The organism is Halomonas sp. PAMB 3232, assembly GCF_031954225.1.
Taxonomy (GTDB): domain Bacteria; phylum Pseudomonadota; class Gammaproteobacteria; order Pseudomonadales; family Halomonadaceae; genus Vreelandella.
The window spans coordinates 509,248-565,574 of record NZ_CP134865.1; the positions used below are offsets into that span (position 1 = coordinate 509,248).

55 protein-coding genes (2 of these 55 only partly in view) are annotated in these 56,327 nt (G+C 63.8%); 40 read left to right on the forward strand and 15 right to left on the reverse strand.

Annotated features, from left to right (window positions below):
• The 4 genes from ftsY to rpoH form a co-directional block, all read left to right on the forward strand.
• A protein-coding gene (gene ftsY, locus RN346_RS02385) for a signal recognition particle-docking protein FtsY (protein ID WP_311962005.1) crosses the window boundary here: on the forward strand, positions 1–86 show its 3' portion. 1,441 nt of this gene lie to the left of the window's left edge; 86 of the gene's 1,527 nt are visible here — the last part of the coding sequence; the start codon falls outside the window, past its left edge; its stop codon occupies positions 84–86.
• The gene (gene ftsE, locus RN346_RS02390; protein WP_263585202.1) at positions 83–751 is read left to right on the forward strand and encodes a cell division ATP-binding protein FtsE; all 669 of its coding nucleotides are present in this window, start codon (positions 83–85) and stop codon (positions 749–751) included. Before ftsY ends, ftsE begins: the two co-directional genes overlap by 4 nt.
• The gene (gene ftsX / locus RN346_RS02395; protein ID WP_311962006.1) at positions 748–1,818 is read left to right on the forward strand and encodes a permease-like cell division protein FtsX; all 1,071 of its coding nucleotides are present in this window, start codon (positions 748–750) and stop codon (positions 1,816–1,818) included. Before ftsE ends, ftsX begins: the two co-directional genes overlap by 4 nt.
• Before the next feature lie 180 nt (positions 1,819–1,998).
• Positions 1,999–2,865 carry an RNA polymerase sigma factor RpoH gene (rpoH, locus tag RN346_RS02400; protein ID WP_263585200.1) on the forward strand — a complete coding sequence of 289 codons (867 nt, stop codon included), beginning with the start codon at positions 1,999–2,001 and terminating at the stop codon, positions 2,863–2,865.
• A 75-nt stretch (positions 2,866–2,940) separates the two neighbouring features.
• On the opposite strand, the gene slmA is transcribed toward rpoH, so the two are convergent.
• The 5 genes from slmA to coaBC are packed head-to-tail and all read right to left on the reverse strand — an operon-like array spanning position 2,941 to position 7,667.
• Positions 2,941–3,549 carry a nucleoid occlusion factor SlmA gene (gene slmA / locus RN346_RS02405; protein WP_263585199.1) on the reverse strand — a complete coding sequence of 203 codons (609 nt, stop codon included), beginning with the start codon at positions 3,547–3,549 and terminating at the stop codon, positions 2,941–2,943.
• A gap of 16 nt (positions 3,550–3,565) precedes the next feature.
• On the reverse strand, positions 3,566–4,465 hold the full coding sequence (gene argB / locus RN346_RS02410; RefSeq protein ID WP_263585198.1) for an acetylglutamate kinase: 900 nt from the start codon (positions 4,463–4,465) through the stop codon (positions 3,566–3,568).
• 47 nt (positions 4,466–4,512) lie between these two features.
• Positions 4,513–5,907, reverse strand: a complete 1,395-nt coding sequence (locus RN346_RS02415; protein ID WP_311962007.1) for a phosphomannomutase/phosphoglucomutase — start codon at positions 5,905–5,907, stop codon at positions 4,513–4,515.
• A 33-nt stretch (positions 5,908–5,940) separates the two neighbouring features.
• Entirely contained in the window at positions 5,941–6,396 is a 456-nt protein-coding gene (gene dut, locus RN346_RS02420) for a dUTP diphosphatase (RefSeq protein ID WP_311962008.1), read from the reverse strand.
• Complete coding sequence (gene coaBC / locus RN346_RS02425) at positions 6,393–7,667, reverse strand: bifunctional phosphopantothenoylcysteine decarboxylase/phosphopantothenate--cysteine ligase CoaBC (protein ID WP_311962009.1); 1,275 nt, start codon at positions 7,665–7,667, stop codon at positions 6,393–6,395. The genes dut and coaBC overlap by 4 nt, the downstream gene beginning before the upstream one ends.
• Positions 7,668–7,838: 171 nt before the next feature.
• Here coaBC and radC point away from each other — a divergent pair, with 171 nt between their 5' ends.
• The 7 genes from radC (at position 7,839) to ald (ending at position 13,179) form a co-directional block, all read left to right on the forward strand.
• The gene (gene radC / locus RN346_RS02430; protein ID WP_252109492.1) at positions 7,839–8,513 is read left to right on the forward strand and encodes a RadC family protein; all 675 of its coding nucleotides are present in this window, start codon (positions 7,839–7,841) and stop codon (positions 8,511–8,513) included.
• Between the two features lie 228 nt (positions 8,514–8,741).
• Positions 8,742–8,978 (forward strand): 50S ribosomal protein L28, encoded by a 237-nt coding sequence (rpmB, locus tag RN346_RS02435; protein ID WP_038481085.1) that lies wholly within the window; start codon positions 8,742–8,744, stop codon positions 8,976–8,978.
• A 46-nt stretch (positions 8,979–9,024) separates the two neighbouring features.
• Entirely contained in the window at positions 9,025–9,180 is a 156-nt protein-coding gene (gene rpmG / locus RN346_RS02440; RefSeq protein WP_227391162.1) for a 50S ribosomal protein L33, read from the forward strand.
• A gap of 157 nt (positions 9,181–9,337) precedes the next feature.
• Positions 9,338–10,165, forward strand: a complete 828-nt coding sequence (gene mutM / locus RN346_RS02445; protein WP_311959992.1) for a bifunctional DNA-formamidopyrimidine glycosylase/DNA-(apurinic or apyrimidinic site) lyase — start codon at positions 9,338–9,340, stop codon at positions 10,163–10,165.
• A 21-nt stretch (positions 10,166–10,186) separates the two neighbouring features.
• Positions 10,187–11,395, forward strand: coding sequence for a class I SAM-dependent rRNA methyltransferase (locus RN346_RS02450; protein WP_311962010.1), 1,209 nt, complete (start codon positions 10,187–10,189; stop codon positions 11,393–11,395).
• A 37-nt stretch (positions 11,396–11,432) separates the two neighbouring features.
• The gene (locus RN346_RS02455; protein ID WP_263585192.1) at positions 11,433–11,882 is read left to right on the forward strand and encodes a thioesterase family protein; all 450 of its coding nucleotides are present in this window, start codon (positions 11,433–11,435) and stop codon (positions 11,880–11,882) included.
• A 178-nt stretch (positions 11,883–12,060) separates the two neighbouring features.
• A complete protein-coding gene (gene ald / locus RN346_RS02460) occupies positions 12,061–13,179 on the forward strand; it encodes an alanine dehydrogenase (protein WP_311962011.1) in 1,119 nt (372 codons plus the stop codon).
• A 29-nt stretch (positions 13,180–13,208) separates the two neighbouring features.
• Here the strand turns inward: ald and RN346_RS02465 are convergent, their stop codons facing one another.
• Entirely contained in the window at positions 13,209–13,457 is a 249-nt protein-coding gene (locus RN346_RS02465; RefSeq protein ID WP_311962012.1) for a SlyX family protein, read from the reverse strand.
• 166 nt (positions 13,458–13,623) lie between these two features.
• Between RN346_RS02465 and RN346_RS02470 the strand changes: the two genes are divergently transcribed.
• Positions 13,624–14,157 (forward strand): cold shock domain-containing protein, encoded by a 534-nt coding sequence (locus RN346_RS02470; protein ID WP_311959999.1) that lies wholly within the window; start codon positions 13,624–13,626, stop codon positions 14,155–14,157.
• An 80-nt stretch (positions 14,158–14,237) separates the two neighbouring features.
• On the opposite strand, the gene RN346_RS02475 is transcribed toward RN346_RS02470, so the two are convergent.
• The 7 genes from RN346_RS02475 to map all read right to left on the reverse strand — a co-directional run bounded on the left by RN346_RS02475 (position 14,238) and on the right by map (position 22,194).
• Positions 14,238–14,627 (reverse strand): hypothetical protein, encoded by a 390-nt coding sequence (locus RN346_RS02475; protein WP_311962013.1) that lies wholly within the window; start codon positions 14,625–14,627, stop codon positions 14,238–14,240.
• On the reverse strand, positions 14,624–15,805 hold the full coding sequence (gene dapE, locus RN346_RS02480) for a succinyl-diaminopimelate desuccinylase (protein WP_311962014.1): 1,182 nt from the start codon (positions 15,803–15,805) through the stop codon (positions 14,624–14,626). Before dapE ends, RN346_RS02475 begins: the two co-directional genes overlap by 4 nt.
• Entirely contained in the window at positions 15,792–16,817 is a 1,026-nt protein-coding gene (gene dapD / locus RN346_RS02485; RefSeq protein ID WP_311962015.1) for a 2,3,4,5-tetrahydropyridine-2,6-dicarboxylate N-succinyltransferase, read from the reverse strand. The genes dapE and dapD overlap by 14 nt, the downstream gene beginning before the upstream one ends.
• An 81-nt stretch (positions 16,818–16,898) precedes the next feature.
• Entirely contained in the window at positions 16,899–17,246 is a 348-nt protein-coding gene (locus RN346_RS02490; protein ID WP_263585186.1) for a Spx/MgsR family RNA polymerase-binding regulatory protein, read from the reverse strand.
• A gap of 152 nt (positions 17,247–17,398) precedes the next feature.
• Positions 17,399–18,595, reverse strand: a complete 1,197-nt coding sequence (gene dapC / locus RN346_RS02495; protein WP_311962016.1) for a succinyldiaminopimelate transaminase — start codon at positions 18,593–18,595, stop codon at positions 17,399–17,401.
• 135 nt (positions 18,596–18,730) lie between these two features.
• Positions 18,731–21,406 (reverse strand): [protein-PII] uridylyltransferase, encoded by a 2,676-nt coding sequence (locus tag RN346_RS02500; protein WP_263585184.1) that lies wholly within the window; start codon positions 21,404–21,406, stop codon positions 18,731–18,733.
• Entirely contained in the window at positions 21,406–22,194 is a 789-nt protein-coding gene (map, locus tag RN346_RS02505; protein ID WP_311962017.1) for a type I methionyl aminopeptidase, read from the reverse strand. The genes RN346_RS02500 and map overlap by 1 nt, the downstream gene beginning before the upstream one ends.
• A gap of 347 nt (positions 22,195–22,541) precedes the next feature.
• Between map and rpsB the strand changes: the two genes are divergently transcribed.
• From rpsB to tilS, 18 genes are all read left to right on the forward strand, one after another.
• Entirely contained in the window at positions 22,542–23,291 is a 750-nt protein-coding gene (rpsB, locus tag RN346_RS02510) for a 30S ribosomal protein S2 (protein ID WP_263585182.1), read from the forward strand.
• Positions 23,292–23,531: 240 nt separating this feature from the next.
• A complete protein-coding gene (gene tsf / locus RN346_RS02515) occupies positions 23,532–24,401 on the forward strand; it encodes a translation elongation factor Ts (RefSeq protein ID WP_263585181.1) in 870 nt (289 codons plus the stop codon).
• Positions 24,402–24,543: 142 nt separating this feature from the next.
• Complete coding sequence (gene pyrH, locus RN346_RS02520; protein WP_263585180.1) at positions 24,544–25,311, forward strand: UMP kinase; 768 nt, start codon at positions 24,544–24,546, stop codon at positions 25,309–25,311.
• 4 nt (positions 25,312–25,315) lie between these two features.
• On the forward strand, positions 25,316–25,873 hold the full coding sequence (gene frr / locus RN346_RS02525; RefSeq protein WP_252109508.1) for a ribosome recycling factor: 558 nt from the start codon (positions 25,316–25,318) through the stop codon (positions 25,871–25,873).
• Between the two features lie 84 nt (positions 25,874–25,957).
• Complete coding sequence (uppS, locus tag RN346_RS02530) at positions 25,958–26,743, forward strand: polyprenyl diphosphate synthase (protein ID WP_263585179.1); 786 nt, start codon at positions 25,958–25,960, stop codon at positions 26,741–26,743.
• Positions 26,736–27,557, forward strand: a complete 822-nt coding sequence (locus RN346_RS02535) for a phosphatidate cytidylyltransferase (RefSeq protein ID WP_263585178.1) — start codon at positions 26,736–26,738, stop codon at positions 27,555–27,557. The genes uppS and RN346_RS02535 overlap by 8 nt, the downstream gene beginning before the upstream one ends.
• Positions 27,554–28,771, forward strand: coding sequence for a 1-deoxy-D-xylulose-5-phosphate reductoisomerase (ispC, locus tag RN346_RS02540; RefSeq protein WP_311962018.1), 1,218 nt, complete (start codon positions 27,554–27,556; stop codon positions 28,769–28,771). Before RN346_RS02535 ends, ispC begins: the two co-directional genes overlap by 4 nt.
• Before the next feature lie 20 nt (positions 28,772–28,791).
• Complete coding sequence (gene rseP, locus RN346_RS02545; RefSeq protein WP_311962019.1) at positions 28,792–30,150, forward strand: RIP metalloprotease RseP; 1,359 nt, start codon at positions 28,792–28,794, stop codon at positions 30,148–30,150.
• Positions 30,151–30,248: 98 nt separating this feature from the next.
• Entirely contained in the window at positions 30,249–32,600 is a 2,352-nt protein-coding gene (gene bamA, locus RN346_RS02550) for an outer membrane protein assembly factor BamA (protein ID WP_409335781.1), read from the forward strand.
• A 66-nt stretch (positions 32,601–32,666) separates the two neighbouring features.
• Positions 32,667–33,164, forward strand: coding sequence for an OmpH family outer membrane protein (locus RN346_RS02555; protein ID WP_311962020.1), 498 nt, complete (start codon positions 32,667–32,669; stop codon positions 33,162–33,164).
• Between the two features lie 51 nt (positions 33,165–33,215).
• A complete protein-coding gene (lpxD, locus tag RN346_RS02560) occupies positions 33,216–34,253 on the forward strand; it encodes a UDP-3-O-(3-hydroxymyristoyl)glucosamine N-acyltransferase (protein ID WP_311962021.1) in 1,038 nt (345 codons plus the stop codon).
• A 135-nt stretch (positions 34,254–34,388) separates the two neighbouring features.
• Complete coding sequence (fabZ, locus tag RN346_RS02565) at positions 34,389–34,832, forward strand: 3-hydroxyacyl-ACP dehydratase FabZ (protein ID WP_263585173.1); 444 nt, start codon at positions 34,389–34,391, stop codon at positions 34,830–34,832.
• The gene (lpxA, locus tag RN346_RS02570; RefSeq protein ID WP_263585172.1) at positions 34,829–35,596 is read left to right on the forward strand and encodes an acyl-ACP--UDP-N-acetylglucosamine O-acyltransferase; all 768 of its coding nucleotides are present in this window, start codon (positions 34,829–34,831) and stop codon (positions 35,594–35,596) included. Before fabZ ends, lpxA begins: the two co-directional genes overlap by 4 nt.
• Positions 35,597–35,662: 66 nt before the next feature.
• Positions 35,663–36,844, forward strand: a complete 1,182-nt coding sequence (gene lpxB, locus RN346_RS02575; protein WP_311962022.1) for a lipid-A-disaccharide synthase — start codon at positions 35,663–35,665, stop codon at positions 36,842–36,844.
• Complete coding sequence (gene rnhB, locus RN346_RS02580; protein WP_311962023.1) at positions 36,837–37,457, forward strand: ribonuclease HII; 621 nt, start codon at positions 36,837–36,839, stop codon at positions 37,455–37,457. Before lpxB ends, rnhB begins: the two co-directional genes overlap by 8 nt.
• A 31-nt stretch (positions 37,458–37,488) precedes the next feature.
• A complete protein-coding gene (gene dnaE, locus RN346_RS02585; protein ID WP_311962024.1) occupies positions 37,489–40,998 on the forward strand; it encodes a DNA polymerase III subunit alpha in 3,510 nt (1,169 codons plus the stop codon).
• A 119-nt stretch (positions 40,999–41,117) separates the two neighbouring features.
• Positions 41,118–42,074 (forward strand): acetyl-CoA carboxylase carboxyltransferase subunit alpha, encoded by a 957-nt coding sequence (locus tag RN346_RS02590; RefSeq protein ID WP_263585168.1) that lies wholly within the window; start codon positions 41,118–41,120, stop codon positions 42,072–42,074.
• Entirely contained in the window at positions 42,055–43,368 is a 1,314-nt protein-coding gene (gene tilS / locus RN346_RS02595; protein WP_311962025.1) for a tRNA lysidine(34) synthetase TilS, read from the forward strand. Before RN346_RS02590 ends, tilS begins: the two co-directional genes overlap by 20 nt.
• Here the strand turns inward: tilS and ppx are convergent.
• The gene (gene ppx / locus RN346_RS02600; RefSeq protein ID WP_263585166.1) at positions 43,354–44,889 is read right to left on the reverse strand and encodes an exopolyphosphatase; all 1,536 of its coding nucleotides are present in this window, start codon (positions 44,887–44,889) and stop codon (positions 43,354–43,356) included. The genes tilS and ppx overlap by 15 nt on opposite strands.
• 451 nt (positions 44,890–45,340) lie before the next feature.
• On the opposite strand from ppx, the gene rho reads away from it, so the two are divergent.
• The 7 genes from rho to RN346_RS02635 all read left to right on the forward strand — a co-directional run bounded on the left by rho (position 45,341) and on the right by RN346_RS02635 (position 53,373).
• A complete protein-coding gene (gene rho / locus RN346_RS02605; protein WP_252109522.1) occupies positions 45,341–46,600 on the forward strand; it encodes a transcription termination factor Rho in 1,260 nt (419 codons plus the stop codon).
• Positions 46,601–46,669: 69 nt separating this feature from the next.
• Positions 46,670–48,163: a 4-hydroxy-3-polyprenylbenzoate decarboxylase gene (gene ubiD / locus RN346_RS02610; protein WP_311960040.1), complete on the forward strand. Its 1,494-nt coding sequence runs from the start codon at positions 46,670–46,672 to the stop codon at positions 48,161–48,163.
• A gap of 76 nt (positions 48,164–48,239) precedes the next feature.
• On the forward strand, positions 48,240–49,031 hold the full coding sequence (locus RN346_RS02615; protein WP_263585164.1) for an NAD(P)H-flavin reductase: 792 nt from the start codon (positions 48,240–48,242) through the stop codon (positions 49,029–49,031).
• A 510-nt stretch (positions 49,032–49,541) separates the two neighbouring features.
• The gene (locus tag RN346_RS02620) at positions 49,542–50,606 is read left to right on the forward strand and encodes a 3-deoxy-7-phosphoheptulonate synthase (RefSeq protein ID WP_311962026.1); all 1,065 of its coding nucleotides are present in this window, start codon (positions 49,542–49,544) and stop codon (positions 50,604–50,606) included.
• 227 nt (positions 50,607–50,833) lie between these two features.
• Positions 50,834–51,934: a beta-propeller fold lactonase family protein gene (locus RN346_RS02625; RefSeq protein WP_311962027.1), complete on the forward strand. Its 1,101-nt coding sequence runs from the start codon at positions 50,834–50,836 to the stop codon at positions 51,932–51,934.
• A 119-nt stretch (positions 51,935–52,053) separates the two neighbouring features.
• Entirely contained in the window at positions 52,054–52,560 is a 507-nt protein-coding gene (locus RN346_RS02630; RefSeq protein ID WP_311962028.1) for a DUF3087 family protein, read from the forward strand.
• A gap of 93 nt (positions 52,561–52,653) precedes the next feature.
• Positions 52,654–53,373, forward strand: a complete 720-nt coding sequence (locus tag RN346_RS02635) for an MliC family protein (protein WP_263585160.1) — start codon at positions 52,654–52,656, stop codon at positions 53,371–53,373.
• Here RN346_RS02635 and RN346_RS02640 read toward each other — a convergent pair.
• Positions 53,370–54,461 (reverse strand): metal-dependent hydrolase, encoded by a 1,092-nt coding sequence (locus RN346_RS02640; protein WP_311962029.1) that lies wholly within the window; start codon positions 54,459–54,461, stop codon positions 53,370–53,372. The genes RN346_RS02635 and RN346_RS02640 overlap by 4 nt on opposite strands.
• A gap of 206 nt (positions 54,462–54,667) precedes the next feature.
• On the opposite strand from RN346_RS02640, the gene gloA reads away from it, so the two are divergent.
• The 3 genes from gloA to RN346_RS02655 form a co-directional block, all read left to right on the forward strand.
• Positions 54,668–55,108 carry a lactoylglutathione lyase gene (gene gloA, locus RN346_RS02645; protein WP_311962030.1) on the forward strand — a complete coding sequence of 147 codons (441 nt, stop codon included), beginning with the start codon at positions 54,668–54,670 and terminating at the stop codon, positions 55,106–55,108.
• Positions 55,109–55,120: 12 nt separating this feature from the next.
• Positions 55,121–55,576 carry an META domain-containing protein gene (locus RN346_RS02650; protein ID WP_311962031.1) on the forward strand — a complete coding sequence of 152 codons (456 nt, stop codon included), beginning with the start codon at positions 55,121–55,123 and terminating at the stop codon, positions 55,574–55,576.
• Between the two features lie 128 nt (positions 55,577–55,704).
• Positions 55,705–56,327 carry the 5' portion of a mobilization protein gene (locus RN346_RS02655; protein ID WP_311962032.1) on the forward strand. It continues 100 nt past the right edge of the window, so the window shows 623 of its 723 coding nt (coding positions 1–623); its start codon is at positions 55,705–55,707; its stop codon lies off the right edge, out of view.

The window sequence follows — 56,327 nt, forward strand, 5'->3', positions numbered from 1 at the left end:
AAAGCCTCGACGACCTGCGCCCGTTCAGCGCCAACGATTTCGTCAACGCGCTGTTCGATCAGCCCGAGGGCGCAACGCGCGGATGATTGCGTTCGAGCACGTCGGTAAGCGCTACGGCGGCCGTTTCGAGGCGCTGGCGCATCTCAATTTTCACGTCGCCCCTGGCGAAATGGTGTTTCTGACCGGCCACTCCGGGGCGGGCAAGAGTTCGCTTTTACGCCTGATCATGCGTCTGGAGAAACCCAGCCGCGGGCGCGTGGTGGTCGCCGGTCACGACATCGCCAAACTCCACGCAAGCCAGGTGCCGTTTTATCGGCGCCAGATCGGCGTGGTGTTTCAGGACCACCAATTGCTGTTCGACCGCAGCGTGTTCAAAAACGTCGCGCTTCCGCTGGAAATTCAGGGCCTCGAGCCGCGAGAGTCCGCGCGCCGGGTACGCGCCGCGCTCGACAAGGTGGGGCTTTTGCATCGCGAGAAGGCGCTGCCGGTAGAGCTCTCCGGCGGCGAGCAGCAGCGCGTGGGCATCGCCCGCGCCGTGGTCAACAAGCCCGCGCTGCTGCTCGCCGACGAGCCCACGGGGAATCTCGATCCGCATCTGTCCGCCGACATCATGGGCCTGTTCGAGGACTTCAACCGCATCGGTACCACCGTCATGATCGCAAGCCACGACCTGGCACTGATCGCCCGTTTGCGCCACCGCATTCTGCGCCTGCGCGATGGGCGCCTGATTGGCGACGAGGGGGCGGTATGAAGCGCCCCACTCCGCCGCCCTCGGAGCCCCGCGGCGCGGCCACCCGACGCAGCGGCGCGGTGAGCCGCCGTGGCGCCCCGGCGGGTAAGGCCGGCAAGGCGCCGGCACCGCCTGCGCCCAAAAAGCCGCGCCCGACGGGCCCGGGATTCGGCAGCCGGGCGCGCGCCTGGGGGCGCCACCATCGCGCCATGCTCGGCGATAGCCTCTACCGGCTGGTGCGCCATCCGCTGGGTAACCTGCTCACCATGCTCGCCATCGCGATCGCCCTGGTACTGCCTGCCGCGCTTTGGCTGACTCTGGACAGCGCCCGACTGCTGGACGCCGAGCTCGACGAGAGCGCCACGCTCACCGTGTATCTACAAACCGACGTAGGGCCGGCCGAGGCCGAACGCATCGAACAGGCGGTGGGCGCTGAGGCCGGCGTTTCGCAAACCCGGCTGATCAGCGCCGAGGAGGGCATGGCGACGTTCCAGCGCTCGCTGGGCATCGATGACACCCTGATGGGCCTTACGGAGAACCCGCTGCCGGCGAGCATCGTGATCAACCCGCAAAGCGTCGAGCCCGCGTCCATGGAGGCGCTTGCCGGGCAGCTCGAGCAACTTGCCGGGGTGGACGAAGTGCGCGTGGATCTGGCGTGGGTGGAGCGGCTTCGTCATCTGGCGGACCTTGGCCGGCGCGTGGCGCTGGCGCTCGGCGTGCTGTTCGGCTTCGGCGTGCTGCTGGTGGTGGGCAACACCATACGGCTATCGGTGGAGAGCCGGCGCCGGGAGATCGAGGTGGTCATGCTGATCGGCGCGACCCACGCTTTCGTGCGTCGCCCGTTTCTGTACAGCGGCGCCTGGTACGGCGTTGGTGGGGGCGTGATCGCGCTCCTTTTGCTGGCGCTGGGCAACCACTGGCTCTCGCTTCCGGTGGCGGCGCTGGCGGCGAGCTACGGGGCGAGCTTCAGCCTGCCCCAGCTCGACGTGACAGGCTCTACAATTTTGCTATTCTGCAGTACACTATTGGGCTGGCTGGGCGCATGGCTTGCCGTGTCGCGCCATCTATCCAGCATTCGCCCGCGCTGAGTCGGTTTTGAGCGGGCGCGTTGCCCGACCGGTTATTGGTCGGGATACCTTGAACCTTATACTTTAGTTACTGTCTTAGTGATTACTCCGACACGCTATGTCGATCGTGAACCGCACACATTGGCTCATGTTGATGACGATAGCAGGTCGACCAGGATAGGTGACAAGGAGACCATCTGCATGAGCACTAGTCTTCTACCGGTGGGTCAGCTGTCTCCAGGCAACGACCTGGGCGGTTATATTCAAGCGGTCAACGGCATTTCCGTTCTGACCGTCGAAGAGGAGCAGGCGTTGGCGCGCCGGCTCTATGACGAGGGCGATCTCGAGGCGGCGCGGCGGCTGGTCATGTCGCACCTGCGCTTTGTGGTGCATATTGCGCGCAGCTACTCGGGCTATGGCTTGCCTCAGGCCGACCTGATTCAGGAAGGCAACGTGGGCCTGATGAAGGCGGTCAAGCGCTTCGACCCCAATCAGGGCGTGCGGCTGGTCTCTTTTGCCGTGCACTGGATCAAGGCCGAAATTCATGAATTCGTGCTGCGTAACTGGCGCATCGTCAAGATTGCGACCACCAAGGCGCAGCGTAAGCTGTTCTTCAACCTGCGCAGCGCGAAAAAACGGCTGGCCTGGCTGAACAACGATGAAGTCGCCGCCATCGCCAAGGATCTCGACGTCAAACCCGAGATCGTGCGCGACATGGAAGGGCGGCTGTCGGCGTTCGATGCGGGCTTCGATGCCTCGCCGAGCGATGATGAGGACAGCCCCTACCAGGCGCCGGCGCAGTTTCTGGACGATGCCACCCTCGACCCGGCGACTCAGCTCGAGGACAGCGATTTCGAAGAGGACTCCACGCGCCGCCTTCAATTGGCGCTGGGCGAGCTCGACGACCGCTCGCGGGATATTCTGCAGCGTCGCTGGCTGACCGACGACAAGTCGACGCTTCACGATTTGGCCGACGTGTACGGCGTGAGTGCCGAGCGGATTCGCCAGCTCGAGAAGAACGCCATGAAGAAGCTTCGCGCGAAAATGGGCGACACACTCGCCGCTTGATGAAAATCGACCCAAAACGAAAAGCCTCGGCAGTCGCCGGGGCTTTTTCATGTCCGCACGTCCTGGATGGAGCGGTCAGGCGGACAAGGCGCTCTCTTTCAATAACCCGGAGGCGATCAGTGCCCACTGGTCGTCCCAGTACTCGGTCGGGGCGCGCTTGAAGTCGCTGCGCACGTACTGCGAAATGCGCCCTTCGGCCTGGGCGATCAATAAATTCGCCGCCGCCGAGGCGGTGATGGTCGTGCGTCGCCCTTCGCGAATTTCCGCCTCGCGCAGAATCTGCTTGAGCTGAGTCTCCAAACGCTCGAAGAGCTGGTGCACCCGCTGTCGGAGCCTGGCCGTCTCGCCGGTGAGCACGTCGCCACCGAGCACGCGGGCAAGCCCGGGGTTCTTCTCGGCAAAGCCCAAAAGCAGCGAGAGGATCGTCGCGCAGCGGCGCTCGGCGTCGGGGATGTCCTCGAGAATGCGCGTGATGCGCGCGAAGACGCTCTCCTCGATGTAGTCGATCAGACCTTCGAACATGCGCGCCTTGCTCGGAAAGTGGCGATACAGCGCCGCCTCGGAGACGCCGACCTGGCGGGCCAGCGCGGCGGTGGTGATGCGCTTGCCGCTGTCCTCTTCGAGCATGATGGCCAGCGCCTGCAGGATTTGTTCGCGCCGGCGCGGTTTATTGTCATCGCTCATGTGCCATCCCCTTGCTTTAGCCAGCGTCGCTGATCAAGGTGCCGACGCCCGCCTTGGTGAAGATTTCGAGCAAAATGGCGTGGGGCACGCGGCCATCGACGATCTGGGCGCTGACCACGCCCCCTTTCACGGCGTCCAGCGCGCAGCGAATCTTGGGCAGCATGCCGCCGTAGATGGTGCCGTCCTCGATCAGCTCGTCGACCTGAGCGGTGGTCAGCCCGGTGAGCACCTGGCCTTCGCTGTTCATCAGCCCCGCCACGTTGGTCAAAAGCATCAGCTTCTCGGCGCCGAGCGCCTCGGCGAGTTTGCCGGCGACCAGGTCGGCGTTGATGTTGTAGCTGTGGCCTTCGTCATCCACGCCGATCGGCGCGATCACCGGGATGAAATCGCGGGCGGCGAGCATCTCGATCAGATCGGTGGAGATCGACTCCACCTCGCCGACGTGGCCGATATCGATGATCTCTGGAGCGGTCATCTCTGGCGTCTTGTGCTCGACCTTGAGCTGGCGGGCGCGAATCTGGGCGCCGTCCTTGCCGGTCAGACCGATCGCCTTGCCGCCGCTTTGGTTGATCAGATTGACGATGCTCTTGTTGACCAGCCCCCCGAGCACCATTTCGACCACGTCCATGGTCTGGGCGTCGGTGACGCGCATGCCGTTGACGAAGCGCGACTCGATGTTGAGCTTCTCCAAAAGGCTTCCGATCTGCGGGCCGCCGCCGTGGACCACCACCGGGTTGATGCCGACTTCCTTCATCAGCACGATGTCGCGGGCGAAGGAGTTGATAAGGGTGTCTTCGGTCATGGCGTTGCCGCCGTACTTGACGACGACGGTCTTGCCGGAGAACTGCTGGATATAGGGAAGTGCTTCTGACAGCACCTCCACGACGACCCGCGGGTCGCGACTGTTTGGATTCATTGGATTATCCCTTGGCTTGTCTTTTTTTACGGCGCGTTGGGCGCGCTCTATGATGTCGGCTCGGCAATCACGGCGATGTCCAGATCAGGCGCGGTGCGGGCCAGCGCCCGGGCAAAGCGCGCCCTGATCCTGGCAAGTGCGGCGTCGCTTTCCCCTTCGAAGCGAAGCACCAGCGCCGGCGTGGTGTTCGATGCCCGGCAAAGCCCGAAGCCATCGCTATAGTCCACCCGAATGCCGTCGATCGTGGTCTTGATACCTTCGCCGAAGTCGCCATCTCTGGCAAGCGCTTCCACCAGGCCGAACTTTTCTTCATCGGCGACCGCGACGTTGATTTCCGGGGTGCTGATTTCCTGGGGAAAGCGCGCGAACAGCGCCTCTGCACTCTCGCTTTGCCCGCTCAAGATTTCCAAAAGCCGGGCGGCGGCGTAGAGGCCGTCGTCGAAGCCGTACCAGCGCTCCTTGAAGAAGATATGCCCGCTCATTTCGCCGCCCAGCAGCGCGCCGGTTTCGATCATGCGCGATTTGATCAGCGAGTGGCCGGTGCGCCACATTTCCGGCTCGCCGCCGGCATCAATGATGGTGTGGGCGAGGCGGCGGCTGCACTTGACGTCGAAAATCACGCCGGCCCCCGGGTGGCGGTCGAGCAGGTCGGTGGCGAACAGCGCCAGCAGATGGTCCGGGTTAATGATGCGCCCGCTTTGAGTGACCACGCCCAGCCGGTCGCCGTCGCCATCGAAAGCCAGCCCGATATCCGCTCCCTGTCGTTTGACCTCGTCGATCAGCGCCGTAAGGTTTTCCGGCTTGCCCGGGTCCGGGTGGTGGTGGGGAAAGCGCCCGTCGATTTCATCGAAAAGCGGCGTGACATGAACGCCCAGGCGCCGGATCAGCTCGGGCCCGAGTTCGCCGGCCACGCCGTTGCCGCAGTCCACCACGGCGTGCAGCGACCGGGCCACGGTGACGTCACTGGTTGCGCGCGCAAGATACGCCTCGCGCACATCGACCTCGCGGTAAGTGCCGTGGCCCTCGGCCAGTTCGCCGCTTTTGATGCGCTCGTAAAGCGCGGTGATGGTCTCATTGGAGAGCGTTTCGCCGCCGAGCACGATCTTGAAGCCGTTGTACTCAGGCGGGTTGTGGCTGCCCGTGATCATCACCCCGGAGCGGCTGGTCGCGAGCGTATGGGTGGCAAAATAGAGTGTTGGTGTGGGCACCCGGCCGATGTCGATGACGTCGACGCCGGCGCGCAGTAGCCCTGCCACCAGTGCCTGGTGGAGTCTGGGCCCGGAGAGGCGCCCGTCGCGGGCAACGATCACCGCGCGCTCGCCCCTGGCCGCGGCCTCGGAGCCTGCCGCCTGGCCGATCAGCGCGGTCGTGGCCTCGGTCAGGGTGTCGTCCACGACGCCGCGGATATCGTAGGCGCGAAAGATGGAGGCGGGTACCGTCATGAGCGTGTCCTGAAGTCAGCCAAAAGGAAGTAGCTAGCCGCGCCCGGTGCTGCCGAAGCCGCCGGCGCCGCGCGCGCTGTCGTCGAAGCGCTCGACGATCTCGAGCGACGCCTGCACCACCGGTACCAGCACGTACTGAGCGAGCCGCTCGAAGGGGGCGATGGTGAAGCTCGTCTGGCCGCGGTTCCACACCGATATCTTGAGCTCGCCCTGGTAGTCCGAATCGATCAGCCCTACCAGGTTGCCGAGCACGATGCCGTGCTTGTGGCCAAGCCCCGAGCGCGGCAGGATCATGCCGGCAAGGCTTGGGTCACCGATATGGATGGCAAGGCCGGTACCCACGAGTTCGCACTCGCCGGGGGCGAGGGTGAGGGGCGCATCCAACAGGGCGCGCAGGTCCATGCCTGCCGCGCCCTCGGAGCCGTAGCTCGGTAGATAATCCAGCATACGCTCGTCGAGCACCTTGCACTTCAAGGGGGGGGGGCTCATGGCATCAATTCCGCGGTTGAGTCGATCAGTGAAAGCGCCTTGCCGATGATCAGGCGGGCAAGGGCGGTCTTGGGTTGGGGCGCAGCACTTTGCTGGTCAACGTCTGCGCCGGCGCGCCAGATTAGCAGCGCGGCGTTGTCATCGCTGCCAAAGCCGAGGCCCGCGTGGGAGACGTCGTTGGCCACTACCATGTCGAGGCGCTTGCGTGACAGCTTCTCGCCGGCGTAGTGCGCCACGTCTTGCGTTTCGGCGGCAAAGCCCACCACGAAGGGGCGCGTCGGCGCGTCGAGCGCGGCGACGTCCGCGATGATGTCCGGATTCTTGACCAATGTCAGGGTCAGCGTGTCGACACCTTGAGTCTTTTTGATCTTGTGCTCGGCGGGGTGCTCGGCGCGGTAGTCCGCCACCGCCGCGCAGCCGATGAAAAGCGCGGCACTCGGCGCCAGACGTAGCGCCTCATCGTGCATCTGCCGAGCGCTTTCGACGTCGATGCGCTCAACGCCGGCCGGGGTGGCCAGCGTGACCGGGCCGCTGATCAGCGTTACCCGACAGCCCGCCTCGACAGCGGCGGCGGCAAGCGCGTAGCCCATCTTGCCGGAGCTTTGGTTGGTGAGGTAGCGCACCGGGTCGAGCGCCTCCCGGGTGGGGCCGGCGGTGATCACCACGTGGGGGCGCTGTGCATCCGGCGTATGCGTCGCCGGCGTCAGGTGCCGCGCCAGGGCGTCGACGATCTCTTCGGGCTCGCTCATGCGCCCGGGGCCGACGTCACCACAGGCCTGCTCGCCGGCGGCGGGGCCGATCACCTGCCAGCCGTCGTGATCGAGCTGAGCCGCGTTTCGCTGGCTCGCCGGATGGCGCCACATCGCCTGGTTCATCGCCGGGGCGATCAGCCGGGGCGCCTCGCAGGCAAGACTCAGCGTGGTGAGTAGGTCATCGGCCAGGCCGTGCACCAGGCGCGCGATCAGATCCGCCGTGGCCGGCGCGATCAATAGCGCATCCGCCCAGCGGGCGAGCTCGATATGGCCCATGCCGGCTTCCGCCTGCGGGTCCAGAAGGGAGGTGCGCACGGCCTCGCCGGAGAGCGCTTGCAGGGTCAGCGGGGTGATGAACGCCTGGGCGCCGTCGGTGAGCACCACGCGCACCTCGCCGCCGGCCTGCTTGATCAGCCGGATGATCTGGGCGCTTTTATAAGCGGCAATGCCGGCGCTGACGCCTAGAAGGATGCGTTTGCCCGCCAGCGCCGCGTGCGGGAAGGCCTGGGTCGACGCCATACACGCCTCCTGAATGAAACGCTTTAAAAGCCGGGCTACTGCCCGCCGTGAAGGGGCTCACCATACCATTTGGGCGCCGGTTTTGGCAGGTTCGCTCGCGGGCTTCTAGGCTAGGTATAGTGAGCGCTGACCGCGCACATCGACACAATAGCGATACGCAAGGGGTAGGCGATGGGCATCAATCACTGGCCGGAGGGCGAGCGCCCCCGGGAGAAGCTTTTAACGCTGGGCGCCCAGGCGCTGTCGGACGCCGAACTGCTGGCGATCTTTCTGCGCGTTGGCGTCAAGGGGCGCTCGGCGGTGGATCTCGCCCGCGACCTGCTCACCCGCTTTGGCGGGCTCAGGCCGTTTCTGGAGTCCGATGAGCGCGCCTTTTGCCAGGCCCATGGGCTGGGCTCGGCGAAGTTCGCCCAGCTACAGGCAACGCTTGAGCTCTCGCGGCGCCACCTGGCCACCCAGCTCGCCCGGGGTAACGCGCTGACCTCGCCGTCACTCGTGCGCCACTATCTGCGCTCGCAGTTGAGGCATCTGGGCCATGAGGAGTTCGCGGTGCTTTTTTTGGATACTCAGCACCGAATCATTCGCTATGAGGCGCTGTTTCGCGGTACCCTAGACAGCGCATCTGTCTACCCTCGCGATGTCGCCAAGCGCGCCCTGGAACTCAATGCGGGCGCGGTGATTCTGGCTCACAACCACCCCTCCGGTGTAGCCGAACCCAGCGATGCCGATCGACGCATCACCGAGCGTCTGACCCAGGCACTGGGGCTTTTCGACGTGCGGGTACTGGATCATTTCGTGGTGGGGGATGCGGATGTCATCTCTTTTGCCGAGCGCGGCTGGCTTTGAAAAAGTCGGCGTTTTACCGTTCAAAAGGGCCTTTTTGACCCTTCAGGCACGCTTTTGCTTGCCGCTGATCGGATGCTCTGGTATAAAGTGCCACCTTTAAACTTGGGTTGAATAACGGATTCGGGTACAGCCAGGCCATCGCGGCATCGACTGACTCCCTCCCTTCCGGTTTGCCCGACAGTTTTGAACACTCAGGCTTATACCCTGGCCAAGCGGTTGGAGGCTCTCATGTCCAAAGTATGTCAGGTTACCGGCAAGCGTCCGGTAACTGGTAATAACGTTTCACACTCCCAGCGTAAGACACGTCGTCGTTTCTTGCCGAACCTGCACACGCACCGTTTCTGGGTCGAATCCGAGAACCGTTTCGTGAAGCTGCGCGTCTCCTCCAAGGGCATGCGCATCATCGACAAGAAAGGTATCGAGACCGTGTTGGCCGACATCCGCAAGCGCGGCGACGCCATCTAAGCTCGTTTTCAGCTATTATTAGCGACGCATTTTGGGAGATTGAACCATGCGCGATAAGATTCGTCTGGTGTCCAGCGCCGGTACCGGCCACTTCTACACCACCGACAAGAACAAGCGGAACACCCCCGACAAGTTCGAGTTCAAGAAGTATGATCCGGTGGTTCGCAAGCACGTCATCTATAAGGAAGCCAAGATCAAGTAATTTCGATTACGCTGATCGGCTTTCACCGCAGGCCTGGCCTGCCGAAAACCCGGCCCTAAAAGCCGGGTTTTTGCATGCATGGCCCCTGCGCCGCCGGATAGTCATCTGCGCTCGCTACGCTACCCTTGCCTGACGTCAACTCTCACAGGACCCCGTCATGCCCGAGCTGCCCGAGGTCGAAACCACCCGTCTGGGAATCGCGCCCTACGTCGAGGGGCGTGAAATCGTTGAGGTGCGCGTGCGCAACCGCCGCCTGCGCGTGCCGGTACCCGAGGACTTCGAGCAGCGCTTGATCGGCGCCCGGGTGGGATGCGTCACGCGCCGGGCCAAGTATCTGCGCCTGCCGCTGGCCTCGAGTGAGGGCGAGGGTACGCTGCTATGGCACCTGGGAATGTCCGGCAGCCTGCGCATCGCCCGTGTCGGGGATCTGCCCAAAAAGCACGATCATGTGGATCTTGTGACCGGTGAGGGCTTCGTGCTTCGCTATCATGACCCGCGCCGTTTCGGCTTCGTCGACTGGCAGCAGGGCGATGGCACCGAGGATACGCGTTTGGCCCACCTGGGCCCGGAGCCCTTGAGCGAGGCCTTCGACGGCGCCTGGCTCTACCGGCTCTCGCGGGGCAAGCGCATGGCGGTCAAGCCGTTTTTAATGGACAACCGCGTGGTGGTCGGGGCGGGGAACATCTACGCCGCGGAGGCGCTGTTCCTCGCCGGCATCGACCCTCGCCGCGCCGCCGGTCGCATTTCGAAAGCGCGCTTCGATCGATTGGCGCTGGCGGTCAAGGACGTGCTGGCCGCCGCCATTACGCAAGGCGGCACCACGCTTCGCGATTTCGTCAGCGGTCAGGGCGAGCCTGGCTACTTCGCTCAAAAGCTCAACGTCTACGGGCGTCAGGGCGAGCCTTGCCGGCGCTGCGGGCAGCCCTTGAAGCGTATCGTTTTAGGCCAGCGGGCGAGTGTTTTCTGCCCGGGATGTCAGCGCTAAACTCATTTTCACGCTTTGCCGATGTTTTTGGAGAAACCAGTGACCCAACGCCTGCGCTTGAATAAAAATGCCGACCGCCGCCTGAAGGCGGGGCATCTATGGATCTACTCCAACGAGGTGGATACCAAAGAGACGCCGCTCAAGGAGTTTGGCGCCGGCGAGGCCGCGCTGATCGAGGCCTCCAACGGCAAGGCCATTGGCGTGGCCTACGTGAACCCGCACTCGCTGATCTGCGCACGCATCATGTCCCGCGACCCGGAGATGCGCCTGGACCGGTCGCTGTTCGTGCACCGCTTCAACCAGGCGCTGGCGCTGCGCGAGCGCATGTTCGCCCAGCCGTTCTACCGCCTGATTCACGGCGAGGGCGACCTGCTGCCGGGGCTGATCATCGACCGCTTCGGTGACGTGCTGGTGGTACAGCTCAACACCGCCGGCATGCAGGCGCTGGCGGACGAGATCGTCGATGCGCTGGAAAAAGTCGTCAAACCCGAAGTGATCGTGTTTCGTAACGACACCGGCGGCCGCCGTCAGGAGGGGCTCGAGGCCCAGGTCGAGGTGGTCAAGGGCGTGCTGCCCGACGAGGTCGTGATCGAGGAGAACGGTGTGCGCTTCGTGGTGCCGGTGCTTAACGGTCAGAAGACCGGCTGGTTCTTTGATCACCGCGTCAACCGCGCCTGGCTCAACGGCCAGGTGGCGGGCAAGCGCGTGCTGGACGTGTTCAGCTACGTCGGCGGCTGGGGCGTTCAGGCGGCGGCCAGCGGCGCCAGTGAAGTGCTCTGTGTGGACAGCTCCGGGGCGGCGCTCGAGCAGGTCGCGCGTAACGCCGAGCTCAACGGCGTGCATGAGCAGGTGGCGGTGGGCGAAGGTGACGCCTTCGAGGCGCTGGCCGCGCTCAAGGCGGACGGCGAGCAGTTCGACGTGGTGATTCTCGACCCGCCGGCGTTTATCAAAAAGCGCAAGGACATCCCCAACGGCGAGCGCGCCTACGCGCGGCTCAACCGCGAGGCGATGCGCCTTCTGGGCCGCGATGGCCTGCTTCTTTCGGCGTCCTGCTCGATGCACCTGGCCCACGACCGCCTGGTCGACGTGGTGCGCGGCGCGGTGCGCCACCAGGACCGCCACGGCCAGGTCATTTTCCAGGGCCATCAGGGGCCGGATCACCCGGTGCACCCGGCGATTCCCGAAACCGCCTACCTCAAGGCGCTGGGCGTACGGGTTTACCGCGACTGATCGACGATGGGTTAGCCAATACGCGTAAGGAGTCAGTATGGAGTGGGCACTGCCAGCGCCGTACGTCATGGCCATCACCGTCGAGGCGAGCGCCATCGACGCGTTTGGTCACGTCAACAACGGCGAGTACCTGCGCTGGGTCGAGCGGATCAGCTGGGCCCACTCCGAGGCGCTGGGCCTCGATCTTGCCCGCTACCGCGCGCTCGACCGGGCAATGGTGGTGCACCGCCACGAGCTCGACTACCTCGCGCCCGCCTTCGAGGGCGAGGCGCTCGTACTGGCGACCTGGATCGTCGAGTGCGACCAGCGCCTGAGCCTTACCCGGCGATTTCAGCTCAAGCGTGAGCGCGACGGTAAAATGCTGCTCAACGCCCGCACGCGTTTTGTGTGCGCCGCGCTCTCCACCGGGCGGCCTCAGCGCCTGCCCGAGGAGTACCGGCGCATCTACGGCGCGGCGGTCGTGAGCGAGCCCGCAGCGAAGGGATAAGGCTAAAGCAGCGCGCGGCTAAAGCGGATTTTTCTGCCAGCGCGCGGTTTGCGCCACAATTTTCTTCTGAAAAACGCCTTTACCGGCGTTTTTCTCGTTTTAAGGCCGTGCGCTGGCAGCGCCTTTCGACTGTGCTGTAATGAAGTAACGTTCATTGACGCTCATCGAGAGGCCCGCCATGCAGATCGCCGTCCCAAGGGAAATCAAGAATCACGAATACCGCGTCGCGCTTACCCCCAGCGGCGCCCGAGAACTTGCCGGGCGCGGCCACACGGTGTTCGTGCAGGCCGGTGCCGGTGAAGGCGCCGGATTTCAGGACGGCGACTATGAAGCGGCGGGGGCGCATATCGAGCCCGACGTCGAGGCGCTCTGGCAAAACGCCGAGCTGATCCTGAAGGTCAAGGAGCCGCAGGCTGAAGAAGTTGCCCGGCTGACCCCGGCGCATACGCTCTTTACCTACCTGCACCTGGCGGCGGAGAAGTCGCTGACCCAGGGCTTGATCGACCGCGGCGCGACCTGTATCGCTTATGAAACCATCATCGACGGCAAGGGCGGGCTTCCGCTGCTGGCGCCGATGAGCACGGTGGCCGGGCGCATGGCGGTGCAGGCCGGCGCCCATAGCTTGGAGAAAGCCCAGGGCGGGGCTGGGGTGCTGCTGCCCGGCGTGCCCGGGGTGGCGCCGGGCAAGGTCACGGTGATCGGCGGCGGCGTGGTGGGCGAAAACGCCGCGCGGATGGCGCTGGGCCTCGGCGCCGACGTGACGATTCTGGATCGCTCCCTTGCCCGTCTGGGCGAGCTTGATGGTCGGTATCAGGGCCGCATCAAAACCGTCTACTCCACGGCGGATGCGCTGGAAGAGGCGGCCAAGCGCTCGGACATGATCATCGGCGCGGTGTTGATTCCAGGCGCGGCGGCGCCGAAGCTGATCACCCGCGCCATGCTCGCCGACATGAAGCCGGGAAGCGTGCTGGTGGACGTTGCCATCGACCAGGGCGGCTGCTTCGAGACCAGCAAACCCACCACTCACGCCGAGCCGACCTATCTCGTCGACGGTATCGTCCACTACTGTGTCGCGAACATGCCCGGCGCCGTGGCGCGTACCTCCACCCAGGCGTTGACCAACGCCACGCTGCCTTTCGTACTGGCATTGGCCGACAAGGGCTGGCAGCAGGCGCTCAAGGACGATGCCCACTTCGCGCCGGGGCTCAACGTCCACGCCGGAAAGGTCACCTATCGAGCGGTGGCCGAGGCGTTTGGGCTCGAGTACGTGAGCAGTGAGTCGCTGATCGACGCCTGAGCGGGCGCCGCTTTCAAACCGAAAGGGGCTCAATAGTGCGGGGGCAGATCGTCTTCCAAGCGGTAGGCCCCGCCGTCTGCATGATCGCTCGCCGCCTGCTGCTGCTCGCGCAGCCGGTCGCGCATAAGGGTGTTCATCCGTTCGAGTTTTTCCAGCTGCTGCGCCTGGCTTGCGATCGTCTGGTCGAGGGTGTCCAGCCAGTGCTCCTGATAGGCGAGCTTGCTCTCCAACGCTTCGAGCCGGCGGCCGAGCTCGGCGGGCGATAATTCGTTTGTCATGATAAGATCGAAACCTTGTAGTGTATGCTCGGTAGGGTTAGCCCGCCTTTTGCGCGACGTAAGTGATATTGCTCGAATATTTATCGCCAAAGTGGGGGGTTGCTATAATCTCGCCGCGTATTTTCCTTTGTTTGTTACTCATACAACAAGAGAGCTTTTTATATCCATGAACCCAAAAGTTGTTGTTCGCTGTTTATTGATCAGTGTGTTACTCGCCGCGCCCACGCCGCTGCTGCTGGCCGGTCTTGTGCATCTCACCGACGCCCCGCTCGCCGAGCAGTGGCTTTCCGAGCTTGCCATCATCGGTACGACCGGTGTTTACGTGGCCGTGGCCCTGGGGAGTTTTATCGTACTGCTGGTCGGCACGCTGGCCGCGGCGGCGTTCGCGCCTCCGGTGGTCGTTAGTGGCGAAACGGTTCGCGCCAAACCCGCCCCGCGTCCCGCGGAGCCGGTCGAGGAGGAGCCGGCGGAAGTGATCGACCCCAACGACGGGCGCGAAGAGGGAGAAGTGAAGTGGTTCAATACCAACAAGGGCTACGGTTTCATTACCCGCGATAACGGCGAGGACGTGTTCGTTCACTTTCGCGCCATACGCGGGCGCGGGCCGCGCATGCTCGCCGAAGGGCAGATCGTGCGCTACCACGTGATTCAAAACGATCGCGGCCTTCAGGCCGACGACGTGAGCATCATCGAGTCCTGATCGCTTCCCGCTTCAAACCACTGGCCCCGCAATCGCGGGGCCAGTGGCGTTTTGGGGCAGGCAAAAACGAGAAGCGCAGGCTAGCGCCCGGAATCCGGCCAGGCAATACGCTGGGCCTCGCCCGTTGGCCGCACCTGCCAGAACGCGTCCGGGTCATCCCCCGGGCTCCAGCCGCCGAGCGAGCAGCGCACCTCGACGCCCAGCGCCGGCGCCGCCGCCGTGGCGCAGGCCTGATCAGTAGGCCAGGGCGTGTGGGCGCTGTCGAACCAGAGACTCGCGAAGCCGTCGGCGGCGTTCTCCACCAGCAGCACCGGCACCTCGACGCCGTCCTTCAGCCCCTGGCTTTTCCACTTGTTCTTGCCCGCCGGGCGTAGCGCCGGCGCCGCGATGGTGTCGAAAAGCCAGGCGTTGAGCGCCTCGAACTCGACCCGGGCCAGGTACACCTCGATATCCGGAAAGCGCTCGCTCATCGTGTTGGCTCCCGACCGTTTTCCTCAGTGAATAGCGCCTGCAGGGTAGCCTCGTAGATCCGACTCAGCTCATCGAGATCGGCGGCGCGCACGCGCTCGTTGACCTTGTGGATGGTGTCGTTGAGCGGGCCGAGCTCGACCACCTGGGCGCCCAGGGTCGCGATGAAGCGACCATCCGAGGTGCCGCCGCTGGTCGAAAGCGCCGGGCGCTGTTTGGTGATCGCCTCCACCCCGGTCATCACCGCGTCCACCAGCGCGCCTTCGGCGGTGAGAAACGGCTCGCCATTGAGCGTCCAGTCGATGTGAAACTCGAGCCCAAAGCGCTCGAGAATCGCTTCGGTGCGCGCCTTCAGCGCCTCATGGGTGACTTCCGTGGAGTAGCGGAAGTTGAACACCACCTCGATCTCGCCGGGGACCACGTTGGTGGCGCCAGTGCCGGCGCGAAAGTTGGAGATCTGAAAGCTGGTCGCCGGGAAGAAGTCGTTGCCCGCGTCCCAGTGCTCGCGGGTCAGCGCCTCGAGCGCGGGCAGCGCCTGATGGATGGGATTGCGCGCCAGGTGCGGGTAGGCCACGTGGCCCTGTACGCCCTTGACGTGAAGCACGCCGCCCAGTGAGCCGCGTCGGCCGTTCTTGATCACGTCGCCAAGCGTGGCCGTGGAGGAGGGCTCGCCGACGATGCAGTAGTCCAAGCGCTCGTTGCGTTCGCGCAGATGTTCGACCACCGCGCGGGTGCCGTCGATGGCCGGGCCTTCCTCGTCGGCGGTGATCAGAAACGCGATACGCCCGTCGTGATCCGGCGTGTGGCCGACAAAGCGCTCGACGGCGGTGATCATCGCCGCCAGGCTTCCCTTCATGTCCGACGCGCCCCGGCCGCACAGCATGCCATCGTCGTCGATGCAGGGCGAAAAGGGCGGAAACTCCCAGCTGGTGTGCGGGCCGCTGGGAACGACATCCGTGTGGCCGGCAAAGGCCAGCACCGGGCCGTGATGGCCGCGTACCGCCCAGAAGTTTTCCACATCGCCAAAGGGCAGGCGCTCGACATGAAAACCGAGCGCCTCGAGGCGCTCGATCATGATCGTCTGGCAGCCTTCGTCGTCCGGCGTGACCGAGGCGCGGCCTATCAGGTCGAAGGCGAGCGCGAGCGTGGGCGAGAGCCCCTCGGGCTCAGTTATGGGCATGCAGCGCCTCGTTCAGCGCCACGGCGCTCTTGTTGGTCAAGCATTCCACACGGCCGTTTTGCGAGTTGCGGCGCAAGAGCAGGTCGTTCTGGCCGGCCAGTTCGCGACCAGAGACGGTCTTGACCTCGTTTTTCTGATCATCGAGCAGCGTGACCTTGGTGCCGGCAGTGATATAGAGCCCGGCTTCGACGGTGCAGCGGTCGCCCAGCGGAATGCCGATACCCGCGTTGGCGCCGATCAGGCAGCCTTCGCCCACCTTGATGACGATGTTGCCGCCGCCAGACAGCGTGCCCATGGTGGAGCAGCCGCCGCCGAGATCCGAGCCTTTGCCGACGAACACGCCCGCCGAGATGCGGCCTTCGATCATGCCCGGGCCTTCGGTACCGGCGTTGAAGTTCACAAACCCTTCGTGCATCACCGTGGTGCCTTCACCCAGATACGCCCCAAGACGGACGCGGGCGGTATCACCGATACGAATGCCCGCGGGCACCACGTAATCGGTCATTTTGGGGAACTTGTCGACACAGTCCACGGAGAGCGGCTGGCCGGCCAGCCGCGCTTTGAGGCGACGCTCGGGCAGCTCTTCGATGTCGATGGCGCCTTCGCTGGTCCAGGCGATGTTGCGTAGAAGGCCGAACATGCCGGTCAGGTCGAGGCCGTGGGGTTTGACCAGCCGGTGCGAGAGCAGGTGCAGCTTGAGATACACCTCCGGGGCACTTTGCGGGGCGTCGTCGTTATCGATGAACATGGCCACCAGCGGGCGCTGACTGTCGGCAAGCGAAGCGGCAACGCTTGCCTGCTCCGCGTGGCCGGCATCCTGAAGCGCCTGGCTCAGGCGCTCGCAGTCCTCGGGCAGAAAGCTCACGGCTTGGGTGCCGGCGGGGGCGTTTAGCGCCTTTTGCGCGGCGCTGACCAGGTTCTCGGCGGGTTTGAAAAGCGGGGCCGGGTAGTAGATTTCCAGCCAGTCGCCTTGCGTGTTTTGCGTGCCGATTCCAAGCGCGAAGCTCAGCATAAAGCGTCTTCCTTTCCGGTTAAGTCGTCGTGAGTAAAAAGCGTTCCCATTATCGGCCACGATCAGTGGCCGATCATTCGGTTACTGAGTGATGTTGTCGTAATCACCCTCTTGATAGCCCACCACGAAATGGTGGCTATCGAGCTCCAGAAGCGGGCGTTTCAAGAGCGTGGGATGTTTGAGCAGAAGCTCGCGGCCAGAGGTCGCATCCAACCCCTCTTTTTCCTCTTCCGGCAGCTCCCGCCAGGTCTTGCTGCGCTTGTTGATGGCGTCCAGCAGCGGCACCTGCTCGAGGATGTGCTCCAGAAGGCTCGCCGACAGGCCATCCTTGCGAAGGTCGTGGGTCTTGAAGGCCAGGCCTTTCTCGTCCAGCGCCTTGCGCGCCTTGCGGCAGGTATCGCAGTTATCGATGATGTAAAGCGTCAGCATAAAGCCTCCTGTCGTTGCTCTGATGGTCGTGCGTTCGCCGGCGTGTCACCGCGTTTCGTTCGCGTGGTCAAAACCAGCCGGGTCAAAACCAACCGGGTCAAAACCAACCGGGTCAAAACCAACATAGCCAAAATATCGCGATTGCAAAACGCCTAGCCGCGCTCGATCAAGCGGCGAAGACGGCGCGCGGCTTCCAGCGTCGGTTCGAGCTCGGCGACCAGCGCCAGGCGCAGCCGCCCGGTGCCCGGGTTGTGGCCATGTGCGTCCTCGCGGCCCATCAGGCTGCCCGGCAGGACGCTGACGTGCTCTTCGCTGAACAGGCGCTTCGTGAAGGCGATGTCATCGCCGCCGGGCACCGCGGGCCAGAGATAGAAGCTGGCCTCGGGCGTGGGGAAGTCCATCACCGGGGCGAGCACCTCGGTCACCGCCTGGAATTTCTCGCGGTAGGCGTCGCGGTTGGCCAGTACGTGAGCCTCATCCTGCCAGGCCGCGATCGAGGCACGCTGCACCGGCAGCGACATGGCGCAGCCGTGATAGGTGCGATAGCGCTTGAAGGGCGTGAGAATGTCGGCGTCGCCGGCGACGAAGCCGGAGCGAAGCCCGGGCAGGTTCGAGCGCTTGGAGAGCGAGTGAAACACCACGCAGCGGCGATAGTCATCGCGGCCAAGCTCGGCGCAGGCCTGCAGCAGTCCCGGTGGCGGCGCGGCTTCATCGAGATAGAGCTCGGAGTAGCACTCGTCGGAGGCGATGATGAAGTCGTGCTCATCGGCGAGCGCGATCAGCGCCTTGAACTCGGCCATCGAGGTGACCGCGCCGGTGGGGTTGCCCGGCGAGCAGAGAAACACGATCTGCACGTCCTGCCAGGTCGCGGCGTCCACCGTGGAAAAATCCGGGCGAAAGCCGTTCTCGGCGCGGCAGTCGAGATACAGCGGCGTGCCGCCGGCCAGCAGCGTCGCACCTTCGTAGATCTGGTAGAACGGGTTGGGCACCGCGACCTTCGCGGGCCGGTTTCGATCGAGCGCGGCCTGCACGAAGGCGAAGATCGCCTCGCGAGTGCCGTTGACCGGCATCACCTCGCGCTCCGGATCAAGCCCCGCCAGCCCGAAGCGCCGCGTGGCCCAGGCGCTGATCTGCTCGCGCAGCTCGCCAAGGCCGTTGGTCGCCGGATAGCGCGCCATCTCGTCGAGACTTTGTGCCAGCGCGGTGAGCGCCGCCGGGTAGGGTGCATGCTGGGGCTCACCGATGGTCAGAGCGATATGCTCGAGGCCCGCGGGGGCGACGAGCCCCTTTTTGAGCGTGGCCAGCTTCTCGAACGGATAGGGGTGCAGGGCGTTGAGATCAGAATTCATGGCGTGTCCGTTGATGGGCGGGCCGCAGCGGCGTGGGAGCGAGGCGCGATAAAAGAGGCCTCGATTATAAGCATGCCCACTGACCACCTCAAACCCGCGTTGCGCACTCAAGCGATCCCCTGGTGCTCCACTGACTCAAACGCTGAGCACCTCGATCAGCCGGCTTCGAAGCTTTTGCTGGCGCGCCGGGTCGGTGAGCGGCTCGCCGGCCTTGGTGGTGATGAAGAACACGTCCTCGACCCGCTCGCCGAGCGTGGCGATCTTCGCCGTGGAGAGCGCAATGTCCTGCTCCATGAAGATGCGCCCCACGCGTGCCAGAAGCCCCGGGCGGTCGGGAGCGGTCAGCTCCAGGAGCGTGCGCTCGTTGGCCGGGTCCTGCTCGATCAGCACCTCGGTCGGTACCTTGAAGTGCTTGAGCTGGCGCGGCGTGTGGCGCGTGACGATCTGCGGATAGTCGTCGGGGTCATCGAGCTCCTCCACCAGGTGGCTGCGCATCTCCTCGATCGCGCCGGGCTCGCGAATCGGCTGGCCGTGGCTGTCGAGCACGATGAAGGTGTTGAGCGTCCAGTCGTTATGGGAGGTGGCGATGCGCGCGTCGTGGATCGAAAGCCCCAACTGCTCCATCGCCGCGGCGGTGGCGGCGAACAGATCGTCCACCGAGCGGGTGTGGATGAACACCTTGGTGCCGCCTTCGGCCATGTCCAGGGTGGGCGCGCTGATCAGCACCAGCGGAAGCTTCGAGCCTTCGTGGGCGAGAATGCCCTGCGCCTGCCAGACGATTTCGCTCGGCGCGTACTGCAGAAAGTAGTCCTCGCCCAGCGTCTCCCACAGCGTGTCGATGCGCGCGCTCTCTACGCCCACATTGGAGAGCAGTGAGCGCGCCTCCAGGCGGGTTTCACGAATCCAGTCGTCGCGGTCCGGCGGGTTCTTGAGCCCGCGACGCAGCGCGCGCTTGGTCTCGGCGTGGAGCTGGCGCAAAAGCGATGCCCGCCAGCCGTTCCAGAGCGTCGGGTTGGTGGCGTTGATGTCCGCCACGGTGAGTACGTACAGGTAGTCCAGCCGGATTTCGTCGCGAACCGCCAGCGCGAAATCGCGAATCACGTCCGGGTCGCTGATATCACGCTTTTGCGCGGTCATCGACATCAGAAGATGGTGCTCGACCAGCCACTTCGCCAGGTTGGTGTCGTGGGGCGAAACGTGGTGACGCTGACAAAAGTGCTCGACATCGACGGCGCCGATCTCGGAGTGATCGCCGCCGCGGCCCTTGCCGATATCGTGGAAAAGCCCGGCGATCCAGAGAAGGTCGAGTTTGGGCAGCTGGTGAATCAGCGTGGCCGCCACCGGGAAGTCCGCTTTGGCGTCGGATTTGCGAAAGCCGTGCAGAAACTTCAAAAGCCGCAGAGTGTGGGCGTCGACGGTGTAGATATGAAACAGGTCGTGCTGCATCAACCCCACTGCGCGGCCGAACTCCGGCAGGTACTTGCCCAGAATCCCGTAGCGGTTCATGCGCCGGAGCTGGCGCGGGACGTTGCCCGGCGCGCGAATGATCGACATGAACAGGCGCTGGTGGTGCGGGTCTTCGCGGTAGTGGTCGTCGATCTGGTGGCGGTGATCGCGAATCAGGCGAATGGTGTCGGCGCGCACCCCTTCGATATGCTCGTGTCTGGCCATCAGCAGAAACAGCTCGAGCATCGCCTCGGGATGATCGCGAAACAGCGTTCTCGAGCGGGCCTGGATGTAGCCGCCCCGGGTCTCGAAGCGCTCGTTGAGCGTGACCGTTTCGAGCACTTCCTTGCCGCGCAGGATGACCTCGTCGAAGTGCTGCAGGAGCATGTCGTTGAGCCCGGCCAGTGCCGTTACGTGGCGGTAGTAGCGCTTCATGAACTGCTCGACGGCCAAGCGCTCCGGCGTATCCTTGAAGCCGAACATCTCGGCGATGGTGCGCTGGTGATCGAACAAAAGCCGGTCCTCGGCGCGGTCCGTGATCATGTGCAGCGCGTAGCGCACCTGCCACAGGAAGGCCTGGCCCTGGCTCAGGATTCGAAGCTCGGCGTCGTTCATGAAGCCGTTGGCGACGATGTCGGCGTACTGTTCGGTATCGAAGTGGCGCTTGGCGACCCAGCCGATCATCTGAATATCGCGAAGCCCGCCTGGCGAGCTCTTTAAATTCGGCTCCAGGTGATACTCGGAGTTGTTGTAGCGGTAGTGGCGGCTGATCTGCTCCTGCCACTTGGCCTCGAAAAAACGATCCGCCGGCCACAGGTGCTCCGGGGCCAGACGCTCGCGCATCTTCTGCCGTAATCGCTCGGGCCCGGCAATCAGGCGCGATTCGAGCAGGTTGGTGATCACCGTGACATCCTCGGCCGCCTCGCGCTCGCAGTCGCTCAGCGAGCGCACGCTGTGGCCGATCTCAAGGCCGATATCCCAAAGAAAGGTGATGAAGGCGGTGAGCGGCTCGCGGTAGGCGCTGTCGTCGTCGTGCTCGAGCAGCAGCAGTAGATCGACGTCGGAGTGCGGGTGCAGCTCGCCGCGGCCGAACCCGCCCACGGCGATGAGCGCGATGCCGTCATCCGGCCACTCGAAGCGCTCCCAGGCCATGGCCAGCAGCTGATCGAGATACCAGGCGCGCCCGCGCACCAGATCACGAATGTCGGCGCCTGCGCGAAAGCGCTCGTCCAAACGCGCCTGAAGCTCCTTGAGGGCGGCCTTGAAGGGCGCGATCGGAGAGCGCGTACCGGCAAGCTCGGTGCGAAACGCCGCCAGGTCGAAAAGCGTCGCGTCCGGCTCGAACCGGTGGTGGTGGAGAAGCATCAGTTGAGGAAGCTAAGGTCTTCGTCGCTGCGCGCGGTCAGCACGTCAACGCCGTTTTCGGTGACCAGCAGCGTGTGCTCCCACTGAGCGGAGAGACTCTTGTCCTTGGTCACCGCGGTCCAGCCGTCGCGCAGCACCTTGGTCTTGTAGCTGCCGACGTTGATCATCGGCTCGATGGTGAAGCACATGCCGGGCGCAAGCGCGATGTCGGCGGAAGGCGCATAGCCGTCGTAGTGGAGAAACTGCGGGTCTTCGTGGAAGCCGGCGCCGATGCCGTGGCCGCAGAAGTCGCGCACCACCGAGTAGCCGTTGGCTTCGGCGTGTTTCTGGATCGCGCGGGCGAGTTCTGATAGGTGAACGCCGGGCTTGACCAGCGCCATGCTCTTGTAAAGGCACTCCTGGGTCACGCGGCAAAGGCGCTCGCCCTGGATGGTGTCGCCGATGATGAACATCATGCTGGAGTCGCCGTGGTAGCCGTCCGGCGTCTTCACGGTGATGTCCAGGTTCATGATATCGCCATTCTTGAGCGTCTTGTCGAAGTCCGGAATGCCGTGGCAGACCACGTGGTTGATCGAGGTGCAGGTCGCGTGACTGAAGCCGTGATAGTTCAAGGGCGCCGGTGCCGAGCCCAGCTCGTCGACGATATACGCGTGACAGCGCTTGTCGATCTCGCCGGTGGAGACGCCGGCAACGACATAAGGGGTGATCATCTCGAGCACGCTGGCAGCCTGGCGGCCGGCTTCGCGCATTTTTTCGATTTCTTCCGCTGTCTTGATAGGAACGTTCATGACTTCTCGATATGGCGGGTTGGGTCGGTAGTGCACGCCGGGCGTGCAAACCCCGAAGGGCGACTTCATCTTGGCAATGATATATGGTATAAAGCCGCGCGCTTTCCTGCAATCGCCATCCCGCAATCGCCTTTTTTCGGCGCGCGGCGCGGCGAGTATGCCGGTCGGCGCCCATACAGAGTCTGCGGCACTGCCATAAGGCTCATACAGCAAGCCTTGAAAACACACATGCACCGGCACATGGTCCCGGGTGCCGTTAGCCTCGAAAGGCGCTTTGACAGCGCTGAGACTATCGGTCGGATCCATGGGGTGCGTGGAGGCCTAACCCGAGTTTCAGGAGTTTTACCATGGCTCACGTCAATATGCGTGATCTGCTCAAAGCAGGCGCTCACTTCGGTCACCAGACCAAATACTGGAACCCGAAGATGAGCAAGTTCATCTTCGGCGCGCGCAACAAGATTCACATCATCAACCTCGAGCACACCCTGCCGGCGCTGAACGAAGCGATCGATGTGGTCGAGAAGATGGCGGCGTCCAACAACAAGATCTTGTTCGTTGGCACCAAGCGCAGCGCCAGCAAGGTCATTAAGGAAGAAGCCAATCGCGTCAACCAGCCGTTCGTCAACCATCGCTGGTTGGGCGGCATGCTGACCAACTTCAAGACCATTCGTCAGTCCATCAAGCGTCTGCGCGAGCTTGAGACCATGCACGAAGACGGCACGTTCTCGAAGCTGACCAAGAAAGAAGTTCTGATGGCCACGCGCGAGCAGGAGAAGCTCGAGCGCTCCATCGGCGGTATCAAGAACATGGGCGGCCTGCCGGACGCGCTGTTCGTGATCGACGTTGATCATGAGCGCATCGCGATCAACGAAGCCAACAAGCTGGGTATCCCGGTCATTGGCGTGGTCGATACCAACTCCAACCCCGATGGCGTGGACTACGTCATTCCGGGTAACGACGACTCCATCCGCGCGATCCAGATCTACGTGAAGGCGATTGCCGACGCGTGTGGCCGTGCTAAAGAAGGTCGTCCGGACGAGTTCGTTGAAGTGACCGACGAGCAGGCTTCCGCCGAAACTGACGCCGCGGCCGAGTAACACGGCCACGGTGGATGCGGCGGGCAGTTGAGCCGCATCGCGTGAAGGGGGCTTTGGCCCCCTTTTTCCCGCTTGGCGGGCCGATTACGCCGGGCTCCTGCGCCGGCATACGCACTACAAACGACTGTCTGTGTTGATCAATCTGTTTTGATCACGCAGTGACATGAAGCGGTCAACACGCCTTGTGTATACTTTGTAGCGCGTCCAACTCTCAAAAATCCTTTCAGAGGTGAATTTCTCATGGCAGCTATCAGCGCCTCTCAGGTTAAAGAACTGCGCGAACGTACCGGTCTTGGCATGATGGAGTGCAAAAAAGCACTCACCGAAACCGATGGTGATATCGACGTAGCCATCGAGAACCTGCGTAAGAACTCGGGTCTCAAGGCCGCGAAGAAAGCCGACCGTGTCGCCGCCGAAGGTGCCGTGGTTACCCGCGTCGCCGACGACGGCAGCTACGGTGTAATGGTCGAGATCAACTCCGAGACCGACTTCGTGTCGCGTGACGACAACTTCATCAGTTTCGCCAAGACAGTCGCTGACGCATTCTTCGCCGCTAAAAGCGACGACGTGGCCGCGGTCACCGAAGGCGAGATCGAAACCGCGCGCGAGCAGCTGGTTCAGAAAATCGGTGAGAACATCGGTGTGCGTCGTGCCGTGGTCGTCAACGCCGTTGAAGGCGGTCTGGTCGGCGAGTACGTCCACGGCGGCCGTATCGGCGTACTGACCGTGCTGACCGGCGGTAACAGCGAAACCGCGAAAGACGTCGCCATGCACGTTGCGGCCATCAACCCGAGTGTTTCTCACCCGGAAGATATGCCCCAGTCGGAGCTCGACGAAGAGAAAGCGATCATCCTGGCCCAGCCCGACATGGCCGGCAAGCCCGAGCAGATCGCCGAGAAAATGGTTCAAGGTCGCCTGAAGAAGTACCTGGCCGAGAACAGCCTGACGCAGCAGCCCTTCGTCAAGGACCCCAACCAGACCGTGGCCGAGTTCGTGAAGGCCGCCGGTGGTGAAGTGGTCAGCTTTACGCGCTTTGAAGTAGGCGAGGGCATCGAGAAAGAAGAAGTCGACTTCGCCAAGGAAGTTATGGAACAGGCTGGCCGTCGCTAAGGTCAGAGGTTTCAGTTCGATGATGGCGTGCGCGCAAGCGCACGCCATCGTGTATCCGGCCCTTGCGTTTTGCGCGCGGGCTCGCCCGCGCAACGCCGGGGCCGGCTGCCCACCCTTGCCTTCCCACTCAGGAGAGATGCCCATGTCACGTGATGTTCAAGACGCCAGCCCCATTGCCGGCAAAATGGACAAGTCGAAGTCCAAGTACAAGCGGATTCTTTTGAAGCTCTCTGGCGAGGCGCTGATGGGAGAGCACGATTTCGGGATCGACCCGGCGGTGCTTGATCGCATGGCGCTGGAGATCGGTCAGCTGGTCGGCATTGGTGTACAGGTCGGCATCGTGATCGGGGGCGGGAACCTGTTTCGCGGCGCGGCACTCAATGAAGCGGGCATGGATCGGGTGACCGGCGATCACATGGGAATGCTGGCAACGGTGATGAACGCGCTGGCCATGCGCGACGCTTTGGAGCGCTCCAATATTCGCTCCAGAGTGATGTCAGCGATTCCCATGAGCGGCGTAGTCGAGCACTACGACCGCCGCACGGCGATCCGTTATCTGACCTCGGGGGATGTGGTGCTTTTCTCCGCCGGCACCGGCAATCCGTTTTTTACTACCGACTCCGCGGCGTGTCTGCGTGGCATCGAAGTCGATGTCGACGTGGTCATTAAAGCCACCAAGGTGGACGGTGTGTACAATAAGGACCCGGTCAAGTACCCGGACGCGGTCAAGTACGACCAGCTCAGCTACGACGACGCGCTGGAGCAAAAACTCGGCGTGATGGATTTGACCGCTATCTGCCTGGTACGGGACCATGACATGCCGGTACGGGTATTCGACATGAACAAGCCTGGCGCCCTACTCAATCTTGTCGTAGGGGGCAAGGAAGGCACGCTGATAGACAGAGGATAAACACGTGATCAACGACATCAAGAAAGATGCCGAAACGCGCATGAAGAAAAGCGTCGACGCGCTGCACACCAACTTCAACAAGATCCGTACCGGGCGCGCGCACCCGAGCATCCTGGATGCGGTCACCGTCGACTACTACGGTGGCCAGGTGCCGCTGAACCAGGTGGCGTCGGTCAACGTGGAAGATGCACGGACCTTGACCGTCACGCCCTGGGAGCAGCCCATGGTGCCAAAGATCGAAAAAGCGATCATGACCGCGGATCTGGGCCTTAACCCGTCAAGCGCCGGCAACGTGATTCGCGTGCCGATGCCGATGCTGACCGAAGACACGCGCAAGAATTACATCAAGCAGGCGCGCGCCGAGGCGGAAACCGCACGTGTTGCGATCCGCAACGTGCGTCGCGACGCCAACGGTGATTTCAAGTCGCTCTTAAAGGACAAGGAGATCACCGAGGACGATCAGCGCCAGGGCGAAGACGAGATCCAGAAGCTGACCGACAAGTACATCGCCGAAATCGACAAGGCGCTGACGGCCAAGGAACAGGACCTGATGCAGGTCTAGTCTTGTCTTTTTATTACGCCCGGGCGCCATGGCGCTCGGGCGACGGTATGGCTCATTTATGACTGAACGTTGGTGCAAGACCCCATGACGTCTCCGCAGTTTCCGACTCAGGCGCCAAGCGCTGCCAAGCCTTCTCACGCCGGCGGGGCGACCCCCTTGCACATCGCCATCATCATGGACGGCAACAACCGCTGGGCGCGTGCGCGTGGGCTTTCCGGCGTTCGCGGCCACCGCGCCGGCGTCGAGGCGGTGCGCGCGGTCATCCAGCGCGCCGCCGAGCGCGACGTGAAGACGTTGAGTCTGTTCGCTTTTTCCAGCGAGAACTGGAAGCGCCCGGCCGCCGAGGTCAACGCGCTGATGGAGCTTTTTTTGATGGCGCTCAAGCGCGAAGTCAAAAAGCTTCACGAGCGCAATATTCGCCTCTCGGTGATCGGCGAGCAGCAGGGCTTCTCTAACGCCATCCAGAAGCATATCCAGCGCGCCGAAGCGCTGACCGCCGACAATACCGGCATGCACCTGGTGATCGCCGCCAACTACGGCGGCCACTGGGACATCGCCCGCGCCAGCCGCGCGCTTGCCGAGCAGGTGGCGGCGGGTACGCTCGACCCGGCCGATATCGACGAGACGCGCCTCGATCAGGCGATGAACACCGGCGAGGTGCCGCCGGTGGATCTGTGTATTCGCACCAGCGGCGAGCAGCGGCTCTCCAACTTCCTGCTCTGGCAGCTGGCCTATGCCGAGCTCTACTTCTCCCCCCTGTTCTGGCCGGACTTCGGTGCCCAGGCGTTCGATAGCGCGTTGAACGAATTCTGCTCCCGGCGCCGACGCTTTGGCATGACGGACGAACAAATAGAGGCGCAAGGTGCTTAGACAGCGGATCATTACCGCAGCCTGGTTGGCCCCGTTAACGCTGATCGGTCTGTTTGGACTCACCGGCGGCGCCTTTGCCCTGTTCACCGCGGTGATCGTGCTGCTGGGGGCGTGGGAGTGGACCAATCTGGCCGGCATCGCCGGGCGCGCCCGGCGCCTGAAGCTGGTCGCGCTCATGGCGCTGTTCATGGCGGCGATGTGGGCGGGCGGCTTCGCCTACGCGAGCTGGCCCTTGTGGCTTGCCGCGATCGGCTGGGTGGTCAACTTCTACTGGGTAGCGAACTACCCGGAAAAGCGCCAGCAGTGGCATGGCCGCGCCGGCCGTCTGGCCATCGGCTTCTGGGTGCTGCTGACCTGCTGGGTAGGCTTTAACGTGCTGCGCGAAAGCGGCGGCGTATGGCTTTTATTCGTGCTGCTTTTGGTATGGAGCGCCGACATCGGCGCCTACTTCGCCGGTCGGCGCTTTGGCAAGCGCAAGCTCGCCCCGCGCGTGAGCCCGGCCAAGTCCTGGGAGGGCGTGTATGGCGCGCTGGTCGCCACGTGCCTGCTGGCGGTAGGCTTTGCCTTCTGGCAACCGATGGGCGTGGCCGGCGGCGTCACGCTGGTCGCTATAACGGCGCTGGTGACCTTCGTTTCGGTGCTGGGGGATCTGTTCGAGAGCATGCTCAAACGCTTTCGCGACATCAAGGACTCGAGCAACCTGCTGCCGGGTCACGGCGGCGTGCTCGATCGTGTCGACAGTCTGACCGCGGCGGTTCCGGTGTTCGCGCTGTTCTATTCTGAAGTGCTCAGCGTTCAGGTGGCCGCACTATGACGTCGCCCGCGCTGCAGCGCGTCACCGTGCTGGGCTCGACCGGCTCGATCGGCAAGAGCACGCTCGACGTCATTGCTCGCCACCCGGAGCGCTACCGGGTGTTCGCGCTGGCCGCCCACACTTCGAAAGAGGCGCTTTTTGAGCAGTGCCAGGCGCACCACCCGGAGGTAGCGGTACTGGCCGGCGCTGACGACGCCGCCTGGCTTGCGCGGAGGCTCGAAGATGCGGGGCTTTCCACCCAAGTGGGCTTTGGCGCTGAGGCGCTGTGCGCCGTGGCCCGGGACGAACGGGTAGATACCGTGATGGCGGCGATCGTCGGGGCGGCCGGGCTCATGCCGGCGCTGGCTGCCGCCGAGGCGGGCAAGCGGATACTGCTTGCCAACAAGGAGGCGCTGGTGATGAGCGGGGCGCTGTTCATGGACGCCGTCGCGCGCTCGAACGCCACACTGTTGCCCATCGATTCCGAACACAACGCCATTTATCAGTGCCTGCCGGCCGAGCATCGCGGCGGGCTCGCGCGCCACGGCGTTCGAAAACTTCTATTGACCGCCTCCGGCGGGCCGTTTCGCCAGTGGAGCGCGGCGGACATCGACGCCGCCACGCCAGAGCAGGCCTGCGCACATCCCAACTGGTCGATGGGGCGCAAGATTTCCGTGGATAGCGCCACGCTGATGAACAAGGGCCTGGAGCTGATCGAGGCGTGCTGGCTGTTCGACGCCCACCCGGATCACATTCAGGTGGTCGTGCACCCGCAAAGCGTGGTCCACTCCATGGCCGCTTTTGATGATGGCTCGGTGATCGCCCAGCTTGGTAACCCGGATATGCGCACGCCCATCGCCTATGGTCTGGCGTGGCCGGAGCGGATCGATTCCGGTGTCGAAACGCTTGATCTGTTCCAGATCGCGCGGCTCGATTTCGAAGCGCCGGACGAGGTGCGCTTTCCCTGCCTTCGCTTGGCGCGGGAGGCGATGCAGCAGGGCGGAGCGGCGCCGGCGATTTTGAACGCCGCCAACGAAGTGGCGGTGGAGGCGTTTTTAAGCGGCCAGCTGCGCTTTGGCGGCATTGCCGAGGTAGTGGCCGGCGTCGTCCAGGCCCCGCACGCGCACCGTGCGGATAGCGTCGAGGCGATTCTGGCCGCCGATCAGTGGGCGCGAGAGCAGGCAAGCTTGCTGCTTGAGACCGCGCGTTCCAGCGAGAACCAGACCGGCGGGTAAGCGGCCGAAAGGAGGCGCGCGTGGGACTATTACAGAACGTGTTGGCGGTCATCGTCGTGTTGGGGCTTCTGGTCACCTTTCACGAGTTCGGCCACTTCTGGGTCGCCAGACGCTGCGGTGTAAAGGTGCTGCGCTTCTCGGTGGGCTTTGGTAAACCCTTCTGGTCGACGACCGACCGTCATGGCACCGAGTTCGCCGTGGCCGCGATCCCGCTGGGCGGCTACGTCAAGATGCTCGACGAGCGCGAAGCGCCCGTGCCAGAGGAGCAGCTGGGTCAAGCCTTCAATCGTAAAAGTGTCTGGGCGCGCATCGCCATCGTCGCCGCCGGGCCGATCGCCAATTTTCTGTTGGCGCTGATCGCCTACTGGGCGCTGTTCGTCGCCGGCACCACCACCGTCACACCGCTTATCGGTAACGTCGCCCAGGACTCGCCGGCGTATGAGGCGGGCCTGCCGGAAGGCGCCGAGATCACCGCGATTCAGGCTGATCCCATGCGCTCCTGGGAGGAGATCAATTTAAAGCTCGTTTCGCTGATCGGCTACAGCGGCGAGCTCGCCTTTAGCGCGCGGGAAACCGCATCGAGCCCTGCGCGCACCTATTCACTGCCGGTACAAAACTATCTCGCCCGCCAGGATCCCCCCCAGCCGCTGCAAAGCCTGGGCCTCACGCCCTGGCGCCCGCCGGTGCCCGCGGTACTCGGCCAGGTGCTCGACGATGGCGCCGCCGCTGGCGCCGGTCTTGAGCCCGGCGATCGGATTCTGGCGGTCAACGACACACCGGTCGAGAACTGGATGGCGTTCGTCGGCATCATTCGCGAAAGCGCAGGGCAGCCGCTTTCGGTGCGCATCGAGCGCGGCGGTGCGCCGTTGACGCTGTCGCTGACCCCGGAAAGCAAACCACTGGAGAACGGCGCCGAGGTTGGGTACATTGGCGCAGGGGTAGAGCAGGTCGACTGGCCCGAGGAGCTTACCCGTGAGATCCGCTATGGGCCGCTCGAGGCGGTGGGGCAGGCGTTTTCGCGCACCGGTGAAATGATCGTTTTGACGGTCGATGCGATCCGCAAGATGCTGGTGGGGCTCATTTCGCCCTCCAACCTCTCCGGACCCATCACCATCGCCCAGATTTCCGGTGACTCCGCCCGCGCGGGAATGGAAGCGTTCGTCGGCTTTTTAGCGTACCTTTCCATCAGTCTCGGCGTTTTGAACCTGCTGCCGATTCCGGTGCTCGATGGTGGGCACTTGCTTTATTATTTTATCGAGATCGTGCGGGGTCGCCCGGTTTCAGAACACACCCAGGCAATGGGGCTGCGTATCGGGCTCGCCATGGTGGGGACGCTAATGATCATGGCGCTCTACTTCGATCTGATGCGCCTTTGGTAATGACGCGTGTAGCGCGTGGGATGCCTTGTCATCCGCCTGCACAAATGTATATGGTGCCTGTTTAACAACCGGCAGACCAACGCGAGCGAACTGACTGCATGAAAATCAAGACCCTTGGAATGGCGGCACTCCTGCTGGCGGCGTCCAGCAGCGCCCAGGCACAATCCTTTGACGTTTCGGACATTCGTGTGGAAGGACTGCAGCGGGTATCTGCCGCCTCGGTCTTCAATGCCTTTCCCGTCAGCGCCAACGACCGCGTCAGCGAGCAGGAGCTGGCCGCCGCCGCGCGCAACCTGTTCGCCACCGGCCTGTTCGAAGACGTGTCGCTGGTTCGCGAAGGCGACGTGCTGGTCATCCAGGTCGTCGAGCGCCCGACCATCGCGCGGCTGAACATCACCGGCAACAGTGAAATCGCCGATGACGACCTGCGCCGCGGCCTGCGCCAGTCCGGGCTTTCCGAAGGCCAGGTGCTACAGCTCTCCACGCTCGAGGAGATTCAGCGCGAGCTCGAAGGCGTCTACCAGTCCCAGGGGCGCTACAACGCCTCCATTCGCACCGACGTTCAGGAGATCGACACGGGCCGCGTGCAGGTCAACATCAACGTCGACGAGGGCGACGTGGCGACCATCCGACAGATCAACATCGTCGGCAACGAGGATTTCGATGACGATACGCTGCGCAGCGTTTTCGAACTCGAGGACCGCCCGGGTCGCTTTTTCGGCTGGTTCTCCAACGATGAATACTCGCGCGAGGCGCTCGCCGGTGATATCGAGCGGCTGCGCTCGTTCTATCTCGACCGTGGCTACGTCAACTTCGACGTCACCTCGACCCAGGTGTCGATCGGCCCGCAGCAGTCCGAGATCTACATCACGCTGAACGTGGACGAGGGCGAGCAGTTTCGCGTCGGCGACATTCGCTTTGCCGGCGACCTGCAGATCAGTGAGAGTGAGGCGCGACAGCTTCTGGAAGTGCAAAGCGGCGACGTGTTCTCTCGCGCCGACGTCAACGCCTCCACCGAGGCGCTACGAAGCCGCCTGGGTGCCGAAGGCTTCGCCTTCGCCGAGGTCCGTGGCGTGCCGGAGCAGACCGGAAGCAACGACACCGTCGATCTGGTGATCGCCGTCGATCCGGGCCAGCGCGCCTACGTTCGTCGGATCGAGTTCTATGGCAACACCACCACCCAGGATGAAGTGCTGCGCCGTGAGATGACCCAGATGGAGGGGGCGCCTGCCTCCACCGAGTCGATCACCCAGTCGCGTCAGCGCCTCGAGCGTTTGGGCTTTTTCAGTCAGGTGGAAGTGGACACCCAGCCGGTCCCCGGTCAGCCGGATCTTTTGGACGTGACCTACAACGTCGAAGAGCAGCCCTCGGGCTCGGTGTCGGCAAGTGTGGGTTTCTCGCAAAGCGCGGGTATCATCTACGGCGTGGGGCTTGCCCAGAACAACTTCCTCGGTACCGGTAACCGCGTCAACGTCGGCGCCCAGCGAAGCGACACCTTCACCAGCGTCAACTTCGCCTTCACCGACCCCTACTGGACGCTGGACGGCATTTCGCGCGGCTATAACGTGTTCTATCGCGAAACCGACTACGCCGACTCGGACATCTCGACGTTCTCGACCGACGCCTATGGCGCCGGCATCAACTTCGGCTATCCGGTCAGCGAGCTCTCCAGGCTCAACTTCGGCGCCAGCGTCGAGGATCTGACGATCAAGACCTACTTCGACACCGCCTCGGAAATCCGCCGCTACGTCGAGGACCAGGGCGAGGACGCACAGAGCCTCAAGCTTACGGCCAGCTGGACGCGCAACAATTTGAACCGCGGCATCATGCCCACCGCCGGTAGCTACCAACGGCTGTCGCTGGAAACCGGCGTGCCGGGCAGCGACGCTCAGTACTACAAGGCCCGCGCTCGCGCCCAGCAGCTCTTCCCGATCAACGAGGAAGAGACCTGGGCGCTGAAGTTCACCGGTAACCTCGGCTACGCCGATACCCTGGGCACTAACGACCCGTTCCCGTTCTACGAAAACTTCTACTCCGGTGGCCTTGGTTCGGTGCGCGGTTTCACCTCCAACACCCTGGGTCAGCGCACCACGCCTGCCCGCGAAGGCGGCCGTGATCGTACGCTGGGCGGTAACGTGTTGGTCGAGGGCAGCGCCGAGGTGCTCTTCCCGCTGCCCTTCGTCGAAGATCAGCGCTCGATCCAGACGTCGCTGTTCTTTGATGCGGGTAACACCTTCCTCGACTCCTGCTACGACGTGCTGGACGAAGACGCCGGCCGCCAGCGCTGCAGCTCCGGCGTCGATCTGGGCGATCTGCGCTACAGCGCAGGTATCGGTCTTTCCTGGCTGACGCCAGTGGGCCCGCTGACCTTCAGCGTGGCCGAGCCGCTCAATGATGAAAGCGGCGACGATACCCAGTTCTTCCAGTTCTCGTTGGGACAAACGTTCTAATACGGCCGTCGGCCGCCGGGAGTGCCCCGGCGGTTTGGCGCGGGCCAGCTTAAGAAAGGAGTGAGTATGCGTAAATTGACGGCCGCCGCGTGTCTTTTCGGGGTCATGGCACTACCGGCCCATAGCGCCGAGGTCGCGGTGCTCGACTGGCGCGCGGCGCTGATGAATACCCAGTCCGCGCAAACCTCGCTGAGCCAGCTGGAAGGCCAGATCGGTAGCCAGCAGCGTGAGGCCCAGGCGCTGGGTAACGAGCTTCAGCAGCTTCAGCAGCGCCTGCAAAACGAAGGCGAGACCATGGGCCAGGCCCAGCGCGACGCGTTGATCAGCGAGCTCCAGCAAAAGGGCAGCCGTTTCGAGCAGCTGCGCCGCGAGGTGCTCCAGGCCCAGCAAAACTCCGAGCAGCAGTTTTTGCAAAGCGCCGAGACCAAGCTCGAGCAGGCGGTAGAGCAGGTGCTGGCGCGGCGCAACATCGACGTGCTGGTCGAGCCCCAGGGCGTACTGCACTCCTCGACGGATCTGCCGAACGTCACCAACGAAGTCACGCAGATTTTCGACTCACTCTAAATCAAACGATGGGGGTGCGCCACGGCCGCACCCGCGCACTTGTGGGCTCTTATGACGCACGCTTCTCACACCATCACGCTGGCCGATATCGCCCGCCACCTGGATATCGACGTCGACGGCGACGTCGACCAGCCCATTCGAGGGCTGGCGACGCTCAAGGAGGCCGAGCCCGACCAGATCGCTTTTCTGGCCAATCGCGCCTACCTCAAGGATCTGGCCAGCACCCGCGCCGCGGCGGTGCTACTTCACCCGGAGCACGGCAAAAACTGCCCGGTGCCCCGGCTCGAAACGCAAAACCCCTATCTCGCCTACGCCAGGGTTTCCCAACTTTTTGACCCGCTCGTCGCCCGCGATACGCCCGGCATTCACGCCACCTCGGTGGTGGCCGACGACGTAACGCTGGGTGACGGGGTGTCGATCCAGGCCAACGCCGTGATCGAGCCCGGAGTGACGCTGGGCGACCGGGTCGTTATCGGCGCCGGCAGCGTCGTCGGAGCAGACAGCGTCATCGGCGAGGGCAGCCGACTGCACGCCAACGTCACCGTCTGCCACGGCAGCGTGATCGGCAAGCGGGTGATCCTGCAAAGCGGCTGTGTGATTGGCGGCGACGGCTTTGGCTTCGCCCACGACGGTGCCGGCTGGCACAAGATCGCCCAGCTCGGCGGTGTGGTGCTGGGCGATGATGTCGAAGTCGGCAGCTGCTCGAGCATCGACCGCGGGGCGCTGGGCGACACGCTGATCGGCAATGACGTCAAGATCGACAGCCAGGTCCAGATCGCTCACAACGTCATCATCGGCGATCACAGCGCGCTGGCGGGTTGTGTCGGTATCGCCGGCTCCACCCGGGTGGGCAAGCACTGCATGCTCGGCGGCGGGGTCGGGCTCTCCGGGCATCTCACCCTCTGCGACGGCGTGCAGGTCACCGGCATGAGTCTTGTGACCAACTCCATCACCGAGCCTGGCGTCTACTCCTCGGGCACCGGGGCGATGAACAATACCCAGTGGCGCAAGAACGCCGTGCGTTTCAAACAGCTCGACGATATCGCCAAGCGGTTGAACAAGCTGGAGAAAAATCATCGCAGTGAGTAGGGCATCAGGTTAACGATGCCAGGCGGTGGTTCTTTGCCCGGGTGCAAGGGTATAATTTCGCACCTTTTGCCGGCAGGAGTACCGGCCTTTACCTGATGCGCAGTCGGGTTTTTTGTCTTTTTCGAGGTCGTCACGATGGTTATGGATATCAACGAAATTCGCGAGTACTTGCCCCACCGCTACCCGTTTTTGCTGGTGGATCGAGTCACGCAGTTGACTGTGGGCGAATCCATCGTCGCGTTCAAGAACGTCAGCATCAACGAGCCCTTCTTCAACGGCCACTTTCCCCATCACCCGATCATGCCCGGCGTGCTGGTGATCGAGGCGCTGGCCCAGGCCTGCGGTATCCTGGGTTTCAAGACCGTCAACAAGCGGCCCGCCGACGGCTACGTGTACTACCTCGTCGGTAGCGACAACGTGCGTTTCAAACGTCCGGTCATGCCCGGCGACCAGCTTCGCCTGGAGGCGAACGTGATCAAAGGCAAGCGCGGCATCTGGAAGTTCGCCTGCCAGGGCACCGTGGATGGCGAACTCGCCTGCGAGGCGGAAATCATCTGTGCCGAGAGGAAGGTCACTTGATACATCCTACCGCACTGGTCGACCCGACCGCCCGCCTGGCCGATGATGTCGAGGTCGGCGCGTTCACGGTGATCGGCCCGGACGTCGAGATCGGCGAGGGCTCCGTCATTGGCCCCCACGTGGTGATCAAGGGGCCCACCAAACTGGGTAAGCGTACGCGCATCTTCCAGTTCGCCTCCGTGGGTGAGGAGTGCCAGGACAAGAAGTACGCCGGCGAACCCACGCGCCTGGTGATGGGGGACGACAACGTCGTGCGCGAAGGCGTGACCCTTCACCGCGGCACCGTACAGGATCGCAGCGAAACCACCATCGGCTCGCGCAATCTGTTCATGGCCTACGTCCACGTCGGCCACGACTGCGTGATCGGCGACGACTGTATCCTCGCCAACCAGGTAACCCTGGCCGGCCACGTCGTCGTCGGCAATCACGCGATTCTCGGCGGGCTCTCGGCGGTGCATCAGTTCTGCCACTTCGGCGACTACGCCATGGCCGGCGGCGGCTCGATCATCACCAAGGACACGCCGTGCTACATGATGATCAACGGCAACCCCGCCGAGGCGCGCGGGCTCAATCTGGTGGGGCTCAAGCGCCGCGGCTTTAGCCGCGAGGCGATCAGCGCGCTCACCGCCTCCTACAAGCTGGTCTATCGCCAGGGGCTGACCGTCGAGCAGGCGCTCGAAGAGATGCGCAGCCGCTTCGATCTGGCGGAAGTCACCCACTTCGCCGACTCGATCGAGCGCTCCACCCGCGGCATCGTTCGCTAGCCCCCATTTTAAAAGCGCGCCCGGCTCGGCCGGCGCGCTTTGTTCAACGCCACAGGAAGATTGAGCATGACGCTTGCGCGCGTATACCTCGTCGCCGGCGAGCTCTCCGGCGATCAGCTGGGCGCCGGGCTGATGCGCGCGCTGCGCGCCCGTCACCCCGGGGTCGAGTTTCGCGGTATCGGCGGACCCAACATGCAGCGCGAAGGCCTCGAGAGCCGCTTTCCGTTGGAGACCCTCTCGGTGATGGGGCTGGTCGAGGTGCTCAAGCATCTGCCGGCGCTCATCCGGGTGCGGCGTACGCTGTATGATGAGGCGCTGGCCTGGCAGCCGGACGTCATGATCGGTATCGATGCGCCGGACTTCAACACGGGACTCGAGCTCAAGCTGCGCCAGGCGGGTATCAAGACCGCTCACTACGTCAGCCCTTCGGTATGGGCCTGGCGTCAGGGGCGGGTGAAGAAGATTGCCCGCGCCGTGGACGCCATGCTCACGTTTTTGCCTTTCGAGGCCGACTTCTACGCGCGCCATCGGGTGCCCGTCGCTTTCGTCGGCCACCCGCTGGCCGACGAAATGCCGCTCACCAACGACCGCGGCGCGGCCCGCCAAGCGCTCGGTCTTGAAATCAATAAACCGGTGCTGGCGGTGCTGCCAGGCTCGCGGGCCAACGAAATCCGTTTTATGGGCGCAACGTTCATGGAGGCCCTCATTACGCTCTGCGCGCGCCATGAAGCGCTTGGCGTAGTGATTCCCGCCGCCACCGAGGCGCGCTTTGACGAGCTCACTGCGCTTCTGGCGAGCTACCCGGCGCTCAAGGGCCGGGTGACGCTGACCCGGGGCGGCGCCCGCGAGGCGATGGTCGCAAGCGATGCGGTGCTCTTGACGTCCGGGACCGCTGCGCTGGAAGCGATGCTTTGTCATCGGTCGATGCTGGTGGCCTACAAGATGGCCCCGGCGACCCACTGGCTCGCCAAAAAGCTGGTCAAGACGCGCTGGATCTCGCTGCCCAACCTGATCGCCCAGGAGGATCTGGTGGCTGAGCTCATTCAGGACGAGGCCACCAGCGAAGCAATTGCCGCAAGGCTCGATGCGCTGTTGAGCGACGCTTCCGCCCGTCAGGCGCTGGAGGCGCGCTTTGCGCAGATGCACGCAGGGCTTCAGCGCGGTGCCAGCGAGCGCGCCGCGCGCGCGATCGAAGCCGTCGCGAAAGGCGTGGCGCTGCCCGACACCGTCCAGGAGACTCATGGCTAAAATATCTCGCGACGATCATCCGCCGCTCGTCATCTCCTACACCGGCACGCTGCTGGCCGGGGTCGACGAGGTCGGGCGCGGGCCGCTGGTCGGCAGCGTGGTTGCGGCGGCGGTGATTCTCGACCCCGAGCAGCCGATCGAGGGGCTGGGAGATTCCAAGACGCTGAGCGCCAAAAAGCGCGAGGCGCTGGATGCGCTCATTCGCGAGTCGGCGCTTGCGTTTTGCATCGCCGAGGCGAGCCCGGCAGAGATCGATGCGCTCAATATTTTTCACGCCACGCACCTGGCCATGCGCCGGGCGATTGACGGGCTCGCTCCGTCGGCCGAGTATCTGCTGGTGGACGGCAACCGGCTGCCCGGTCACGCGCTTCCCGGCCAGGCGGTGGTGAAGGGCGACGCGCGCCACCCGGCCATCGCTGCGGCGTCGATTCTCGCCAAGGTGGCCCGCGACGCCCAGATGCTTACGCTCGATGCGCGCTACCCGCAGTACGGTTTCGCCCGTCACAAGGGCTACCCGACCAGAGAGCATCTCGCGGCGCTCGCCGAGCACGGGCCGCTTTTGGAGCATCGACAAAGCTTTGGGCCGGTCAAGCGCCAGCAGGCGCCGGCGTAGGCACACTCATCTATCTAGTGGTGAACCTCTTATGACGTCTCCCTTCGTTCATCTTCGGGTGCACAGCGAATACTCCCTGGTCGACGGCCTGGTAAAGCTCAAGTCGCTGGTCAGTACCACCGCTGCCCGCGCCATGCCGGCGCTGGCGCTGACCGACGAGACGAACCTGTTCGGGCTGGTGAAGTTCTACAAGGCCGCCCAGGGGGCGGGGCTCAAGCCGATCATCGGCAGTGACCTGTGGCTTGCCAACCCGCATGACGAGGCGCACCCGTACCGCATTACGCTGCTGGCGATGAACGACGTCGGCTATCGCAACCTCACCGAACTGATCTCGAAGGGCTGGAGCGACGGCCAGCGCCAGGGCCGCGCGATTCTCGACAAGCGTTGGGTGCTCGCGCAGAGCGAAGGACTGATCGCGCTCTCCGGCGGGCGTGAAGGCGATATCGGTCGCCACCTGTTGAGCGATCACGAGCGCGAGGCGCGGGCGCTTTTAGAGGAGTGGCAGTCGGCGTTTCCCGACCGCTTTTATCTCGAGCTGATCCGCACCGGGCGCTCGCTGGAAGAAGCCTGCGTTCACCAAAGCGTCAAGCTTGCCGTCGAGACCGGCACCCCCGTGGTCGCGACCAACGACGTGCGCTTTCTGGAGCGCGACGACTTCTGGGCGCACGAGACGCGGGTAGCGATCGGCGAGGGCAAGGCACTCGACGACCCCCGCCGCGAACGGCGCTATACCGAGGAGCAGTATCTTAAAAGCCCGGAAGAGATGGCGGAGCTGTTCTCGGACATCCCTGAGGCGCTCGAGAACAGCGTGATGATCGCTCGGCGCTGCAGCGTCGACGTACGTCTGGGCGAGATATTCCTGCCCGAGTTCGGCATTCCCGAGGGTATGACCCAGGACGAGTTCTTCAGAAAGGTCTCCCACGACGGACTGACCGAGCGCCTCGACTTTCTGTTCCCGGTGGATCGCTACCCGCGTGACAGCGACGAGTATAAAGCGATCGATGCGCGCTACCGCGAGCGGTTGGAGTTCGAGCTCAACGTCATCATCCAGATGGGTTTTCCCGGCTACTTTTTGATCGTGATGGACTTCATCCAGTGGGCCAAGGACAACGACGTGCCGGTCGGGCCGGGGCGCGGCTCCGGTGCAGGCTCCTTGGTGGCCTATGCGCAGAAGATCACCGATCTCGACCCGATTGGCTACGATCTGCTGTTCGAGCGCTTTTTGAATCCGGAGCGGGTCTCGATGCCCGACTTCGACGTCGACTTCTGCATGGAGAAGCGCGACCGGGTGATCGAGTACGTGGCGGACCGCTACGGGCGTAACGCCGTGTCCCAGATCGTCACCTTCGGCACCATGGCCGCCAAGGCGGTGGTGCGCGACGTCGCCCGCGCCCAGGGCCGGCCCTACTCGCTTGGTGACAAGCTCTCCAAGCTCATCCCCTTTGAAGTCGGCATGACGCTTGGCAAGGCGATCGAGCAGGAACCGGCGCTCAAGGAGTTCATCGACACCGACGAGGAAGCCGAAGAGATCTGGGAGATGGCGCTCAAACTCGAGGGCACCACCCGCGGTACCGGCAAGCACGCCGGCGGCGTGGTCATCGCCCCGACCAAACTCACCGACTTCTCGCCGCTTTTGTGCGATGAGGACGGCTCGGGGCTGGTGGTGCAGTTCGACAAGAACGACATCGAAGAGGCGGGGCTGGTCAAGTTCGACTTTCTGGGCCTTCGAACGCTGACGATCATCGACTGGGCGCTGGAGATGGTCGACAAGGTACGCGACGCCGCCGGTGAAGGCCCGCTCAACATCGACGCCATTCCGCTCGATGACGGCAAGACGTTCGAGATGTTGAAGCGCGCCGAGACCACGGCGGTATTCCAGCTCGAATCCCGCGGCATGAAGGAGCTGATCAAGCGGCTCTTGCCGGATTCGCTCGACGACATGATCGCCCTGGTGGCGCTGTTCCGCCCCGGGCCTTTGCAATCCGGCATGGTCGACGATTTCATCAACCGTAAACACGGCCGCGCGGAAGTCTCTTATCCACACCCGGATTACCAGCACGAGCTGTTGAAACCGGTGCTTTCGCCCACCTACGGCATCATCCTGTATCAGGAGCAGGTGATGCAGATCGCCCAGGTGATGGCCGGCTATAGCCTCGGTCAGGCCGACATGCTGCGCCGGGCGATGGGCAAGAAAAAGCCCGAGGAGATGGCCAAGCAGCGCGCCGGCTTCATGGAAGGGTGCGCGGCCAACGGCATCGACAAGGATCTGGCGGGCAACATCTTCGACCTGGTGGAGAAGTTCGCCGGCTACGGCTTCAACAAGTCGCACTCCGCCGCCTACGCGCTGGTCTCCTACCAGACCGCGTGGCTCAAGGCGCACTACCCGGGGCCGTTCATGGCCGCGGTCATGTCCACCGAGATGGACAACCTCGATAAGGTGGTGCCGCTGATCGAGGAGTGTCGCAATCTCAAGCTCACCGTGACGCCGCCGGACGTCAACGTGGGCGGCTACAAGTTCACCGTCGATGTGGAGGCCCGCGTAGTCTACGGGCTCGGGGCGATTCGCGGCGTGGGTGAAGGCCCGATCGGGGCGATCGTCGCCGCGCGTGAGGAGGGCGGACCGTTCAAGGATCTGTTCGACTTCTGCCGGCGCATCGACCCCAAACGCATGAACAAGCGCACCCTCGAGGCGCTGATTCGCTCCGGGGCCCTCGATAACCTCGGCCCCAACCGGGCGGTGCTGTTCGCCGCCATGGAGGACGCGCTCAAGGCGGCGGCGCAGAGCCACGCCAACCAGAACCTGGGGATGCTCGACATGTTCGGCGACGCCTTCGCCCCGGCCGAGGAACAAGAGGCGAGTGACGTCTACACCGAGTACCGCCACGCCCGGGAGTGGTCGGATCGTGAGCGCCTGGCCGGCGAGAAGGATACCCTTGGGCTCTACCTCACCGGTCATCCGATCGACGAGTACGAGCGCGAGCTCAAGCGCTTCGTCTCCACGCGCATCAGCGAGCTCAAGCCCTCTTGGGAGCCGCAGCGGGTGGCGGGGCTGGTGGTGGCGATGCGTACCATGAAGTCCAAACGCGGCGACACCATGGCCTTCGTCACCCTCGATGACCGTACCGGGCGTATCGAGGCCTCGATCTTTGGCGAACTGTTCGAGCAGCTTCGAGGCCAGAGCCTCGACGGGCAGGTGTTGATCGTCGAAGGCGATGTCTCGAGTGATGACTTCTCCGGTGGGCTCAAGCTTCGCGGCAAGGAGGTCACGCCGATGGTAGCGGCCAGGCTCAAGTACGGCCAGGGCGTGGAGATCGCGCTGGACGCGAGCAAAATCAACGGCCGGCTGGTCGAGAGCCTACGCGACTGCCTGAGCCCGTATCGCGACGAGGCCGGGCTTCCGGTGCATCTGCACTACCGCCATGAAGAGGCCACCGGATGGCTTTCGCTCGACGAAAGCTGGAGTGTGACGCCCAGCGACGACCTGCTGCAGACGCTTCGCGACGTCGAGGGCCAGGTCGGTATCCAGCTGCGCTACCGCTAGCGTTTGGCGCGCGCGCCTTGCGCGCGCCGGCCCAGGTGCGATAATGCACGTTTGACGATATTTTCATTACGACATTTTCACTCAAGCTTCTTTTCACAGGACGCTTACAGGCAGAGCCGATGAATCCCAACTATCTCGATTTTGAACAGCCCATAGCAGAGCTTCAGGCAAAAATTGAGGAGCTGCGCTTGGTAAGCTCCGACAACCAGGTCAATCTTTCCGACGAAATTACCCGGCTCGAAGAGAAAAGCCGCAAGCTGACCGAGTCGATCTTCAAGGATTTGACGCCCTGGCAGGTGTCGCAGATTTCGCGCCATCCGCAGCGCCCCTATCCGCTGGACTACTTTGCCTCCATCTTTACCGACTTCGACGAGCTCCACGGCGATCGCAACTTTGCCGACGACGCCGCGCTGGTCGGCGGCGTGGCGCGTCTCAATGATGCCCCGGTGATGGTGATCGGCCATCAAAAAGGCCGCGACGTAAAAGAGAAGGTGCGCCGCAACTTCGGTATGCCGCGCCCGGAAGGCTATCGTAAGGCGTGCCGACTGATGGAGATGGCCGAGCGCTTCAAGATGCCGGTGCTGACCTTCATCGACACCCCCGGCGCCTACCCGGGTATCGACGCCGAAGAGCGCGGCCAATCCGAGGCGATCGCCTATAACCTGGCGGTGATGTCGCGGCTGAAAACGCCGATCATCTCCACCGTGGTAGGCGAGGGCGGCTCCGGCGGGGCGCTGGCGATCGGCGTATGCGATGAGCTGCACATGCTGCAGTACTCCACCTATTCGGTGATCTCGCCGGAAGGCTGCGCCTCGATTCTCTGGAAAAGCGCCGAGAAGGCCTCCGAGGCCGCCCAGGCGATGGGCATTACCGCCGAGCGCTTGAAGGAGCTCGGTTTCGTCGACGAGCTGATCAAGGAGCCGCTGGGCGGTGCCCACCGCCACCCGGCCACTACCGCCGAGCGCATCAAGCAGGCGCTGAGTGATAGCCTCGAGCGCCTTGAGCGGCTGGATACCGATACGCTGCTTGCGCGCCGCTATGAGCGCCTCATGAGCTATGGCGCCCCGGCCGCCTGAGCCGCTTACCCCGCTTGAACGGCTGTTGACCGACGCCCTGGCGCACACCGCGCCGGGGCGCTCTGTTTGGGTGGCGCTCTCCGGCGGGCTCGACTCCACGCTGCTGCTCACCCTGGCCGCCGGCGTCTGCCAGCGCGCCGGGCGAGAGCTTGCGGCGCTTCACGTCAACCACGGTTTGCAGGCCGCCGCCAGGGATTTCGAGGTTCACTGCCGCACGCTGTGTGAGTCGCTCGGCGTGGCGTTGGAGGTGGCCCATGTGGACGTCGCGCTCAACGGCGAGGGCTTGGAGGCCGCTGCCCGCGCCGCCCGCTACCGGGCGTTTGAGACCCACGTCCCACAGGGCGATACGCTGTGGCTCGCCCAGCACCAGAACGATCAGGCCGAAACCTTTCTGCTCGGCGCGCTCAGAGGCAGCGGCGTGCGGGGGCTGGCGGGCATGCCCGAAAGACGTCAGTGGCGGGGCCGTACGCTGGTGCGCCCCTGGCTCGAGCGGCCGCGTGCCGAGCTCGAAGCCGCTGCCAGGGCGCGCTCGCTTGACTGGTGTGACGACCCGACCAACGACGATCTTGCGCTTTTGCGCAACCGGCTACGCCACCGCGTACTGCCGGCGCTTGGCGCGAGCGGCCCCAGGATGCTGGCGCGCAGCGCGCGGCTTGCCGGCGAGGCCGATGCACTGCTTTTTGACTACGCCGTGCAGGATCTTGAAGCGCTCTCCCGCGGGCCGGGCTGTCTCGAGGTCGAGGGGCTTCGCGCGCACTCTCCCGCCCGCCAGCGGCTATTGATCCGCACGCTGTGCCAAACGCTCGAGCTTCCCACGCCGCCGGCGGCGCGGCTGGAGAGCCTGCTCGAGCAGCTCGGCGCGGCCGACGATGCCCGGGTTCACCTTCGCTGGCCCGGGGCCGAGGCGCGGCTCTGGCGCGGCGGGCTCTATCTAATGGCGCCGCGCCAGGCGCTGCCGGCGTGGCAGGTGAGTTGGAACGGTGAAGAGGGGATCGCCACGCCGCTGGGGCCTCTTGGGCTCAAACTCTGCCCGGCGCGGCAGGTGACGCTGCGCTTTCGCCGGGGTGGCGAGGTGATCGATCTGGCCGGGCGCGGGCGGCGCGATCTCAAGCGCCTGCTGCAGGAGGCGGGGCTTCCGCCCTGGCGGCGCGAGGGCGTGATCGTGGTGATGGAGGGAGAGCGCTGTCTGGCCGCACTCGCCGGGCCCGACCGGGTCACGCCAGACCGGGTCACGCCAGACCGGGTGCTGTTCCAGGCCCGCGATGTCACGTTGATCGCGCTAAATGAGCTTTAGCGAGAATCCGGCGGCCTGAAGCGCGGCCTGCTCCTGCTCGAGATCAGTGCTTAACAGCGTCGGCTCGTCGCTTGCCGGCAGCGTCACGGTCAGTGTCTGCTCGCTTGCCGTGATAGTCGGCGTGGCCGGGGGCTCTTCCGGGCGCGAGTGGTTGAGCAGTACCGCCAGGCGCAAAAGGCGCGCAAGCTTGGTACAGGCGTCGCGCTGCGCCGCGGGCAGCGACTGCCACTCCTTGACCGGAAACTTGCGCCGGTGGGCGCGCACGAGCTGCGCCAGAAGCTGCTGCTCCGGGCGCGAAAAGCCGGCCAGATCCGAGTGTTCGAGCAAATACGCGCCGTGACGATGAAACTGGCTGTGAGAGATCGCAAGGCCGATCTCGTGCACCAGACACGCCCACTCCAGAAAATGGCCCTGCTCCGGGGTGAGCCGCCAGGCGCGGCTCACCTGTTCGAACAGCGCCCGCGCGGTATGGGCCACGTTATCGGCCTGGCGCACATCGACATCGTAGATCTGCTGCAGGTTGGCAAGCGTGCTGGCGCGAATGTCCTCGGCGGTGTTGCGCCCGGCCATGTCGAACAGCACGCCCTCGCGCAGCGCACCGTCGGCAAAGCGCATCTCTTTTAGATCGAAGGCTTCGAAAATCGCGCTCAGGATCGCGATGCCGGCGGGGAAAACCCGGGCGCGATCCTCCTTGAGACCATCGAGGACGACCTTATCGAGACTTTTGCACTTGATTAGCCGGTCGCGCAGCTTCCTGAGCCCCGCGCGGGTGATCATGCCCTCCTGCGGCGTATCGCCGTAGGCATGGAGCACGCTGGCGGCGGCCTTGATGGTGCCGCTCGAGCCCACCGGGTCATCCCAGCCGAGCTTTTGATAGGGGCGCTGAATGTTGGCGAGCTCGGAAAGTGCGGCGAGCTCGGCGCGGCGCATGCGCTTCTCGGACAGCTCGCCGTCGGGAAAGTAGCGGCTCGTGTAGGTCACACAGCCCATGCGCAGGCTTTCGAGGGCTTTGGGCTCAAACGCCTCGCCGATGATCAGCTCGGTGGAGCCGCCGCCGATATCGACGATCAGCCGGCGACCGTTTTCTGCCAGCGCGTGGGCCGCGCCCAAATAGATCAGGCGCGCCTCTTCGCGCCCGGCGATGATTTCGATGGCGTGGCCAAGCTGCGCTTCGGCCTGATCGATGAAATCCTGGCTGTTATGGGCGTCGCGCAGCGCGTTGGTACCGACGATGCGCAGATTGGCGGCGTCGATGTCGCTAAGAAAGGGGGCGAAGCGGGCCAAACACTCGAGCGCGCGCTGCATGGCCGCCTCTTCGAGATAGCCGTTATCGTCGAGCCCCGCTGCCAGCTGAACCTTTTCGCCTAGCCGTGCGACCACCTGAAGGCGCTCGTTGACGTAGTTGGCCACCAGCAGGTGGAAGCTGTTCGAACCAAGGTCGATGGCGGCGAGCCGGGTCGGCTGCGAGCCCTCCGCGGCGGGGGAGGCATCGGGCTCGGCGAGCGGGGTGTCCTGTAACATGAGCGTTCCTTCCAATGGGCTAAGGCAAGGTTGCGTCGCCGGCCAGCCGTTGTCAATTGCTCGGGGCTTGCGTTTAGGCCGGCGCTTGACTACCATCGAGCTACTGGCCTGCTCCCGGCTGGCCTGTCGGTCTCGATGCGTTGATCCAAATGCACGGCGAATCGGCAGGAGTGACTCGACCAGCGTCGCCTCACGTCCACCCGGAAACTTCCAACTGGCCTGATTTCCAAGTCGTCAGAACCCGTTGATACCGCCCACTCCTTGAGCGGATCACAAAGCAGCTTCCACGAACCTTCGAGTCAAGCAGCCCCTGCGCTATAGAAAGCCGGGTTCGCCGCCGTTTGACTTGTCTAGCGGGACCTGAACGCACCACTGGGCGGACTCACTACGCCTCCTGTCTTATTCCCGGCGCCCGGCGCCTGGCTTTCATGAGCAACGTTCTTACACACCGATGAATCTCACTGAACTCAAGCAAAAATCCGTTCCCGAGCTGCTCGATATCGCCCGCGAAATGGGGATCGACAACCTGGCTCGCTCGCGCAAGCAGGACATCATCTTCGCTATCCTCAAAAAGCACGCCAAGAGCGGTGAGGATATCTACGGCGACGGTGTGCTGGAAATTCTCCAGGACGGCTTTGGCTTTCTAAGAAGCGCCGACAGCTCCTATCTCGCCGGGCCGGACGACATCTACGTGTCGCCGTCACAGATTCGTCGCTTCAACCTGCGTAAGGGCGACTCGATCTCCGGCAAGATTCGCCCGCCGAAAGAGGGCGAGCGCTACTTCGCGCTGTTGAAAGTCAGTCAGATCAATTTCGATCGCCCGGAAAACGCCAAGCACAAGATTCTCTTCGAGAACCTGACGCCGCTGTTTCCCAACGATCGGCTGCGCATGGAGATCGGCAACGGCTCGACCGAAGATCTGACCGCGCGCATCATCGATTTGACCGCGCCGATCGGCAAGGGGCAGCGGGGCCTTCTGGTGTCGCCGCCGAAAGCCGGTAAGACGCTGATGCTGCAAAACATCGCCACCTCGATCACGCGTAACAGCCCCGAGTGTCATCTGATCGTGCTGTTGATCGACGAGCGCCCGGAAGAAGTGACCGAAATGGCGCGCACCGTGCGCGGCGAAGTGGTTGCCTCCACCTTCGATGAGCCGCCAGCGCGCCACGTGCAGGTCGCCGAAATGGTGATCGAAAAGGCCAAGCGTCTGGTCGAGCACAAAAAGGACGTGGTGATTCTGCTCGACTCCATCACCCGCTTGGCGCGCGCCTACAACACCGTGGTGCCGAGCTCCGGCAAGGTGCTGACCGGCGGTGTCGACGCTCACGCGCTCGAAAAGCCCAAGCGCTTTTTTGGTGCCGCGCGTAACATCGAAGAGGGCGGCAGCCTCACCATCATCGCCACGGCCCTGGTCGATACCGGCTCCAAGATGGATGAGGTGATCTTCGAGGAGTTCAAGGGCACCGGCAACATGGAAGCGCACCTCGACCGCAAGCTGGCCGAAAAGCGCGTTTTCCCGGCGATCAACATTCGCCGCAGCGGCACGCGTCGCGAGGACCTTTTGGCCTCGGAAGACGAAATGCAGCGCATGTGGATTCTTCGCAAGCTGTTGAACCCGATGGAAGACACCGCCGCCACGGAGTTTTTGATCGATCGCTTGAAGGATACCAAGACCAACATCGAGTTTTTCGAAGCGATGAAGCGTCGCTAGGCGCACCTCGCCAGGCGCACCGGTCCGGTAAGGCGATAGCCTGTCAAGGCGATACTTCGGGGGAAGGTTTTGAAATATAACGACTTGCGCGATTTCATCAAGGCACTCGAAGCGCGCGGTGAGCTCAAGCGGGTAACGGTCGAGGTGGACCCGTACCTGGAGATCACCGAAATCTGCGATCGCACCCTGCGTGCCGGCGGCCCGGCGCTTTTGTTCGAGAACGTCAAGGGCCACGATATGCCGCTTCTGGGCAACCTGTTCGGCACTCCCACCCGGGTGGCGCTGGGCATGGGCCAGGAGTCCGTCGAGGCGCTGCGCGAAGTCGGCAAGCTGCTGGCGTTTTTGAAAGAGCCGGACCCGCCCAAGGGCCTGAAGGACGCCTGGGAGAAGCTGCCCATCTTCAAGCAGGTGCTGAGCATGGGGCCGAAAAGCGTCAAACGCGCCCCGGTGCAGGAGGTCGTGTTCGAAGGCGACGAGGTCGATCTGAACCGGCTTCCGATCCAGCACTGTTGGCCCGGCGACGCCGCCCCGCTGGTCACCTGGCCGCTGGTCATCACCCGCGGGCCGCACAAGAAGCGCCAGAACCTGGGTATCTACCGCCAGCAGAAGATCGGCAAGAACCGGCTGATCATGCGCTGGCTGTCGCATCGCGGCGGCGCGCTCGATTTTCAGGAGTTCCAGAAGGAGCACCCCGGCGAGCCGTTCCCGGTGGCCGTGGCGCTCGGCGCCGACCCGGCGACCATTCTGGGCGCGGTAACGCCGATTCCGGATTCGCTCTCCGAGTATGCCTTCGCCGGATTGCTTCGCGGCTCGCGCACCGAGCTCGTGGCGTGTCATCACGCGGACCTCGAGGTACCGGCCTCTGCCGAGATCATCCTCGAAGGCTTCATCTACCCGGACGACATGGCGCCGGAAGGCCCCTATGGCGATCACACCGGCTACTACAACGAAGTGGATACCTTCCCGGTCTTCACCGTGACGCGCATGACCCAAAGACGCGATGCGATCTATCACTCGACCTACACCGGCCGGCCGCCGGACGAGCCGGCGATCCTGGGTGTGGCGCTCAACGAAGTGTTCGTGCCCATTCTGCACAAGCAGTTTCCCGAAATCGTCGACTTCTACCTGCCGCCGGAAGGGTGCTCCTACCGCATGGCGGTGGTGACCATGAAAAAGCAGTACCCCGGCCACGCCAAGCGCGTAATGATGGGGGTATGGAGCTTTCTGCGCCAGTTCATGTACACCAAGTTCGTGATCGTGCTCGACGACGACGTGGACGCGCGCAACTGGGAAGATGTGATGTGGGCGATCACCACGCGCATGGACCCGGCCCGCGATACGGTCATGGTCGAGAATACGCCGATCGACTACCTGGATTTCGCCTCGCCGGTCTCCGGGCTCGGCTCCAAGATGGGCCTTGACGCCACCAACAAGTGGCCCGGCGAGACCGACCGCGAGTGGGGCACGCCCATCGTCATGGATGACGCGGTGAAGACTCGGGTCGACGAGCGCTGGGAGTCGCTGGGGATCGGTATCGAGCGCCCGCCCTCGCGCCACGGCTAAGCGAGCGTTTCAGGGTTTTATGCAAGGTTTTAAAAGCGCCAGATTTAAAAGCGTTGAGTTTTCAAAAGAGGCTGTCATGAGCACGAGCACCCAGACCCCCACGCGGGAAGCGATCATCTGCCGGATCACCGACGTTCGAGCGCTCAACCCGGACGTACTCGGGGTGACGCTGGAGGGCGACCCGGACGCGATCAGTCACCTGCCGGGCCAGTACCTCGAGCTCAAGCTCGACGCGTCCACCTGGGTGCCGTTCTCCATTGCCAGCCACGGGCGCGGCGACGGCGTGATCGAGCTGCACATCCAGCACCGCCCGGAGCGGGAGAACTCCGCCCGACTGCGCGAACTGCTGACACTCTCCGGCGAGCTCACCATCCGCCTGCCCGGCGGCGAGTGCGTGCTCGACGTGCAAAGCGAGCGCGCGCTGTTGTTGATCGCCGCCGGTACCGGATTCGCCCAGATGAAAGCGATCGTCGAGGCGGTGCTCGACGAGCAGCCGGGGCGCGCCGTGTTCATCTGGTGGGCGGCCCGCGAGCATCGAGACCTTTACGCCGAACACCTTGCCAGCGATTGGGCGGCGCGTTTCGACAACGTTCATTTTCACGCGGTCACCGAACTCGAGCTCGAAAAACCGCTGACTAACGCGCCGCGCATCGCCCACTTTCAGGGGCGTATCACCGAGGTGCTCGAGCGCGCGCTGCCGACCCTTGCCATCGAAAATGAACCGGTGGCGGTCAACGAGTGCGATATCTATCTTTCCGGCTCGCCGGGCATGGTCTACGCCTGCGTCGACGTGCTCGAGGCTCATGGCGCCCGGCCGGAGAGGCTCTACTCGGACGTGTTCGCCTACGCCCCGCGCCCGACGAGCTAAACGACATTCGATGCGTAAAGAGTATTGCCATTGACGGTTTTGGCAGGCAGGATAAAGCCATAACGCTGGTTCGCCCATTGAATAACACACCGGAGAACACCATGACGCTATCGCCTCGCTCACTGATAACGCTTTCGCTGCCTCGCGCGGCGGGCGTTTTCGCGTGCGCGTTGGGCTATGGCTTTTATTGGTTTGGATCCGGTGTGCCCTGGGCTCGCGACTAGCCAACCCAGCAGGCACACCTTCCAGGTAGCCTGCCGACAGCAAAAGCCCCGGCGGGACACCCGCCGGGGCTTTTGCGTTTTTATACGGTTATAAAACCGGATTCACGTAACGTTTCAAGGAGAGACACCATGACCGCTTACCGCAACGCTTTTATCGCTCTCTATTCGGGTAATTACCAGGCCTGGCGATTTAGCGGCGCGCGGTCGGTGCAGGTAGCCACCTCCGACCGGGCCCGTTTGGGTGGCACCCTGAATGACCGATGTCCCTTGACCGTGAGATAACGCCATGAACGCCCCAGTAACGACGACCCGTACTGCCCAGCCCGCCACCACCACCGAGAAAGGCGCTACGCCCTTGCCGCTGCCCGGCGAGCTTTTGGAGCGCATCCACGTCGATGCCGCACTCGAAAGCCGCCTCGATCGCCAGCGCCAGGCGGTGCAGCGCATCCTGACCGGCGAGGATTCCCGCCTGCTGGTGGTGGTTGGGCCCTGCTCGATCCACGACCCGGATGCCGCGCTCGAGTACGCCGACCGCCTCGCCGCGCTCGGCGACGAGATCAGCGAGCGCGTGCTGCCGGTAATGCGTGTTTACGTCGAGAAGCCGCGCACCACCGTGGGCTGGAAGGGCCTGGCCTACGACCCGGATTTGAACGGCGCCGGCGACATGGCGAAAGGGGTGACCCGCTCGCGGGAGCTGATGCACGCCGTGGCCTCCCGGGGCCTTCCGGTGGCCACCGAGCTTTTGCAGCCGATGCTCGCGCCGTACCTGGAAGATCTGTTGAGCTGGGTGGCGATCGGGGCGCGCACTACCGAGTGTCAGCTTCACCGCGAGCTTGCCAGCGACCTGCGCGCTGCGGTGGGCTTTAAAAATGCGACCAGCGGCGACGTGCAGGTGGCGATCGACGCCATGCAGGCCGCCGCCCACCCGCACCAGCGCTTCGCCCAGAATGCGCAGGGCCGCCCGATCATGCGTCAAAGCGCCGGCAACCCACACACGCACGTGGTGCTGCGCGGCGGCCACGGTGAGCCCAACTACCAGTCCCACCACGTGCGCCAGGCGATCCAGACCCTGCAGGCGGCGGGGCAGAACCCGCGCCTGATGGTCGACTGCAGCCACGCCAACGCGCGCAAGGATCACCGCCGCCAGAGCGAGGTGATGCTCGACGTTCTCGACCAGCGCCGCGCGGGCGAGGCGAACCTGGTCGCACTGATGCTCGAAAGCCACCTGTTCGAAGGCAAACAGGCGCTAAACCCCGGCGCGATGCGCTATGGCGTCTCGATTACCGACGCCTGCGTGGGCTGGGACACCACCGAGCACCTGTTGAAAACCGCCGCCGAGCGGCTGGCTTGACGCCTTGATGCTCCGGGACTCGCCTGATTCGCTTCGTGTTCGACGCGGATCAGCGCGGTGGCTACTTCTTCGTCCGTTTGAGACCGGCAGTACGCCATTGGTCTAGTTGTTGGGTAGTGGAAACGTATTACATTGAACAGGATGTACGATGTCATACGTTTTTCTCGAAGGATCAGGAATCGATACCCATCATGCACCAGACAACCAGAATGGCAGGGATATTTCTAATGGGCGCGACACTTCTCGGAACAGGCCTGACGGCTCAGGCGAACACCTACGTCTACGTTTCCAATGCCGACGACGGAGCGATTACAAGCTATATCCTGGACCGTGCGGCGGGTACGCTGGAACCACTGGAGACGACCACCGCCGGCGAAGGCGTCATGCCCATGGCAGTCAGCCCCGACCGGCACTACCTGTACGCCTCCGTGCGCAGCGAGCCTTTCCGAGTGCTGACGTATCGAATCGACCGGGAGACGGGAGCGCTGAGCCAGCAGGGTAGCGGCTCCCTGCCCGCCAGCATGCCCAATATCGATACGGACCAGAGCGGGGCCTATCTGTTTTCCGCGTCCTATTCCGACAACCTCGTTAGTGTCAGCCCCATCGATGAAAACGGCGTCGTAGGAGACGCTCAGCAAACCGTCGAAACCGGCCGCAATGCGCACGCGATCCACGCCTCGCCGGACAACCGCTACGCCTTTGCCTCCAACCTGGGGGATGACCGGCTCGCGCAATTTCGCTTTGACGCCGAGACCGGACGGCTGGAGTCGAACGACCCAGACGCCGCCGGTACGCCGGACGATACCGGCCCGCGTCATTTCGTCTTTTCTCCCAATGGCCGCTACGTCTACCTGCTCGGCGAATTTTCGGGGGCCGTCACGACCTACGCGTTCGATGCCAGCAACGGCACGCTGACCCAGGTATCGGCCGAGCCGGGTATTGTCGAGTCGCTGAACCTCGACCAGGGCATGGCGCGTGAAGCGATACCCGAGGGCGATGATACGCCGCGTATATGGGCAGCCGATATTCAGGTCACACCGGACGGGCGCTACGTCTATACGTCTGAGCGAACCAGCAGCGTCATCAGTACGTTCGAAGCTAACCCCGATACCGGCGAACTCACCTACCTGAATCATCTCGAGGTAGAGAGTCAGCCGCGCGGCTTCCAGATCGATGACACGGGGCGCTACATGGTCGTCACCGGTCAGCGTGACGACCGCGTCGGCCTGTACCGAATAGACCCTGAAAATGGCGAGCTCACCCGTATCGATGATGCGCCCGCCGGTAAGAATGCCAACTGGGTCGAGATCGTTTCCTTCGAGGGATAGGGCGGCCGTCACGATCGATGAACGGGTGTCGGTTGAATCACCCCAAAAAGAAGATCACGCCATGACTTGTATGCCGTGGCCACTCTCTTATGATAGTGGCTATTTAACGGAGACAAGGCATGGCCTTTACCCTGCAAGCGCAAGACCCAAAGCGCTACCGGCGCAAGGCGCGCATGATCAGCGTCATGATGGTCGGTCAGCTGATTATTTTCAGTATGCTGTTTTCGCTGCTGTTGAGCTCGGTGATGGAAAGTAGCCTTTGGGCTCACGGTTTGGGAATCGCGCTGGGGCTTTTGGCTACCAGCGCGCTCTTTGCGGGTCTCAAGGAGCGGCCGTGGATGGGCGAAATCAGCTACGTCTGGCAGCTTAAAAACCATCTTTCGCGTATTCAGGGCTACCAGGCGTCGCTCGAGCGTGCGGTCGATGAGGACAATCGCGCCGCTCTCGATGTTTTAAGTTTCTACCACGAAGGCGTGGATCAGGTGGCCGCACTCAACGGCAAAGCGCCGGATCCTGCGCGCGTGGCACAAAAAGAGCGCGTACTGGAACGCCGCCAGGCGCTGGCGCTACCGGATCGCGTGACGGTCTTCGACCCCCACGATTTGAGTGCATTTACGCGCCGCTAGTCTCTTCAGGATGAACCCTTTTTTCATCCGCCCTTTTAAACGCCGATCCTGATAAAATTAGCCCTTCCTAAAAAAGCGTTACAGGGAACTTCAATGCTCGATTCAACACCGCTCAAGGCGCTTGGCGCCGCTTGCCTGGGGCTGTGGCTTGTCGGTTGTGCGACATCGCCGGAAAGCCAGCCGCCGCGCCCGGTGGCCAACAGCGACGCGCCGCTGCTGCCGTCGTCGCTTTTTCCCGGCAGCGCCGAGCGCTTCAGGGCTTGGCACTGCCAGCCCGCCCACCAGGATTTGATCAGTGCGGACAACGACCAGGTGCTCCGGCTCTGGTCGCTGCACGGGGCCTGGCGCTTGCCCCAGGCGGTGGTGGCCAGCGGCGCGCGCTATCAAAACGGCGATATCAGTTTTTGGGAGCGCGGCGACACCGCGCGGGTCGAAACGCCCCGCGGCCAGCTCGCCTGCAGCGCCGGTGGCGAGCGCCGGGCGATGACTCGGGCCGACAACCCCGGCGTGATGTTCAAGGGCGTTGGGACGGCGCCGGCCTGGGCGCTCACCCTTGCCCACGATACGCCAACCCTGACCGTGCAAGCCGGCGATAATCCGCCAGAGCGGCTGACCTACATGATCAGCACGCTGGATAACGACGCCGGCCGGGTGGTGCTGGAAAGCGCCGACGTGGCGCCGTTTTTCCGCGTGCGCATCGATGCCGGCGCCTGTTTTGACAAGACAAGCCGTGCACCGTACCCGGCCCGCGTGACCCTCACCTACCAGGGCGAGCAGTATAGCGGCTGCGGCCAGGGCATCGCGCCGGACTAATCCGTCACGCTCTCGGGGCGGCAGGCGTAGCGTTCCCCGTAAACGCGCCAGCTTTGCTCGATGAAGTCGCTGGCGCACAGCGCCTTCTCGTTGCCTACAATGCGGGCGAGCAGGCGCGACAGCGTCTGTGCGCTGAGTCCGCGCTGTGAAGGGAGCTGCTCACTTTCAGGCACTGCCTGCCACTCGCCGTTTTGGCGCGTGGCCAGGGTGAAGTTGAACGGGTGAAAGCCTGGAAATCCCAGCCGCAGGTCGGTGGCGATCAGCGTCTCGACGCCGTCGATGGGCTCGACCTCGTAGCGCAGGAAGGGGCCGCTGAACCAGGTCAGGCGCTGACCAAGCGCGCCGGATAGCGCCACCTCCTCGAGCGGCGCACGCTGACGCTGGAACGCCTCGAGACGCGGAGCGCTGTCGTCGTCGAACACGCTGACCAGGCTTTCAAAATAGCGCTCCCCCTCGATGGCCGTGGCGCGCCACAGCAGAATGTTGAACGGCGTGGGTTGGACGATCAGCGGCGCAGCATCGAGCCCGCGCGCCTCGAGCGCTGGTGCCAGGCGTATCTCGACCGACCACTTCATGCCCGCCGCCATCAGCAGATAGGCACACGACAGCGCAAGGCCAAGCGCGCAGTAGTGCACCACGCGGCGCGAGACGCAGGCGGCGACGAGGCCGCCCAACAGCGCCAGGCTGTAAAGCGGGTCGATGATGAACACGACCGGCCAGGCGACGGGCGGCGTATCCAGAGGCCAGAGCAGCTGCGTGCCGTAGGTGGTGAGCGAGTCGAGCAGCGGGTGAGTGATCAAGATCAATGTGAAAAAACACCACCAGCGGGTAAGGGATGCTCGGCCCGCAAGCGCGTAACGGCTTATCAGAGCAAGCAGTGTCCCCAGGCCCGTCAGCACGAACAGCGAGTGGCTGAACCCCCGGTGCTCGGTGACGTTGGCGATTGCATCGCCGTAGTCCAGCGCAACGTCCAAATCCGGCAGGGTGCCTAACAGCGCGCCGACCACCACCGCCTTGCGACCAAGGCGTCGGCCCATGACGGCGCCGCCCACTGCGGCGCCCAGCGCCGCCTGCGTAATCGAATCCACGGGGTTTCCTTTATGGCCTTCGAGAAAGGCTGGTTAAAAAAAGCTTAAGCGTAGCACCGCGCCGATGCGCCGCACGGTTTCTTCTTTTGAGAGGCGGTTGCATGATGCGCGCTCAAGGAAAAGCGCGGTGCCGCTTCATGAATTGCCCAATCGCCGCTATTCTGTTCCCGTTATCGTTTCAACTCGTGCTCGAAGGAGGGAATCTTATGCAGTTTCTACACACCATGGTACGCATCAGCGATATCGATGCCTCGCTTCACTTCTATTGTGACCTGCTGGGGCTCGAGGAAGTGCGCCGCAAGGAGAGCGAAAAGGGCCGCTTCACGCTGATCTTTCTGGCGGCGCGAGACGACGTGGGGCGCAGCGAGCGCCTGAGCGCCCCGGAGCTCGAACTCACCTATAACTGGGACCCGGAGGAGTACTCGGGCGGGCGCAACTTTGGCCATCTGGCCTTTCGCGTCGACGATATCTACGCAACCTGCGAGCGGCTGCAGAACGCCGGCGTCACCATCAACCGCCCGCCGCGCGATGGCCACATGGCGTTCGTGAAATCCCCGGACGGCATCTCCGTCGAGCTTTTGCAAAAAGGGGACGCCTTCGAGCCCCAGGAGCCCTGGGCTTCCATGGACAACAGCGGCAGCTGGTAAAGGACGTTATCGGTGAAAAAACATGTTATTGGCGCGCTTGCCGTCAGCGCGGCGCTGCTGTTGAGCGCGTGTAGCAGTGGCCCGGTTCAACAGGGCGGGTCGGCACCGGTCGCCAGTGGCGGGACGCTTTCGGGCCCGCTGGTCGGCACGCGCTGGAATCTACTGCTGATGGGGACCGACGAGCGCCTGTCGATGCCGCAAACGGCGTTTTTCCAGATTGGCCGCGACGGGCGTATTACCGGAAGCGACGGCTGCAACAACTTTCAGGGCAGCGTGAGCCTCGGTGAGAGTCAGCGCATCGAGGTGGGCGAGCTTTCCACCACGCGCATGGGCTGCGCCGAGCTCGATGATGCTCGCCGCGTGACCGGTATGCTCGAAACCGCCTACCGCTACCTGATCGATCACGACCGGGTGGTCTTTTTTGGTCCGGACAGCCGCGTGCTGGGCGGCTGGCGCAAGGCCAACTAACGCCGACCGGGTGGCCGATGTTTTGTCGTCGGATATAAATGTACGCCAGGCACGAAGTAGTGAAGGCGCGGCGCGGTTTTTTTGCTAAATTCGCGATTGGGTTCGGTTTTCATCAGAGACGAGTAACGATGGCCTGCGTACATTTTATCGGTGGTGAAAAGGGGGGCGTGGGCAAATCGATGACCGCGCGCGTGCTCGCGCAGTACTACATCGACCACGACCGGGCATTCATTGGCTTCGATGGCGATGCCTCTCACAAGACGTTCTCACGCTTTTACGCGGACTACGCCTCACCCGTGATCGTCGGTGATGACGAAAGCATGGACGGCGTGCTGATGGCGGTGGAGGCGGATCCCGAGCGCGACCTGATCATCGACCTGGCCGCGCAGTCGTCTCAGGCGCTGGGCCGCTGGCTCGATGAAACCGATGTGTTCGCGCTGCTCGACGAGCTCGGTGCACGCGTGCAGTGGTGGCACGTCATGGATGATGGCGCCGACTCGGTGGCGCTGCTGCAAACGCTGTTGAAGCGCCTTGGCGATCAGCCGGTGAGCGTGGTGGTGGTTCAGAACCTGGGCCGTGGCGAGAGCTTCGAGCGTTTTCGCCAAAGCGAGGCCTGCCGCCAGGCGCGGGCTCAAGGCGCGCAGCTGATCGAGCTGCCAAGGCTTCACGCCAAGCTGACTCAGAAAATCGACTTCAACGACAGCAGCTTCTGGGCGGTGGCCAATGATCGCCGCCTGATGAACATCGCTGA

Bases quoted from the DNA above. Each gene is read 5' to 3' on its own strand.
- fabZ (WP_263585173.1), top strand. From the start codon at position 34,389: ATGGTTATGGATATCAACGAAATTCGCGAGTACTTGCCCCACCGCTAC.
- lpxB (WP_311962022.1), top strand. From the start codon at position 35,663: ATGACGCTTGCGCGCGTATACCTCGTCGCCGGCGAGCTCTCCGGCGAT.
- rpoH (WP_263585200.1), top strand. From the start codon at position 1,999: ATGAGCACTAGTCTTCTACCGGTGGGTCAGCTGTCTCCAGGCAACGAC.
- ftsX (WP_311962006.1), top strand. From the start codon at position 748: ATGAAGCGCCCCACTCCGCCGCCCTCGGAGCCCCGCGGCGCGGCCACC.
- RN346_RS02555 (WP_311962020.1), top strand. From the start codon at position 32,667: ATGCGTAAATTGACGGCCGCCGCGTGTCTTTTCGGGGTCATGGCACTA.
- gloA (WP_311962030.1), top strand. From the start codon at position 54,668: ATGCAGTTTCTACACACCATGGTACGCATCAGCGATATCGATGCCTCG.
- rnhB (WP_311962023.1), top strand. From the start codon at position 36,837: ATGGCTAAAATATCTCGCGACGATCATCCGCCGCTCGTCATCTCCTAC.
- RN346_RS02625 (WP_311962027.1), top strand. From the start codon at position 50,834: ATGGGCGCGACACTTCTCGGAACAGGCCTGACGGCTCAGGCGAACACC.
- slmA (WP_263585199.1), bottom strand. From the start codon at position 3,549: ATGAGCGATGACAATAAACCGCGCCGGCGCGAACAAATCCTGCAGGCG.
- rpsB (WP_263585182.1), top strand. From the start codon at position 22,542: ATGGCTCACGTCAATATGCGTGATCTGCTCAAAGCAGGCGCTCACTTC.
- dnaE (WP_311962024.1), top strand. From the start codon at position 37,489: ATGACGTCTCCCTTCGTTCATCTTCGGGTGCACAGCGAATACTCCCTG.
- RN346_RS02455 (WP_263585192.1), top strand. From the start codon at position 11,433: ATGGAGTGGGCACTGCCAGCGCCGTACGTCATGGCCATCACCGTCGAG.
- ftsE (WP_263585202.1), top strand. From the start codon at position 83: ATGATTGCGTTCGAGCACGTCGGTAAGCGCTACGGCGGCCGTTTCGAG.
- RN346_RS02620 (WP_311962026.1), top strand. From the start codon at position 49,542: ATGAACGCCCCAGTAACGACGACCCGTACTGCCCAGCCCGCCACCACC.
- RN346_RS02500 (WP_263585184.1), bottom strand. From the start codon at position 21,406: ATGCTTCTCCACCACCACCGGTTCGAGCCGGACGCGACGCTTTTCGAC.
- lpxD (WP_311962021.1), top strand. From the start codon at position 33,216: ATGACGCACGCTTCTCACACCATCACGCTGGCCGATATCGCCCGCCAC.
- RN346_RS02590 (WP_263585168.1), top strand. From the start codon at position 41,118: ATGAATCCCAACTATCTCGATTTTGAACAGCCCATAGCAGAGCTTCAG.
- rho (WP_252109522.1), top strand. From the start codon at position 45,341: ATGAATCTCACTGAACTCAAGCAAAAATCCGTTCCCGAGCTGCTCGAT.
- RN346_RS02615 (WP_263585164.1), top strand. From the start codon at position 48,240: ATGAGCACGAGCACCCAGACCCCCACGCGGGAAGCGATCATCTGCCGG.
- tilS (WP_311962025.1), top strand. From the start codon at position 42,055: ATGGCGCCCCGGCCGCCTGAGCCGCTTACCCCGCTTGAACGGCTGTTG.
- dapE (WP_311962014.1), bottom strand. From the start codon at position 15,805: ATGCCCATAACTGAGCCCGAGGGGCTCTCGCCCACGCTCGCGCTCGCC.
- RN346_RS02470 (WP_311959999.1), top strand. From the start codon at position 13,624: ATGAACCCAAAAGTTGTTGTTCGCTGTTTATTGATCAGTGTGTTACTC.
- RN346_RS02630 (WP_311962028.1), top strand. From the start codon at position 52,054: ATGGCCTTTACCCTGCAAGCGCAAGACCCAAAGCGCTACCGGCGCAAG.
- RN346_RS02465 (WP_311962012.1), bottom strand. From the start codon at position 13,457: ATGACAAACGAATTATCGCCCGCCGAGCTCGGCCGCCGGCTCGAAGCG.
- ppx (WP_263585166.1), bottom strand. From the start codon at position 44,889: ATGTTACAGGACACCCCGCTCGCCGAGCCCGATGCCTCCCCCGCCGCG.
- dapC (WP_311962016.1), bottom strand. From the start codon at position 18,595: ATGAATTCTGATCTCAACGCCCTGCACCCCTATCCGTTCGAGAAGCTG.
- mutM (WP_311959992.1), top strand. From the start codon at position 9,338: ATGCCCGAGCTGCCCGAGGTCGAAACCACCCGTCTGGGAATCGCGCCC.
- rpmG (WP_227391162.1), top strand. From the start codon at position 9,025: ATGCGCGATAAGATTCGTCTGGTGTCCAGCGCCGGTACCGGCCACTTC.
- ald (WP_311962011.1), top strand. From the start codon at position 12,061: ATGCAGATCGCCGTCCCAAGGGAAATCAAGAATCACGAATACCGCGTC.
- coaBC (WP_311962009.1), bottom strand. From the start codon at position 7,667: ATGGCGTCGACCCAGGCCTTCCCGCACGCGGCGCTGGCGGGCAAACGC.
- RN346_RS02475 (WP_311962013.1), bottom strand. From the start codon at position 14,627: ATGAGCGAGCGCTTTCCGGATATCGAGGTGTACCTGGCCCGGGTCGAG.
- pyrH (WP_263585180.1), top strand. From the start codon at position 24,544: ATGTCACGTGATGTTCAAGACGCCAGCCCCATTGCCGGCAAAATGGAC.
- tsf (WP_263585181.1), top strand. From the start codon at position 23,532: ATGGCAGCTATCAGCGCCTCTCAGGTTAAAGAACTGCGCGAACGTACC.
- ispC (WP_311962018.1), top strand. From the start codon at position 27,554: ATGACGTCGCCCGCGCTGCAGCGCGTCACCGTGCTGGGCTCGACCGGC.
- bamA (WP_409335781.1), top strand. From the start codon at position 30,249: ATGAAAATCAAGACCCTTGGAATGGCGGCACTCCTGCTGGCGGCGTCC.
- RN346_RS02490 (WP_263585186.1), bottom strand. From the start codon at position 17,246: ATGCTGACGCTTTACATCATCGATAACTGCGATACCTGCCGCAAGGCG.
- RN346_RS02635 (WP_263585160.1), top strand. From the start codon at position 52,654: ATGCTCGATTCAACACCGCTCAAGGCGCTTGGCGCCGCTTGCCTGGGG.
- argB (WP_263585198.1), bottom strand. From the start codon at position 4,465: ATGAATCCAAACAGTCGCGACCCGCGGGTCGTCGTGGAGGTGCTGTCA.
- radC (WP_252109492.1), top strand. From the start codon at position 7,839: ATGGGCATCAATCACTGGCCGGAGGGCGAGCGCCCCCGGGAGAAGCTT.
- map (WP_311962017.1), bottom strand. From the start codon at position 22,194: ATGAACGTTCCTATCAAGACAGCGGAAGAAATCGAAAAAATGCGCGAA.
- RN346_RS02450 (WP_311962010.1), top strand. From the start codon at position 10,187: ATGTTTTTGGAGAAACCAGTGACCCAACGCCTGCGCTTGAATAAAAAT.
- dut (WP_311962008.1), bottom strand. From the start codon at position 6,396: ATGAGCCCCCCCCCCTTGAAGTGCAAGGTGCTCGACGAGCGTATGCTG.
- rpmB (WP_038481085.1), top strand. From the start codon at position 8,742: ATGTCCAAAGTATGTCAGGTTACCGGCAAGCGTCCGGTAACTGGTAAT.
- RN346_RS02415 (WP_311962007.1), bottom strand. From the start codon at position 5,907: ATGACGGTACCCGCCTCCATCTTTCGCGCCTACGATATCCGCGGCGTC.
- dapD (WP_311962015.1), bottom strand. From the start codon at position 16,817: ATGCTGAGCTTCGCGCTTGGAATCGGCACGCAAAACACGCAAGGCGAC.
- uppS (WP_263585179.1), top strand. From the start codon at position 25,958: ATGACGTCTCCGCAGTTTCCGACTCAGGCGCCAAGCGCTGCCAAGCCT.